Source organism: Pseudomonas sp. 1152_12 (assembly GCF_052850675.1).
Genome location: NZ_VXCW01000001.1, coordinates 173,015 through 230,685, shown reverse-complemented (window position 1 = coordinate 230,685; position 57,671 = coordinate 173,015). Strand labels below are relative to the sequence as shown.

Sequence of the window (57,671 nt, the reverse complement as noted above, 5' to 3'; positions counted from 1 at the left end):
GTTTAAACACAGCGCGCGGTAAGGTCACGGCGCCCTTTTCTGTGGTCGATGCGAAGATCGACAGGTAAGCTCTCGCGCTGAATATCCGGCTATAAATGGTAAGGACATCGGATGGCAAACGAGTTGATGACGACAGCAGTGTGTTGAGCCACGTTATCTTGGTCGTGACCTTGCTTAAGTTCACGACACCCAACAAGCCGGTGCCGATCAGGGCCAAATTCAAACGCACTGATCCAGCTGCCGTGCTTTTGACCGAAGGTCAGCACGTCACACTCTTTCTGCATGGCCCTGCGCCCACGCTTAATACCGCGCAGACCTACGTCGAGATGCAGCAAGCGACCGAGTACTTTGGCGCTGTAGTAAGGACTTGAGTGACACCGGCCAGCGCAGGCTTATTAGTTAAAAGTTCACGCGAAAGAGCCTGTGAGTGGTGGCTACATGACTGCACCCATTCAATTTTTCGCATGTAACAAGACTGTTGTACTTACCCTCTAATAATCCTCTCTCCACGTGCCAGATCAGGAGACAGGCCATGCAAGTAGCCCCGGTTGATAGCACTCCCAAAGCGGGCGATAACCCCAACTGGAACAAAGCAGTGTCCAGGGCGGTAGACAATCAGCCGGGCGACAACAGCCTCGGGCCTGATACAAAGCGGCCTCAGGGCGACTTTCGCACCGCGCAGCAGATCATCGACGACAATCCGCTGTTAAAAAACCTGGGCAACCAGAGTGGCGTGAAAGACAAACTACGTGAGCGTGTGGGGGATTTCGAGCACGATCCGGACGCAGCGTACCGCGCGAGCCGGGTGCTGGAGCACATCGAAAAGCTCGACGAAAACGGTAAGCCCGCGCTCGAGCGTCCAGAACTCAACGAGGTCGGCAACGGCAAGGTCGACGGTTTTACCAAGGGCGGTGACGCCCGCCACGGCACCGAAGCCGGGCGCTTGCAGGACTTTGGCAAGTATGGCTGGGACACCCTCAAGGGTGAGCTGCCCGTGACCAAACCCAAGACCCCACCCAAGGGCGATGCGCCGTCCAATCATCTGCCGTTGCCGGGTGAGGGCCGCCCGATGGGCGACACCCGCAGCGCCGAGCAAATCATCGAAGACAACCCGGTGCTGAAAAATCTCGGCAACCAAAGCGGCGTCAAAGACACGTTGCGCGAGCGTGTCGGCGACTTTGAGCACGACCCCGATGCAGCCTGGCGCGCAGCCCAAGTACTCAACTATGTCGAGAACTATGACGAAACCGGCAAGCACATAGAGGGCGCTAATGTTGGCAATGGCCGCATTGACGGCTTCACCAAGGACGGCGAGGCGCGCCACGGCACGGAAGCGGGGCGCCTGCAGGACTTTGGCAAGTACGGCTACGACAACCTCAAGGGCCTGGACGGCAACAGCGCCGATGACCAGATCAAGGATCTGCATGCCAAGGCCACCGCAGACGCCGTGAAGGCGGCCGGTGGCGACGCCGCCAAGGTCGGTGCCGACTATTTTGTCAGCGGCAACAGCAGCGCCAGCGGCGCGGACAAGAGCGCGGCGATCATTCAGCTGTCCATGGGCTTGGCCAACTACAAGGCCGGCGCGGATGCGTTCGCGCACCAAGGGCCGGATGCGGCCAATGAGTGGTCAGGCGACGGCCCATCACCAGGTCAACAACGCGAAGACTTTATCAAAGATGTGCAAGGGCGCATTGACAGGCTCAGCAAGGACCCTGACGTGCAGCAGTTCCTCAACACCCAAGGCACCGAGCAACTGCAGAAAATGGTCGCCGCCGACCCAGCCCTTAAAGCCGAGATGGAGCGACGCCTGGAGGCGTCATCGAGCACCGACGCCCTGGAAAGCGCGTTCGCCGCCAAGGGCGTCAGCACCACGGATGCAGTGTCGAGTTTTATCAAGTATCCGGACTTTTACGCCCAGGCGCTGGGCAAGCAGCCGGACTATAAAAAAGCCCTGGAAAATGCGCCGCAAGCCATCAAGGCCAAGGTCAAGGCCGAGTACGCGGACATCACCTGCGGCAAGCAGATGAACGAGCTGATCGCCAGCGGCGTACCGGCGGACAAGGCGGTGATTCAGTCAGGCGTGAACAAGGCGATTTTCGACGCGGTACTCGATGACAACAGCGTGCAGGCGGGCAGCTCAAGTTTCAACGACGCGGCCGCCAAACTGGGCCGTGAAGACCTGCTCAAGGGCCAGTCCATCGACGATTTCTACCGGGGTTTGGGCGTGACCGGTGCCAACGACCCGCGCCTTGAACACGTGATCAACGACAACCTCGCCGCCTTCACGCCGCCCGGCGAAGCACCGCCAAAGACCGCCGATATCATCAGCGGAATACGTGCGGTGGATGACGCCATGCGCGGCGGTGCCAAGTTCGACGATGCGATCAAGAAAGTCCAAAGCAACTGGGGCGGCAAACTCCCCGCCGGGGTCAGCGCGGCCTACAAGGCCGGGGTGATGCATGGCGTGTCCGGCGTGTTGCTCGCGGGCGCCATTGGTACGCGCATCGCCAGTGGCAAGGGCGGCAGCACCGCGCAGACAGTGGGCCAGTCGTTCCAAGCCGCCGGTTTGTTCCTGGAAGGTGGCGCCAAGTTTGTCCAGGACCAGTTCGATCGCACCCAGCAAGGTACTTATAAGTTTGATGCGCCCAAGTACGTAAAGGACGTCGAGAACATCGGCAAGAGCCTGGGCGGTGTGGCGGGTAACGTGCTCGGGTTGGTCACTGGGGCGATCTCAGCGAAGAACTCGGCCCAGAGCGGCGACAAGGTCGGCGCAGGCTTCCAGGGCACCTTTGCCGGGCTCAACGGCTTGTCGGCCGTGGCGGGTGTGGTAGAGGTCGCCACCTACGTGGTGCCGCGCATTACCACGGTGGCGGCAGGCGTTGCAGAAGCAGCGGGCGTGATTGGCGGTGCTGCCGGGGCCTTGGCGGGTGCCGTTGGCGGCATTGCGGCCGTGGGTGGGTTGATCTACGCGATCATTGCCGACATCAAGGCCGACAACGCGCGTAAGAAACAGCAGGAAGAGTGGTACACCGGGCTCAAGGATCAGCTCGATGACTTCGGCGTTAGCCCGCCGCCGTTGGAGGTGATCATTGCACCAAACAATGGTTATGTGGAAGTCGGCAATCCCGGCGCCAATTACTGACTGTGGTCAGCGGCCAGTCGCAAAACTGGCCGCTGATTGAGTCAGACCTACTCTTTCACATCCATGAATTCTTGCGCCCATGCCACATAACTCTCCGGCAGGGTGTAAGTATGCGTCAGCTCGGTCGCGCTGAGGTTCGAGGTGCTGCTGGTCAACTTGCGTTGCGCACGCAGGCTGTCGTAAGTCGCCTTGATCGACGCAAAGTAGGCGCCATGCCCGGCCACCACAATGCGCACACCCAACGCAGCCAGGCGCTCGCTGTCATTGAGCTGCGGGTTGCCGTAGGTCACCAGCATCAACGGCACTGTGAGGTTTTCTGCGATTTTTTCAAGGTGCTCGAAGTCTTTGACGCCGACCATGCAGATGCCGTCGGCGCCGGCTTTTTCATATGCTTTGGTACGGGCGATGACGTCTTCGGTCGGCAGCACGCCGGCGTTGGTGCGGGCGACGATCGACAGCTCAGGGTCGACCCGCGCTTCAAGGGCGGCCTTGACCTTGCCGATGCCTTCTTCGACCGAAATCAGGTCGGTGGATTTACGCCCGAACTGCGCGGGCAGCAGGGTATCTTCAATCGTCAGTGCCGCAACCCCGGCGCGTTCAAGCTCTTCGACGGTGCGCATCACGTTCAGGGCATTGCCGTAACCGTGGTCGGCGTCGGCAATCACTGGCAGTTGGGCTACGCGGCCAATGCGGGTGGCCTGTTCGACGAACTCACTCAGCGTGATCAACGCAAAATCGGGTGCCCCGAGTACCTGCAACGATGCGACCGAACCACCGAGAATACCGACTTCGAAACCCAGGTCGGCGGCGATACGCGCGGACATGGGGTCGAAGACCGAGGCGGTTTCAACGCAGATTTGTTTGGCAAGCAGTTCACGGAAGTTGCGGCGTAGCGCTGAGTGAGAAATCTTTGGCATGTTCTTTCCTGGCTCTGGTCATCGTCAAGTGACGATCAATGTCTATTCATGGTGGCGCCAGATTACCACGCAGAGGGGTGGGGGATTATGACGTTTGAGTCTGAGACAGGCGCTGGACACATGGATCATCGGTTCATGCTTAGGCGATGGACACGCCGGCTGCACCGTCAACGGGCGTAGCCGCCCCATCCTGCACAACTGCTGTGCCACCTGAGTGCTTAATCCTCGTGGGCGCATTGCCTATAGTGTTGGAAACCAGCCGAAGACTGAGGTGAAGCATGAGCAGTGAATTCAAGCCCGACCAGACCCATGATGTGCCGAGCGAACAGGCGGACGCCGAATACTTTGAATACAGCAAGGCGGCCAATCCCATCAGCGCTAACCTGATTACCCGGATTCCTTACCACAGCTTCCCGGCCTCGCTGTATGACAGCGGCCCGTCGCGAGTCGTGGCGCTTGACCTCAGCGAAGCGCTGGGCTGCGAGGGCCCGGCGACCGGGCCGGGGCTGTGCGCCAGCTTCATTCGACTGAATGCCGGTGAGTCCCTGGACCTGCACCCGAATGCGACTTCGCAAGTGTTTTATGTGATTGCCGGGGAGGGCAGCGTTGTGCAGGGCGAGCATGAAATTGCCTGGTCCACCGGCTGCTTTATCGCGCTGCCTGGCTTGCTGCCAGCGCGCTTCAGCGCCTCGCAGGATGCGCGCTTGTACTACGTGCACGATGAGCCGCTGTTGCGCTACCTGGGCGTGACGCGCAGCACCGATCGCTTCGTGCCAACGCTGTATCCCGCCGCACTCGCCAACCTGAAACTGCGTGAAGCGGCGGATGACCCGCGTGCCCAGGACCGCAGCCGTATCAGCATCCTGTTGGGGAATCGCAACTTTCCACAGACCCGAACCGTGACGCATGTGCTGTGGGCCATGTACGGCATTCTGCCGGCCGGCTCGATTCAGAAGCCACACCGGCACCAGTCCATTGCACTGGATTTCATCATCGACTGCCCCACGGGCTGCTACTCGCTGGTAGGCACCGAACTGGACGCCGACGGGCAGATTCGCAACCCGGTACGCGTCGACTGGTCGCCGGGCTTGGCGTTTGTGACGCCGCCGGGGTACTGGCACGCTCACTTTAATGAGTCCGACCAGGAAGCATTCCTGATTCCTATCCAGGATGCCGGGTTGCAAACTTACTTGCGCGCGTTGGATATTCGCTTTAGCTGATGGGGTGAGTGGGTAGCTTCTATCTGATGTACTGAGAACCAAATGTGGGAGCGGGCAAGCCGGCTGCCACAATTTGCCGAGTTCAACCACCTCGGTCTATCACGCAGACGGACAGTTCTAGAGCATCCAATCAGGTGTTTCGCCTGACGCTTTGATGCCGAGCCGCTAAAAGTTGTCGCCTTCAGCAGCTTCGACAAAGGCGGTTAGCGCGGTGAAATAACCCAAGTGTGACCTGCCGGGCTTAGGTTCATATTGTCCTCAAGTCTGAGCCTGGGAGTGTCTGTTGGGTTTCCTGATGATGCGTTTCCCCAATAAACATATACATCGCCGGCACCATGAACAACGTCAGCAGCGTACCAATCGACAACCCGGCGAAGATCACCAGCCCCATGTCATGCCGCCCCGCAGCCCCAGCGCCGGAGGCCCACACCAATGGCACCACGCCCAGCACCATCGCGGCCGTGGTCATCAGGATCGGACGCAGCCGCACGGCCGCCGCCTCTTCAATCGCTTCACGCTTGCTGTGGCCGGCGCGCTGCAATTGGTTGGCGAACTGCACGATCAGAATCCCATGTTTGGTGATCAGGCCCAGCAGTGTCACCAGGCCAACCTGGGTGTAGACGTTGATCGACGCGTAACCCATGGTGATGAAGGCGAGGGCGCCGAACAGTGCGGGCGGCACCGAGAACAGGATCACCACCGGGTCGCGGAAGCTTTCGAATTGGAAGGCCAGGGCCAGGTAGACGATCAGAATCGAGAACATCAGTAACCCGAAAAAACCACCCGACTCCTGGATGAACTGGCGCGACTCGCCAGCAAAGTCTGAGGTGTAGCCCGAGGGCGCCACGTGGGTAAGGATCGTGTTGAGTTTGGCGAGCAGTTCGCCTTGGGCCACGCCACTGACGCCTGAGAGTGTTGCCGAGTTGAGTTGCTGGAAGTGGTTGATCGATTCCGGCTGCGTGGAGGTCTCGATATGCGCGACCGTGCGTGCCTGGATCATGGCTCCTGCCGGTGTGCGGATGTAGTAGTCGAGAATTTGCTCCGGGTTCAGGCGGTTGACCTGTAGTACTTGGGGAATGACTTTGTAAGAGCGCCCGGCAGTTGAGAAGTAGTTCACGTAGTTGCCGCCCAACGCGGCAGACAGCGCGGCACCGACGTCGGCCTGGGTCATGCCCAATACGGCGATTTTTTCCCGATCAACCACTAACTTGGCTTGCGGCTTGTCCAGTTTCAAGTCCATATCGGCAAACCAAAACAGCTGTTGCTTCTGCGCCTCGGCCATCACCGCTTGCGCGACTTCATTGAGGTTTTCCACCGAATCGGTGGTGGTGATCACAAACTGCACCGGCAAACCCTGGGCGCCTGGCAACGAGGGTAAGGGGAACGCCGCAATCGTCGCGCCCGGCACCTGGTTCCACTTTTGCTGCAGCTCCAATATCAGTTGGGCCTGGGAGCGCGTGCGATCCCCCCAGGTTTTCAGCAACACGCCGCCCAAGCCTTGGTTGAGGATGGGCAGGCCGGTGAGTTGGAACATCTGCGCGTACTCAGGCTCTTTGTTGGCGATCTGGAAGGCCTGGTCGGCAATGCGCTCCATCTGCTGCGGCGAGGCCGTCGGTGGGCCTTTTATCTGCATGAACACCAGCCCTTGGTCTTCGGTGGGCGACAGTTCACTTTTGGCGGTCATGCCACTGGCGGCGACCAGCAGGAACAGCACAAAGCCAAAGGTCACCAGCACCGGCCAGATATCCAGCCCGCCAGACAGCACACGGTGATAACGCCCGCGCAGCCAGTCAAAGTACTGATCGAGCTTGCGCGCGAAACGACCTTCTTCCTGCCCGGATTTGAACAGCTTGGAGGTCATCATCGGCGACAGCGTCAACGCCACCACGGCCGACACGGTCACGGCACCCGCCAGCGAGAAACAGAACTCCTTGAACAGCGCCCCGGTGAGCCCGCTGCGCAAGCCGATGGGCACATACGCGGCAATCAACACCACGGTCATTGCGAGGATCGGGCCGCCCAGTTCCCGCGCCGCAATCAGCGCGGCTTGCAGTACACCTTTGCCTTCTTCCTTGATATGCCGGTCGACGTTTTCCACCACAATAATCGCGTCGTCCACCACCAGGCCGATCGCCAATACCAGCGCGAGCAGGGTCAGCAGGTTAATCGAGTACCCCAGCAGGTACATGATGAAGAAGGTCCCGACCAGCGACAGTGGGATTGCCACCAGCGGCACAATTACCGCGCGAAAGGAACCGAGGAACAGGTAGATGACCACCGAGACAATGATCATCGCCTCGACCAAGGTCTTCACCACCTCGTAAATCGAGGTATTGATGAACGCCGTGGAGTCATACACGATCTCGCCGCGCACCCCGGCGGGCAGTTGCGATTGCAGCTCGGGGAACGCCTCTCGCACGCTTTCGGCGACGGTCAGAATATTCGCGGTGGGCGCGGCCTTGATGCCGATGAACACCGAACGCTTGCCGGAAAACGCCACGCTGCTGTTGTAGCTTTCGGCGCCAAGAGTGACGGTGGCCACGTCCTCCAAGTACACCAGCGCATCGCCTGTGTGCTTGATCACCAGACGTTTGAATTCATCCACCGTGTGCAGATCGGTCCCGGCCGTGAGGTCGACCGTTACCGTTTGCCCACGGGTCGAGCCGACGGCAGACAGGTAGTTGTTGTTGGCCAAGGCGGTGGACACGTCCTGCGCCGTGACATTGTGCGCAGCCAGTTTGTCCGGGTCCATCCAGGCGCGCAGGGCGAACTGGCGCCCGCCGAGGATTTCTGCGGTTTGCACGCCCTGGATCGAATCCAGCTTGGGCTTGACCACCCGCAGCAGGTAATCGGTGATGTTGTTGGTGGCCAGCGTGTCGCTGTAGAAGCCCAGGTACATGGCGTCGGTGGTCTGCCCCACGGCAATTGTCAGCACCGGTTCCTGGGACTGGGCCGGCAGTTGGTTCTTGACCGAGTTGACCTGGGTGTTGATCTCGGTGAGCGCCTTGCTGGCGTCGTAGTTCAGCCTCAGCGTGGCGGTAATCGTCGAGACACCGGTGATGCTGGTCGAGGATAAATAGTCGATGCCCTGCGCTTGGGCAATGGCCGACTCCAGTGGTTGGGTGATAAAGCCCGCGACCGTGGACGCGTCGGCGCCGTAGTAGGCGGTGGTGATGGTGACCACGGCGTTTTCGGTGCGCGGCCATTGGTTCACCGGCAGTTCGAAGATCGAGCGCAGCCCAAGGATCAGAATGAACAGCGAGACCACCACGGCCCACACCGGCCGCTGAATAAAGGTATCGGTCAGCTTCATGGGCCACCTTTAGTGTTCTTGGGGAGTCGGCGCGGGGTCGTTCAGCGGCGCGGCGCTGTTGTCGATTTTCACCGCCGAACCATTCTTGAGCTTCATCTGGCCGCTGGTGATCAACAAATCGCCTTCCTTCACGCCCGACAGGATCGCGACCTGATCGCCACGGGTCGGCCCGGTCTTGATGAAGGTTTGCTGCGCGGTGAGCACTTCTTCGCCCTTGTCGTTCTTGCTCGACGTGGCGATGAACACGGTGGTGCCGTAAGGGTTGTAGGTGACCGCCGTTTGCGCAACGGTGAGGTAGCGCTGGGTGGTGCCCGAGTTGACCACCACGCGGGCGAACATGCCAGGCACCAGGCTTTGCTTGGGGTTCTCAATGGTGGCTTCGACGGTGACGTTGCGCGTGGTCGTGTCGAACTGGGTGTCGATGGTGCTGACACGGCCGCTGAAGGTCTGGTTGGGCAGGCCGTCGGCCGTCACCGCGACGCTTTGGCCGATCGCAATGGCCTCCAGCTTGGTCTGTGGCACGCTGAAGTCGATGTAGATCGGGTCGAACGTCTGCAGCGTGGCGATCTTGTCACCGGGGTTGAGGTACTGCCCTGGGTTGACGCTGGTAATGCCGATGCGCCCGGCAAACGGCGCACGAATGGTTTTCTTCGCCACCAGCGCGCGCTGTTGTTCGGCAGCGGCGAGTTTGGCTTTCAGGTCGGCGGTGTCGGTGTCAACCTGGGCCTGGGAGATCGCGTTGACCGCCAGTTGTGCCTTGTCGCGCTTGAGCACGATGACGGCCAGGTCGGCAGTCGCCTCCAGGGCGTGCAGTTGCGCGATGTCCGAGTCGGCATTCAACTGCACCAGCAGCGCCTGCGCCGCCACCTCTTGCCCAGGTTTGAAGCCAATCGTGCGCACAATGCCGCCGACTTCAGTGGTCACATCCACGCCGCGCACCGCCTTCATCGAGCCCACGGCGGACACGCTCGGTTGCCAATCGCTGAACGGCACCTGCATGGCCGTCACCACGGCGGCGGGCCGTGGCGCTTTGGATTGCGCGATCAGCGCCGAAATCTGTACGAATTTCACCGCGGCTATGATTGCGACGATGACCAGCACCACCACAACCATGATCAGCATCGGCCGCCACAGGCGACGCTTGCGCGGTTCGCCGGGTTCGGGGGGCAGGGCAGAGGCAGTCTGTACGTCAGCCATGAAGGTTCTCACTGTTTCAATGATTCGATTCAGGTGCCGCCTTATTGCTGGCTGGCATGATCTCTTGCCACGACGGCAGGCCGAAGCGGTCCGGCTTGCCCTTAGTGGCGGGGTCTACGTCGGTGCGGTTCCACCAGCCACCGCCCAGTGCCTGGAACAGCGCGGTGGTGTCGCTGTAGCGGGCGGCCTGGGCTTTGACGCGCGCGAGCACAGTGTTTTGGTAGGTTTGCTGGGCCGTGAGCAGGTTGATATACGCCACTGCGCCGAGGCGGAACTGGGCTTGCACCAGGTCCAGGTTGGCTTGCGCGGAGCGCTCCGCCACGACCTGTTGATTGAGCGCATCGGCATCCGCCTCCAGCGCCCGCAGCGCATTGGCCACGTCTTGGAACGCAGTAATCACCGTGCCGCGATAGCGCGCCGCGGACTCGTCATAAGCGGCCACAGCCGCGCGTTTGCGATGTTCGAGTGCGCCGGCATCAAAGATCGGCTGGGTAATCGAGCCGGCGAGGCTCCAGACGCCGCTGCCGGATGAAAACAGCGTGGTCCCGCTCGCCACCGTAGAGCCCAACGCCCCGGTGATGCTGAACTGCGGCAACTGATTGGCGACGGCCACACCAATATTGGCGCTGGCCTGGTGTAACTGTGCCTGCGCCGAACGCACATCCGGGCGCTGGCCAACGATGGCTGAGGGCAGGCTGACCGGCAGCGCTTTGGGTAAATGCAGGGAGGCCAGATTGAAGCGCTCGCCTTGATCCTGGTTTGGAAATCGCCCCAGGTACGCCATCAATTGGTTGCGGGTCTGCGCCAATTGCTTTTGCAGCGGCGGCAAGGTCGCGCGGGTTTGCGCCAGAGCGGTTTGCTGTGTGAGCACGTCGCCGTCGCCGATTGCCCCCAGTCGGCGCTGAGCTTGCAACAGGTCGAGTTGGCCGCCTTGCAGTTTGATGATTTCTTCGGTGGCGGCCACCTGATCGCGTAACGACGCCAAGCTGACGGCGGTGTTGACCACATTGGAGGTCAAGGTGAGGTAAGTCGCCTCAAGCTGAAAGCGCTCGTACTCGGCTTGCGCCGTGGTCGATTCGATTTGCCGGCGCGTGCCACCGAACACATCCGGGGCGTAGGACACGCTCAGCGATGCCGAACTCACGGTGAGAATGGGTGATTCGGAGATGCCTGAGGTGACGCCCGAGACTTTCTCCCGGGCTTTCTGCACATTGCCACTCACCGAGGGAAACAGAGACGCCTGGTCGGCATACACCTGCTCGTTGGCCTGGCGTAATGCTGCTTGGGCCGCGCTCACATCCGGGTTGGCGCGCAGGGCTTCTTCGACCAAGGCGTTGAGTGTTGGCGAGCGCAATAGCGTCCACCATTGCCCGGGAATATCCATCCCGGCGATCAGCCGCTGCGCGGCGCCACCGGTGTCGATATCCGCCTGGGCCGTGCGGGTGAGTTTCTCTCTTGAATAGTCGGCATACGCTGGCACATCGGGGCGCGCGAAATCAGGCCCCACAGTGCAGCCAGCGAGGGTGAGGCACAGCAGGCTCAGCGGGACCAAAAAGTGCGAGTGTTGAGCGGGGGTGCGGATTGTTGCCCCCGCGGATGCACGCTGGCGAAGCTGCTCTTTCATATTTACTCTGATTAATCAGTTGGTTAACTGCTTTTATTGTTGAGCAAAGACGTGCTGCTAGATTCGGCGGAGCCACTGAAAAAACAGCGCGGGGTTCCGGGATTTAAACCAGTGTAGGCGCCGTCAGGCACTGTGCAATGTGCAGGTGCATTGCCTACGCGCTAAAAATGCGTAAGCCGCATTAGTTTGGGGTTGGGAATACCGCGGTTTGCGCACGTAGGATAGAGGCAGCTGCCTAGGAAGGCAGAATGGTGGGGTGAAATCGATTCGAGTGATCGGTGACTGCGCGCCCGCCATAAGCGTGCACGGGAGGTGGCAAAGGGCTTCGGCGCAGACCTTTGTTCACGAGGGCAAAAAAGGATTGAATATTCACATCAATTGTTATTTAAATAACACAACAATAGCGCCACGCCCCTCCCTGGACGTGCTCGCAATAAGATGGGATGACCCTGTGAATGACAATTGAAGAACGGTTGATGGAACAGGCCAAGCGTGCCGCACAGAGCACGTACTCGCCTTACTCGCACTTTCCGGTCGGCGCGGCGTTGCTGACCGCTGACGGTGAGATGGTGCAGGGCTGCAACGTGGAGAACATCTCCTACGGGCTGACCAACTGTGCCGAGCGTAGCGCCTTGTTCAGCGCCGTCAGTCAGGGCCATGCGCCGGGCAGTTTCAGGGCCTTGGCGATTTATGCACCTAACGTTTCACTGATAAGCCCTTGCGGTGCCTGCCGCCAGGTGATGCTGGAGTTGATGGCCAAGGATGCGGTGGTGATTTGTCAGGGCAGTGACCCGGCTGCCACGCGTACCTGGTCCCTGGAGCAATTGCTGCCGGGCGCCTTCGACGCTTTCTAATCCTGGGCAGGCCTTCGGGTCTGCGTCCGCTTGGTCCCTTGTTGAGACGCCTGCATGATCAGTCTTGTCGGAATAGCGACCCTTATTCTCATTGCCATTGCTTTATCTCATCAGCGACGTTCGATCAACTGGCGCACCGTTTCGGTCGCGTTTGTGATCCAGGTGCTGATCGGCGCTTTCGCGCTGTACGTGCCGTGGGGCCAGACTGTGCTGGCCTCGCTGTCTGGGGCGGTGGCCTCGCTGCAACTTTATGCTGACAAAGGCATCGAGTTTCTGTTCGGCGGCCTGAGTTCGCCGCAGATGTTTGAAGTGTTCGGCAGTGGCGGGTTTGTGTTCGCTATCCGGGTGTTGCCGATGATCGTGTTCTTCGGCAGCTTTATCTCGGTGCTGTATTACATCGGTGTGATGGGCTGGATCATCCGGCTGGTGGGTGGCGCCTTGCGCCTGTTGCTGGGCACCAGTCGCATCGAGTCGATGGTGGTGACGTCGGCGATTTTCATCGGCCAGTCGGAAGTGCCGCTGGTGGTACGGCCATTCATTGCCAAGCTGACGCGCTCCGAGTTATTCGCGGTGATGGTCGGCGGTTTTGCGGCGGTGGCCGGCTCCGTGCTGCTGGGTTATGCCGGGCTGGGCGTCGAACTCAAGTACCTGATCGCGGCGTGTTTCATGTCGGCGCCAGGTGCCCTGTTGATGGCCAAACTCATGGAGCCGGAAACCGAAGCGGCCCGCACCGAAGAGGTGGTTGAGACGCTGGGCCAGGCTGAGAATCGCCCCACCAATATTATCGACGCCGCCGCCGAGGGCGCCCAGGTTGGCTTGCGCCTGGCCCTGTCGGTCGGCGCCATGTTGCTGGCGTTTATCGCCTTGATTGCACTGTTCAACGGGCTACTGGGCTGGGCAGGCAACTGGTTTGGTTATCCACAGTTGACCTTGCAACTCGTCCTCGGGCACGTGCTGGCACCCATTGCTTTTCTGCTCGGAGTGCCGTGGCATGAGGCCGTCTTGGCCGGCGGTTTCATCGGTGAAAAACTGGTGCTCAACGAGTTCGTCGCGTATGCCGACCTGGGTAACTACCTGACCCCGGCCAAGGCCGCCGAAGCCGGCGTGCCGCTGCTGTCGGTGCACACGCAGGTGATCGTCACCTTCGCCTTGTGCGGCTTTGCCAATTTGTCTTCGATTGCCATTCAACTGGGCGGCCTCACGGGTATCGCCCCGCAACGCCGTGAGGAACTGGCGCGGTTGGGCTTGCGGGCGATGATCGGCGGCACACTTTCTAACCTGATGAGTGCGGCGATTGTCGGCTTTTTCATTTCGCTGTAAGGAGCACGGTATGTGGTTGCCACAAGAAGTGATTCGGCGTAAACGCGACGGGCATGCGCTGGCCGCGATGGACATTCAACGGTTTGTCACCGGCATTGCCGACGGCAGCCTCAGCGATGGCCAGGTGGCTGCGTTCGCCATGGCGGTGTTCATCAAGGGCATGGACGTGAGCGAGCGCATCGCCTTGACCGAGGCGGTGCGCGATTCCGGCCAAGTATTGAAGTGGGAGCTGCCAGGCCCCATAGTCGACAAGCATTCCACCGGTGGCGTCGGCGACATGATCAGCCTGCTGCTGGCGCCGTTGCTGGCGGCCTGCGGCTGTTACGTGCCGATGATTTCCGGGCGCGGCCTGGGACACACCGGTGGCACCCTGGACAAGCTTGAAAGCATTCCCGGCTACGACTGCCACCCCAGCCCTGAACGCCTGCGCGCGATAGTGGCCGAGGTCGGTTGCGCCATCATCGGCCAGACGGCCAACCTGGCTCCAGCAGACAAGCGCTTGTATGTGATCCGCGATGTGACCGGGTCGGTGGAGTCGATTGACCTGATCACCGCGTCGATCCTCGGTAAGAAACTCGCTGCCGGCCTCGACGTCTTGATCATGGATGTGAAGACCGGCAACGGCGCCTTCATGGCCGAGCCTGGACAGGCACAAGCGTTGGCCGCCAGCATCGTCGAGGTGGCCAACGGCGCCGGGGTTAACACCCGCGCGCTGATCACCGACATGAACCAGCCGCTGGCCCGCAGTGCCGGCAACGCCCTGGAGGTTGCCGAGGCGGTCGCCTTGCTCAAGGGCGAGGTGCGCAGTGAACGCCTGTGGGCGGTGACCTTGGCGCTGGCGACCCAGGTGCTGACGATGGCCGGTTTGGCCATAGATGACGCCCAGGCCCGTGATCAATTGCTTCAGGCCTGGCAGAGCGGGGCGGCCTTGCAGCGATTCGAGCAGATGGTCAGTGCGCTGGGCGGCCCGCAGGGTTTTACCGGCAACCCCGAAGCGCATTTACCTAAAGCTGCCGTGTCGGTGCCGGTGTGGCCTGAGGAGGAGGGCCGCGTCACCGAGATCGACACCCGGGCGGTGGGCTTGGCGGTGGTGGCATTGGGCGGCGGGCGCAGCCATCCAGACGACGTACTGGACCTGTCCGTCGGCTTCAGCGAGTTGGCCTTTGTTGGTGAACAGTTGAGCGCGCAACGGCCCTTGGGCTGGGTTCACGCGCGCACTAAAGAGCAGGCCGAGCTGGGCGCATCGGCCTTGCGCGCAGCCTATCGGTTAGGCGGCGAACGCTTGGCCGCATGCGATTTGATCCTGGCAAAACGATGAGTAAGGCCATCGTGTTAGTGCTGGACTCGTTGGGCATCGGTGCCAGTGCCGACGCGGCCCTGTTTGGCGATGCAGGCGCCGACACCTTGCGCCATATCGCCGAGGCGTGTGCCCGTGGCGAAGCCAATAGCACGTGGCGAAAGGGGCCGTTGTGCCTGCCGAACCTGGGGCGGCTGGGATTGGGGGCCGCAGCGGCGGCCAGTGGTGACGGACCATTGCCGGGCCACTGGGGAGACGCTGCACCGTTCGGCGCCTACGGCCATGCGCGGGAGCAATCGTCAGGCAAGGACACGCCGTCCGGGCATTGGGAAATGATGGGCGTGCCGGTGTTGTTCGACTGGGGGTATTTCGAACGGCCGGTCGAGTCATTTGCGCCACAGTTGCTGGCCGACCTGATTGAGCGGGCAGGGTTGCCGGGTATCCTGGGCAACTGCCATGCCTCAGGCACCACAGTGCTGGACGCGTTGGGTGAGGCGCACATCCGCACCAAGCAGCCCATTTGCTACACCTCGGCCGACAGCGTGATGCAGATCGCTGCCCATGAAAGCCATTTCGGGCTTGATGAGCTATATCGGGTGTGTGCAATCGCGCGCCATTTGTGTGATGAATACACCGTCGGCCGGGTCATTGCCCGACCGTTCACCGGCGAGCACGCGGGCGAGTTCCGTCGCACCAGCAATCGCCGCGACTACACCGTGCCACCGCCGTCGCCAACACTGCTTGATCGCGTATGCGAAGCCGGCGGCACTGTGCATGCGGTGGGCAAAATCGGTGATATCTTCGCGCATCGCGGCATCAGCCGGTTGTACAAGGCCGACGGTAACGATGCGCTGTTCGATGCGACCCTCAAGGCATACCAGGACGCGCCAGACCGCAGCCTGGTGTTTGCCAACTTCGTCGACTTCGACATGCTCTACGGCCACCGCCGTGACCTGGCCGGCTACGCTGGCGCGTTGGAAGCCTTTGACCGCCGGCTGCCGGAATTATTGGCGTTACTGGACCCGCAAACGCTGCTGATCATCAGCGCCGACCACGGTTGCGACCCCTCTCGCCCAGGCAGCGATCATACCCGCGAGCATGTCCCCGTGTTGGCATATGGTGCCGGCGTGACGGCAGGTTGGCTGGGTGAGCGCGGTAGCTTTGCCGACATCGGCCAGACGCTGGCGGCGCATTTGGGGTTGGCGCCGTTGGCGTGGGGGGCCTCGTTTCTGCTAAGGGATCATCCTTGAGCCCGCCTGCTTTGGAGCCGGGCAGGGTCGCTTGATAGCGGGTTTTCCAATTGATGATCGACGCCTTCAGGAATGTCTGTTCATATGGGCGCAGCACTCGGTTCGTGTCATCACGCCAAGCAGCCCCACGAACGAACAGGGTATCTAAACCCGCTATCAATCATGATGTGAAGTATGAGTCGTCCACTATTTGTTTCTCTCGATGGGCCCAAGGGAACGGGTAAAACCACGCTGTTGGAGGCCGTTACCAAAGTACTGAGGGCAGACAACCAAAAGGTGGTCCGACTTAGCGAGCAAAAAAGCGATCCCTATAGGGCTGAAACAATGGCCCTCGTTAACGCACTTGTCAGAAACCCTAATCGGGATTTGGAATTGAGGGTGTGTGAGCGCTTTGCTGATAGCCGTGCCTGGATTTCCCAGCACGTACTGACTAAACAGCCAGCCGATAGCATCATCTTGATTGATCGCTGGTACCCCTCTGATGCAGCGTTTCGCCGAATCGTGCGGTTTGAACACATTCTTCAGTTAAACCTTGAGCGAAATGTGCAAGTGCCCGATCTGCATGTCGGCGTTATCACCGCCCCTGATATTTCATGGGCGAGGGCAGCAGAACGACGGCGCGGGCTGAGCAGTACTGTGATCCACAGGCTGGAAGAACAGGTCGCATGTACGCAGGCGTTCGAGCGCGCGATTACCGATCACGGTTGGTTTTTATGCCGTAATGAAACAACGATCGAGGACGCCACGGCGCAGGTGGTTTCTGAGATCTATAGCGCCATCAATATTGCCGTATGATTCACGCGTCCAAAGGTATTTAGAGAGGTTCCAATGCCCTACGATTTAGAAAACCGATTAGTGATCGGCGTAGCGTCCAGCGCTGTATTTGATCTGGTGGCATCGGACGCGGTTTTTCAGCGCCAGGGAGAGGAGGAATACCGTAAGTTTCAGCGGGAAAACCTGGATGTCGCCTTACCAAAAGGTATTGCCTTCCCCTTCATTAAGCGTCTCTTATCGGTGAATGACCTCAGCGTTGACCCTGCGGATCCGCTGGTGGAGGTCATCCTTCTATCGCGCAATGATCCCGATACCGGGCTGCGCGTATTGAAGACAATTGAACACTACGGGCTTGGGATGACAAGGGCGATTTTCATGCAAGGAAAGTCTCCATGTGAGTACATACCAGCGCTGAATATTGCCCTGTTTTTGTCGGGCGACAAAAAGGACGTGGAAGCAGCTATTAAAGCTGGGTATCCAGCGGGCCAAGTGCTCGATTCAAAATTCGAAGACGACGAAGCTGATAAAACCCTGCGCATCGCATTCGACTTTGACGGCGTATTAGCCGGCGATGAATCTGAAACCATCATGCAAGCTTCTGGCTTGTCCGAGTTTCATGCCCATGAAGTGAAAAACGTTATGCAGCCGCATAACCCTGGGCCGCTAAAGGAGTTTATGGTGCGGATTTCCAAGATCCAGTCGGTCGAGGAGATGCATAAAAAACACAACCCGAATTACGAAAACCGCATTCGTGTCTCGATCGTGACGGCGCGCAATGCTCCGTCTCATGAGCGCGCGATGAATACACTTAAGAGTTGGGGCGTCATGGCCAACGATGCGTTCTTCCTGGGCGGTATCGAGAAAGGTAAGATTTTGGCCGTTTTGAAACCGCACATCTTCTTCGATGACCAATCGGGGCACCTGAAATCGACCAGCGCGGTTGCGCCATCGGTGCACATTCCTTTCGGAATCACCAACACTGCCACGATGGAGGCCGTGCTTGAGCCAGAGCCTGATCAGGCACAGTCAGTCGAGTAGGACACTGCCCTCTTTAATGCTTCTGAAATGAATGCGGCTGTTCCCCGATTGAAGTTTATAGCCTTCGTTTCTCCCGCCCCTCTTAGCTCAATGCCTGGGATTATCTAAACACTGTGCGCTCGGACCGGGCCTGGGAAATTTCCTACATGACGCGGAGATAAATCCTTCGCTTCCGGTGATGTCGAGTCGCCAGAATTTTGACTTAACGTCATTAGCGAGTAGTGGGCGAGATGTGCACACCCAGTGTTCTAGTTTTAGATGATCAATCGTTTCAGCGCGAAATGTTGGTGAAGGCGCTCCAGCATTTGGGCATCAACGACATTCTGCAGGCTGGCGACTGCGAATGGGCGATGGCGCAGGTAAGCCGGGAAGGGGGCGTTGATATCGTGATTTGTAACCTTAGCAACACCGACGTCAACTGGATGGACTGTTTGACCCAGATCGGCGAAAGCGGAATGGCACGTGCGGTTGCACTGTGTAGCGAACTGAAGCCGGAACTGCGTCGTGCAGTCGAACAGATGACGTGTCTTTCTGGGTTGCCAATGCTCGGTGTCGTGGGCAGACGCACGCAGTTGCATACGTTGCATGAAATCCTTGGTCGCTACTCCCGTCAGCAGTTGGCACCGTACGTCGAGTCGGCGCCCCATGCCAAGCTGCCGAGTGAGGAGGACGTACGGCGAGGCCTGGCCGAGGGAGAGTTCAGGGCGTGGTTCCAACCCAAATTCGATTTAAATACGTGTGCGGTGGCCGGGGCCGAGGCGCTGGTGCGTTGGCGCCATCCGATCAGGGGCCTGTTGTTGCCCAGGCACTTTCTGGCCGCCGTGTTGGCCTATGACTTGATCGACGAAATGCTTAAGCAACTGCTCGAGCAGGGGATGAGCTTGCTCGACACCTTGCGTCGATCCGGCCAAAGCTTGGAGTTGGCGTTCAATCTTCATGCTTCGCAACTGGCCCACAATGACTTGATTAAGCACATCGAGCAGTTGTTGAAACGTCACGACTTTCCGGGAGGGACATTGTTGTTCGAGGTGGCTGAAAACGGCTTGCTGGATGTGCCCCGCACCACTCGGGAAAACCTGCGGCGCCTGCGCATGATGGGGTGCGGTCTGTCGATCGATGATTTCGGCATGGGCTTTTCGTCACTGACTTTGCTCTGCCAACTGCCGTTCAACCAGCTCAAGCTCGACGGCCAGCTTGTTCGCGCCATCGAGGATCCGCGCACCCATGCGATGGTCACCAGTACCGTGGCGCTGGCCCGGGCGCTCAACATGAGCCTGGTGATCGAAGGCGTCGGCAGCCAGCTAATCCGCGACGGATTGGTAGCGATGGGGTGTTCATTTGGCCAGGGCTTCCACCTCGCGCGTCCGATGGAGGCCGAGAGGTTCCTGCGGTGGTTGCAGGCGCCTGACTCGCCCACGTGAGCGCGTTGCTCTCCAGTCCTGAAATAGACCGATATAACTGCCTGATTACCGAGTGTAATCGGGCAGCATTAGCCAGTGACATGTTCCATACTCTTTGAGGCATGGACCGCTCATCACTGGTAGTTCCTGTGCGTATTGCTGTGAGGTTCCAAATGCATAAAGCGCTGGTTGTAGACGATCATCCGTTCATTCGGGCGACGGTGAGGGTATTGCTTGAACATGAGCATTTCGAAGTCGTTGCTGAGGCTGACAATGGCGCCGATGCCGTGCAGATGGCTCGCAAGTACGAGCCGGAACTGATTCTGCTGGACATCGCCATGCCCAGCCTCGACGGTCTGGAAGTCATCAACCGGATCAGTGCGCTGAAACTATCGAGCAAGATCCTCGTGTTGACCTCTCAGTCTGCGGCGTTTTATGCCATGCGCTGCATAAAGGCCGGCGCTGCCGGTTATATCTCGAAAACCGATGAGTTGAGCGAGCTAAGCAAGGCAATCAAGGCGCTGATGGCTGGCTATACTTTTTTTCCGAACCTTGCAGGTAACTCTGTACGCCGCAGCGATATCGACTCCTCCGAGCTGGAGATGATCCGAGGCCTCTCCGATCGAGAGCTGATCATCTTGCAGCAACTGGCCAGAGGCATGAGCAACAAAGAAATCGGTGATGCCATGTTGTTGAGTAACAAGACCATCAGCACTTATAAAACCCGACTCATAGAAAAGCTCCATGTAAAGTCGGTGGTGTATCTGGCCGACTTTGCCAAGCGCAATAACCTGATCTAGATGAAAACTCTCCTGCGTTGCTTTGGACTGGCCGCTTGTCTGCTCTGCCAATTGGGGGGTGTTTCGGCGGTACAGGCTGAGGTGCAATCCCTTAACCTCTTCGGTCGCTCGAATAGCGAACGCCCTTCGGTGGTTTTGGGTGAAGAGGACTGGCGCTGGCTGCGCGACAAGAGCTCACTGCGTCTGGGGGTATCGCTGCCGGAAAACCCGCCCTTTGGCATGATCACCGGTGGCCGGGATTACGAGGGCATCACCGCCGATTATGCGGCGCTGGTGGCTGGCATGTTGCACATAAAGATCGAAGTGCTTCGTTATGATTCCCGCGCCGAGGCGATGAAGGCGCTCAGGCAGGGAGAACTGGACCTGCTGGGCACCGTCAGCAGCTTCGATGAGACAGAACAAGATCTGGTGCTCACCAGTACCTATGTACAGGCCCCGTCGGTGCTGGTGACGCGCAGTGGCAGCAGCAAGGTGTTGGCGCCCGACCTGGCTGGCAACCGCCTTGCTATCGTAGATCACGTGTTGCCGACGGATGCGATCACCGCGAAATACCCAAAGGCTGCGCTGCAGCTCCACTCGTCAGCCCAAAGCGCTATCGGCGCGGTGGCATTCAACCAAGCGGATGTTTATCTGGGCGATGCTGTCAGTACTCACTACCTGGTTGGCAAATACTTCCTCAATGACGTCTACCTGACGACGGTGCCGGGTGTGTCCACGCATTTCTCATTCGCCCTGAATCAGCGCAACAGTCGCCTTCAGCACATCATTAATGCTGCGCTGGAGGTGATCCCAGCCAGCAAGCGCATGACGATTTTGCGTCGCTGGGGGGCGGGGGACCTGAACGTTGCCGGCCTTGACCCGCTACTGTTCACAGAATCCGAACAACGCTGGTTGCAAAAACATCCGCGTCTAACCGTAGCCGTCAACGACGGTCTTGCGCCAGTCTCCTTTTTTGATGGGCAGGGTGAGTTCCGAGGTATCGGCGCCGAAGTGCTGGCCAAGGTCAGCCAGCGTACCGGTCTGAAGTTTGATGTTGTGCGCAGCAGCTCCATGCAAGAGCTGATCGATCAGATCCGCTCCGGCGATGTGGATCTGATCGCGGCCTTCACCCCCAGCACCGCCCGTGAAGAGCAACTGCGGTTCACCCGGCCTTATCTGACGAGCCCGTTTGTGCTGATCACGCAGGATGGCCCGGACGAACCGCAATCGCTGGAAGGCATGGTGGGCAAACGAATGGCGATGCGGCGCGGCAATGCGCTGCAGGATTACATTCGTGAGACATTCCCGGGTATCCACTTGATTGAGACAACCACATCGGCCGAGGCGTTGGCGTTGGTTGACAAAGGCGATGCGGACGGCGCCCTTAATTCGCTGATCAATGGGCGTTACATGATTTTGCGTCAGTACCGCGATCATTTGCGGGTGGCCAGTATTATCGGTCCTCTGTCGGCACCGACCGGGTTCGCTACCGATCGTGGAGCGCTGGAACTGTACTCTATTTTGGACAAAGTCCTGCAAAGCATACCTCCTGAAGAACTGGATGAGCTGACCAGACGTTGGCGCCACGATGTGGTGATCGATAACGACAGTTGGGCGCATTACCGCTTGGCGGTCATCCAGGGCTTTGTCATCTTCACGCTGTTTTTGATGCTGGCGCTGGCGTGGATCGTTCGTCTACGCAAACGCGTGTCCACCCGAGAAAAAGCCGAACTGGCGCTCAACGACCAGATGGAATTCATGCGTGCCTTGATCGATGGCACGCCCCACCCGATTTACGTGCGCGACCGTGAAGGGCGACTGATCAGTTGCAACTTGGCTTACCTCGACGCGCTGGGCCTGCCGCGCGAAGACGTGATCGGTCAGCGACTGATCGACAGCCCGATAGTTGGCCGCGCTGATGCTGAGACATTCCAGGCCGAGTACATTCAAGTCATGGAGAGCGGCACGCGATGGATTAAAGATCGCACCTACACCCACAGCGATGGAGTGGTGTACACGGTGTATCACTGGATGCTGCCGTATAACTCCAGTGAGGGTGTGGTGATGGGTATTATTGCTGGCTGGATCGACATCAGCGACCGTCAACGTCTGATGGATCAACTGCAGAGCGCCAAGCAAAGTGCAGACGACGCCAATCGGGCGAAAACCACCTTTCTGGCGACCATGAGCCATGAAATCCGCACGCCGATGAACGCCGTGATCGGCATGCTCGAATTGGCGATGAAGAAGGCCGATCAAGGCGTCATGGACCGCTTCGCCATCGAAGTGGCCTCAGGCGCAGCGCAGGGCTTGCTGGGCCTGATCGGCGATATTCTCGACATTGCGCGTATTGAGTCCGGCCGGCTGTCCCTGACCCCTGAGCGGGCCAGCTTGCGTGAGCTGGTCGAGTCGGTGGTGCGTATGTTCGAAGGCGTGGCGCGACAGAAGGGTGTGCGACTGTTGCTGGATTTCGACCTCAAGGCCTGTCGTGATGTGTTAATCGATCCGCTGCGTTTCAAACAGATACTGTCAAACTTGTTGAGTAACGCGATCAAGTTCACTGACGAAGGCGAGGTCCGCTTGAGCGTTCAGGCTGTGCTGAGCGCTTGCGGTGAGCGCCTGGCCATTCATGTTCAAGTGAAGGATACCGGCATCGGCATTTGCGCCGAGGATCAAGCGCTGTTGTTCGAACCATTCGGCCAGGCGCGCAATAATCATCAATCGGCGCGGGGTGGTTCAGGGTTGGGGCTGGTCATCAGCCGTACCTTGTGTGAAATGATGGACGGGCATTTGCACCTGACCAGTTTGCCGGGTAAGGGCACGCAGATTGATATCTGTCTGGATCTTATGATCCTGCAACCTTTGCCGGCTACCGAGCACACGGCCGCTAAACTCCCGGACCAGATGAGCATGTTGAACATCCTGGTGATCGACGACTACCCGGCCAACCGATTGCTGCTTTCTCAGCAATTGTCCTACCTCGGACACAGCGTCAGCGACGCCGAGGACGGCGCTCATGGCCTGCGTGCCTGGCGCAATGGCCATTTCGATGTGGTGATCACGGACTGCAACATGCCGGTTATGGACGGTTATGAATTGACGCAGGCGATCCGTGACGAAGAACGCTCTTCGGGGGCGCAACCTTGTCTGATCTTCGGCCTAACCGCCAATGCTCAACCAGAGGAAAAAGACCGCTGCTTGGCGGAAGGGATGGATGACTGCCTGTTTAAACCGATCAGCCTGAGTGATCTAAGTGTCCGACTCGCCTCCGTGGAGTCTGGGCCGGAGGCACCGGTGAAGGATGCCGTGAGCGCTGTTGACGAGGGCGACATCAATCTGAGCAGCCTGCAACAACTGAACCGTGGCGATCAAACCGCGATCAGGAAGTTGCTGAGGAGCCTGGCCAGGAGCAATGAAGAGGACATGTTGCGGCTCATCAAACTATTCGGCGAGCACGACTTGTCAGGCCTTTCCGCGCTCGCCCACCGGGTCAAGGGTGGAGCTCGGATTATCAAGGCGGGCGTTCTGATTCAGTGTTGCGAGCAGTTGGAAGCGGTCAGTGGAGGGGCCGACAATGCTGCGGTCACAGAGGCTGTGGATGCGTTGCAACAAGCGATGGAGCGGTTGGGGCATACGCTGGAGCAGCACATAGCTGATCCGGAAACGGTCGAGAACGGAGGGAGCGTCGACGTCGATTAAAAGCCATCCTTGCCACTAGGAAAATTCCTACACCTACAGGGACGTTTCCTAACGATACCTGCTGGCTCGGACCGGACAATAGGCTCTTTCCTATCAAAGTGAGCGGCTTCCATGCCCATGCTCCCTCTTCGCATTCTAGTTCTTGTCGACACGGCGTCCGGCGGTTCAAGGTTGGCTAACCGCCTGCGCCAGGCCGGGTGCCAGGAAGTCTTTGTGGCCACCCAGAGCGAGCACGCCCTTGCGTTTCTCAAACAGAACGGTCCAGTGGATATCACGCTGTGCGATTTGCCTGTGGAGAGTGCAGACGCACAGGATCTTCTACAGACCATCGGCCGATCCGGGCTGACAGGGCCGATCATCATCAGCCGGACACTGTCGGCCGATACGCCCAGTATGCAGGGGCAACTGATTTCGCTGCTCGGCATGGCGCTGTTGGACGATATCAGCAAGCCTTTGCAACCCGGGGCGTTACAGCTTTTACAGGCCAAACACTTGAACGAGCCGATTAACGAATCGGGTGTGCTGCCTGTCGTGCCGGCCACCGAGGAAGAGGTACGTCGAGCGCTCGCTGACCATCAACTGCACACCTACTTTCAGCCCAAGTTCAATCTACAGACGGGTGAGGTGTGCAGTATTGAAGCGCTGGCGCGTTGGCACCATCCGTCCAAAGGGGTCTTGCCACCGTCGGTGTTCATGCCGGTTATCGAACAGTGCGGATTGCTCGATGAGTTGCTGTTCCAGCAGTTGGAACACTGTTTGAGGCTGCAGCGCCAAGCAATCAATACGGGCTTTGCCCTGAATGTCGCGCTCAATCTGCACGCGGGGCAACTGGTCAAACCGGCACTCACGGGCCAGATTCAGAGCGCCTTGGTGGCTCATGATCTACCGGGTTCGGGGCTGACCTTTGAGCTGACCGAAACGGGATTGCTCGAAGAGCCGGCGATCAGCCTGGAAAGCCTGATACGGCTGCGAATGATGGGCTGCAGCCTGTCTATCGATGATTTCGGTGCGGGGTTTTCTTCGTTACAGCGGCTGTGCCAGTTGCCGTTCAACGAAATCAAACTCGACGGCGAGTTCGTGCGCGGGCTGGAACACGAACCGCGTCGCCGGGCGGTGATCAGTAGCACGCTGGCCCTGGGCGAGGCGCTGGGCATGTCGGTGGTGGTCGAAGGGATCGAAACCGAAGAACAACGCAAAGTGTTGCTGGAGCTGGGCTGTAAACAAGGGCAGGGCTACTTGTGTGCACGGCCGATGTCGGCGGCCAGTTTATTGAATTGGCTCGAACTTCAGCGGGGGATAACGGCAAATTATTGAGCGCGTCACTCAATGCGCACTGCTTGAACTTATTCAGAAAACGCATAACGCCCAAGAACATTTATTACCTGTTCTTTGGCGTTTTTTTTGCGTTTGAAGTGGAGTTATTAATGCTCGCTGGGAAATTTCCTACAAGCAGCCGGAAATTTCCTGACTTAATCCGCGGAGGCAGTCGAGAAAATACGCTTACTTAATTCCATTGTGTTGCCTGCTCGCTATGTCAGCGAAGTTCGATTCTCGTCGTTTGTGGAGGGGATTCGATGTCTGTCGACGAGGCTCTGTATCCGCAATCGAATTGAAGGCGGAAGTCATCACGCAATGGATGACGCGGATATCAAGGTTGGCTCTCGCCAAATTAATAAAATGAACAAAATATACTCTGTTGTTTGGAATGCTTCGATGGGTTGCTGGACGGTGGTTTCTGAGTTGGTTTCGGCCAAAGGAAAGAGATCGGGTTCCAGTTGCGCCCTTGGCGGGGGCATTTCGTCGGGGGACTCAGCATGTTGGGCTTCCCTCGGGGACGGTTTTTTGCTGAAAGGTTTAGTGGCGGCGTTAGTCTTGCTGCTGCCGTTAACGGGACATGCCTCATACAACCCTCCATCTGGCGGAACAGGCTGCAACGGCGGTACCGCTAGCTATAAGGGTGTAGACGGTATCACCCAAACTCGAACTTTTGGGGATGGGACTGGAAATACGTCGATGCTTTACGGTTGTGACAGCAATGCAGCTACCTTTCTCGGCGCAACCTTGTCCGGCACAGGCTTGGTCGCGACTGGAAACTATGCCACCGCGATTGGCTATCTGAGTCAGGCAGGAATACAGGCTACCGCTGTGGGCGCGCAAGCCACCGCATCCAACTACAGTATCGCCATTGGCACTTTGAGTAAGACTTCCGCAGCTGGAGCTATTGCAATCGGCGGGTACCCTGCTGCGGGCGTTGCGAACGCTGTGGGCGCGCAAGCGGCTGCGACGAATGCAATTGCAGTCGGCAGCGGGTCATCTGTCGTCACGACTGCTACATCAGGCATAGCCGTTGGCAATGGCGCCACAGTCAATGGCACTTTCGGTATTGCACAGGGCGACGGGATCACCAGTGGCGCAACCGGGCAGAACGTTGCGATCGGTTCGTCCGGCACCACTGCTAATTCCAGCACGGCTGCCGGCGGTGCAGTGGCCATCGGACGCGGACAGAAAGCCACGGGCAACGGCGCGGTTGCGATCGGCGATCCGAACATAGCGAACGGTACTGGCGCGGTGACGATGGGGGCTGACAATACAGCGGCAGGCAACCTGGCCGGCACGATCGCGGCCAATGGCGCTGTAGCCATCGGCAACGGTAATACTGCGATCGGTCAAGGTTCGGTAGCACTGGGAAATACCAGCAATGCGGCTGCAGCAGGCGCCGTGGCGCTGGGCGATACCGCAGTGGCTAACAATACCAACGATGTGGCGTTAGGTTCGAAGTCAACGACAGCTGCTGCGCATACCGGCACTACTGCGCAATTTGGTGCTACTGCAGCGGGCGTGCAAGCAGCAGCTTCGACCAATGGTGTGGTGTCGGTGGGTGCGGCAGGTACTGAGCGCCAGATCCAGAACGTTGCGGCAGGCGTGATTTCTGCCACCAGCACCGACGCAATTAACGGCTCTCAGCTGAATTCGGTCGTCACCGGCGTCAACAACCTGGGCACCACAACAGCCAGCACGCTGGGCGGCGGCGCGACCTACAGTTCGGCAACGGGCAATATCACTGGCTTTAGCCAGCCGATCAATAGTATCAGCGCTACCGGTGCCGTGGCTGGGCCTACAGCGCAGACGACCGTTGCCGCTGCCTTGACAGCGCTCAACACCAACGTTGATAACACGGCCAATATCGCCGTCAAGTACGATGCCGCCGGCGGCACCAAGATCACTTTGGGTGCGACGGGTGGCGCCGGGGCAGGTGCTCCGGTAACGATCACCAACGTGGCACCGGCGACGTTGAATGCCACCAGTACGGATGCGGTGAACGGGTCGCAGCTGTTTGCCACCAACACGACCGTCAATAACATCAACAACGGCGCGGGCATCAAGTACTTCCACAGCAACTCGACCTTGGCCGATAGCACCGCCACCGGTGTCGATAGTGTCGCTGTGGGCCCGACGGCCAGCGCCACCGCCACCAACGCCATGGCCCTGGGCAATGGCGCAACGGCGGGCACGGCTAACTCCGTCGCCCTGGGCAGCGGCGCGACGACTGCCGCCGCTACCGCCACGGCCAGTGGAGTGATCAATGGCACTACTTACACCTATGCAGGTACAGCGCCTATCGGCGTATTGAGCCTGGGCAGCCTGGGCAACGAACGTCAACTGAGCAACGTCGCTGCGGGCCAAGTCACCGCCACCAGCACCGATGCAGTGAACGGCAGCCAGTTGTTCTCCACCAATACCGCCGTGAACAGTTTGGGCACTACGGTGAATAACATCACTGCCGGTGCTGGCATCAAATACTTCCACAGCAACTCGACCCTGGCCGATAGCACCGCTACCGGTGTCGATAGTGTCGCTGTGGGCCCGACGGCCAGCGCCACCGCCACCAACGCCATGGCCCTGGGCAATGGCGCGACGGCAGGCACGGCTAACTCCGTCGCTTTGGGCAGCGGTGCAACGACTGCCGCCGCATCCGCCACAGCCAGCGGCGTAATCAATGGCACTACTTACACCTATGCAGGTACAGCGCCTATCGGCGTATTGAGCCTGGGCAGCCTGGGCAACGAACGTCAACTGAGCAACGTCGCCGCGGGCCAAGTCACCGCCACCAGCACCGATGCAGTGAACGGCAGCCAGTTGTTTTCCACCAATACCGCCGTGAACAGTTTGGGCACTACCGTGAATAACATCACTGCCGGTGCTGGCATCAAATACTTCCACACCAACTCGACCTTGGCTGACAGCACCGCTACCGGTACCGACAGCGTTGCAGTGGGCCCGACCGCCAGCGCAACCGCCACCAACGCACTAGCCCTGGGCAATGGCGCGACGGCAGGGTCGGCTAACTCCGTGGCCCTGGGCAGCGGCTCTTCCGCCGCAGGCACGACGCTGGGCACCGCTGCCTATGGCGTCGGCGGTACTGCCACGACTGGCGGGGAAGTCAACGTGGCTAATGGCGCCAACGGTCGGCGTATCACCGGCCTTGCCGCAGGTGCCTCAGCCACCGACGCAGTCAACGTCAGTCAGTTGAATAAAACCGGCCAGGATACGGCGGCAGCCTTGGGTGGCGGCGCGACGCTTGATGCGACTACGGGCGTATGGACCGCGCCGAGCTATTCCACCAACAGCATCAGCGCGACCGGCAGCAACACCGGACCGTTGCTCAGCAACAATGTTGGCGCAGCACTTAGCGACCTCAATACCAGCCTGACCAACACAGCCGCCGTGGCCGTGAAATACGACGATGCGACGACCAAAACCCAGGTGACCTTCAACCCTGCAGGGACTGCGGTGAAGTTGACCAACGTTGCGGCCGGTGCCTTAAACGCCACCAGCACCGACGCGGTGAATGGCTCGCAGCTGTTTGCGACCAACCAGACCGTCGACAACCTCGTCAACAACGGCACCGGTATCAAGTATTTCCACAGCAACTCTACCCTGGCCGATAGCAGCGCCACAGGTCAGGACAGCGTGGCCATCGGCCCGCTCGCCAGCGCGACCCTTGCCAATGGTGTGGCCCTGGGCGCCAACTCGTCCGCCACAGGTGCGACGTTGGCCAATGCAGCTTATGGCGTCGGCGGTGCAGCAACGGCGGGTGGCGAAGTGAACATTGCCAACGGCGCTGATGGCCGTCGCATTACCGGTCTGGCGGCAGGCAGCTCGGCGACAGATGCTGTCAACGTTAGCCAACTGAATAAAACCGGCCAGGATACGGCGGCAGCCTTGGGTGGCGGCGCGACGCTTGATGCGACTACGGGCGTATGGACCGCGCCGAGCTATTCCACCAACAGCATCAGCGCGACCGGCAGCAACACCGGACCGTTGCTCAGCAACAATGTTGGCGCAGCACTTACCGACCTCAACACCAGCCTGACCAACACAGCCGCCGTGGCCGTGAAATACGACGATGCGACGACCAAAACCCAGGTGACCTTCAACCCTGCAGGCACTGCGGTGAAGTTGACCAACGTTGCGGCCGGTGCCTTGAACGCCACCAGCACCGACGCGGTGAATGGCTCGCAGCTGTTTGCGACCAACCAGACTGTCGACAACCTCGTCAACAACGGCACCGGCATCAAGTATTTCCACAGCAACTCGACCCTGGCCGACTCCCAAGCCAACGGTCTGGACAGCATCGCGATCGGGCCACAATCCATTGCCGCAGGTGCCAATTCATTCGCGGCCGGTTCGGGGGCGAATGCGGCGGCTGATGGCGCCCTCGCGCTGGGACGTCTGAGCCAGGCTCAGGTGGCAGGCGGCATCGCACTGGGCGAAGGTTCGGTCGCCGACCGTGCCCTGGCACCCACCACCGGTTCGATCGCTGCCGGAAGCGGGACGATCATCTACGACACTTCGGATGCCACCTTGCTGGGCTCGGTGTCGGTGGGCAAGGCCGGCAGCTACCGCCAGATCACCAACGTGGCCGACGCCACCGACGCTCACGACGCCGTGACCCTGCGTCAATTGACCGGGGCGATGGGCTCGTTGAGTTCTAGCGGCACGCTGTATTTCCACGCCAACTCGACCAATCCGACGGACTCGCTCGCCAGCGGTAGCGAGTCGATCGCAGTCGGCCCGGGCACCGTGGTCAACGGTGACAACGGCATTGGTCTGGGCAATCAGGCCTCTGTCAGTCAGGCAGCCGCCGGTGGTATCGCCATTGGTCGCAATGCCCAAGTGTTGTTGGCGTCCGGCATAGCCCTGGGCAGCGCCGCTCAGGCAGCCGCGGAACAATCGGTTGCACTGGGCGCCGGCGCCAATGCCAGCCAAGCCATGAGCGTGGCACTCGGTTCAAGCTCGCTGACCACCGTCGGTGCCGAGACAGACTACAGCGCTTATCGATTAGCCGCACCGCAGACGTCAGTTGGCGAAATCGGCATCGGTACGGCCCTGGGCAGTCGCAAGCTGACCGGGCTAGCGGCCGGCACGCAGGACACCGACGCGGTCAACGTGGCGCAATTGAAAGTGCTCGGCACACAGGTGGATCAGAACACCTCGAACATTACTAACCTCGACGGTCGGGTAGGGGGGCTTGAAACACTGATCGGCTCGGGCGGTGGCATCAAGTATCTGCACGTCAACTCGACCAGGGCTGACTCCGCGGCCACCGGTACCGACGCCATGGCGCTGGGGGCTCAGGCGCAGGCTTCGGGCAATGGCTCGGTGGCGGTGGGCAGCGGTGCCACGGCGTCTGCCAGTGGCAGCGTGGCGATCGGCAGCGATTCCAACGACGGCGGTCGAGGTGCCGAAACCTACAGCGGCAAGTATTCGGGCGAGAACAACGTGACTTCAGGCACGGTTTCGGTGGGCAATGCAACCACTGGCGCCACCCGAACGATCAGTAATGTTGCCGACGGCAAGAACGCCAATGATGCGGTCAACGTGCGCCAGCTCGACGGTGCAGTGGCCGAAGCCAAGCAATACACCGACGATTCGATTGCCAACCTGAGTACCGAAGCGGGTCAGCAGGATGGCCGTATCACCGCCGTCGAAGGCAATGTGGCCAACCTCAAGAACGGTACCGACGGCATGTTCCAGGTGAACAACAGCAGTGGGGCGGCGCAGCCGAAAGCCACGGGCTCCGATGCGATTGCGGGTGGGGCAGGGGCGGTGGCGTCCGCCAACAACAGCACGGCGGTCGGCACGCGGTCCCAGGCCACCGGGGAAAACTCAGTTGCTCTGGGTAACGGGGCCAAGGCTTCGGCCAAGAATGCTACGGCACTGGGTACCAATTCGGTGGCGGACCGCGACAACAGTGTCTCGGTCGGCAGTGCTGGCAACGAGCGGCAGCTCACCAACCTCGCGGCGGGCACTCACGGTACGGATGCGGTGAACCTCGACCAGTTGAACCGAAGCGTGGAGGGCCTCACCACCAATGCCAATGCCTACACCGACCAGCGCTACACGGAGTTGAAAAAAGACCTCAAGTACCAGGACGAGATTCTCAGTGCAGGTATCGCCGGCGCGATGGCCATGTCCAGTCTGCCGCAGTCGTACTCGCCGGGTTCCAGCATGACGACGGCCGCAGCGGCAACCTATCGCGGCCAATCGTCGCTGGCCTTCGGTGTATCGCACATGTCAGCCAACGGCCGCTGGGTGACCAAGTTACAGGGCAGTACCGACACCCAGCGAAATATTGGGATGGCGGTGGGTGTCGGTTATCAGTGGTGACCCGCTGGCAAGTTTTGCGCAGCCCTTAATCCAACTTCTTGAGGTGAAAATACATGAACATAAAAACCATTTCCGTCGCTATCCTGATCCTATTGGCGGCCTGGGCCGGTTACGAGAAATTCCTGACAGAACCGCTGTCGGGTACCCCGCATAACTGGCTGCGTGTCCCTGCATTACCGGTAATCCAGGACGCGATTGTGCAAATGTCGCCCAGGTTCAACGAGGCGAGCAAAGCCCCGATGATGGAACAGCTCTGTGCGTTGGCACGCGGCGAAGTGAAACAGGAACAGGTCAACGCCTTTCTCAAACAGCAGGGGATTGACGCGCAGACTTTGCCTCCACAGGGCAGCCCGCTTTCGTTGCTGGTCAATGGTGATCAGCCTGGCCAGGCCACTGCCTGTGCGGCGTATTTGGCGACGAGCGTGCTGTCGACAGTCAACGCGGCCGAATTCATGCGCCCTGTCGTTGTACCGGCCGCCAACGGTCAGCCAGAGAAATCGTCGTTGCAGATTGATAACGCGCTACTGACGCAGGCGCTGTCGATCAAGCTGGCCGTAGCGCGGGCCAACGCCGATGTCTTCGCCTTGATCGCCGTGGAGCTGCAGCACAGACCGGGTCTAACGGTTGCGCAATACCGTGAACAGACGGGACAGTTGTTTGCCCGCCTGGCCCCGACTTATCTGAACCGCATCAAGGAACAACTGCCGCCTGTGAACACACAGTATGAGCTGCTGCAAATGGATAACAGCCGCTTCGTGTTCAAGAGTTCTGTCGGCAGCGTGTTCGAGTTTGGCCGCAATGGCCTGGTTCTCCGTCAGGGCGGTATCGTCTGGTACGGCAAGGGGCGGTTGATGGGGCAGGAATACCCGCTGCAGATAGAGTACTTTCCAGCTGCCGTTGAACGGTTGCTGACATCTGCTGCGTCGCCACTGCCCACCTCAGCCGGAGATACGCATTAACCACCGCAGCCCGGAAAACTGGCGCAGGATCGTGGTCTCGTAAAGTGCTTCTTCCATCGCCGGATCGCTATAGCCGAACCAGTTCTGCATCAGATGAACCCGCAACATCGCCTTCAGCGGATACGCCGTCTGCTTACGTTTGTCGGCGTACTCGGCATCGGCGAAGGACATCTGTTTCATCGGGACTCAACCGTCCGAAAGCAGCGGGAAGTATCGACAATGCCATTGTGGAACTGACCGCGATTGAAACACTTGTATCTGTCCCCGCCTGGATGGCATCCATCTCCTCTTGGGCTAGGCGCATCTCCTTGATCAGCAGAGAAGCGCGGGGTCGAAAAGCCCGTCCGCATTCGGTCAATACCACACCACTGCTTTGACGCTCGAACAACACCGCCCCCAGATGCCGCTCCAGGTCTCGAATGGTCTTGGAAACTGCCGGATTGGCGGCTTAAGCCTGCGCTGGCAGGCTGCCGCCTACAATCGAAATTTCTGTTAGTTCGTCACCGTCGCGCAGCACGAACAATGCGTCCATCCCGCGTTCTTGCGCCAGGCGTGGGCCTTCAACTTCACCCAGCACCATCAGCGCTGTGGCCCAGGCATCGGCGAGCATGCACGAGCCCGCCACGACGGTGACTGCTGCGAGCGCGTTGCGCAGCGGCGCGCCGGTGACGGGGTTCATGGTGTGGGCGCAAGATTGCCCACTCATCTCCACCCAGTGGCGGTAGTCCCCAGACGTGGCGATGGCGGCGTCGACGAGTTCCATTACGCCCATGACTTCCCGCACGCCCCGGCAGGGTTTTTCAATGGCCACGACCCAGGGTTGGGCATCTGGCTTCATGCCCCGGGCGCGCATTTCGCCGTCAATGCCGACCAGGTAGCGGGTGATGTTTGACGCTTCCAGGCAACGGGCCAGTTCATCGACGCCAAAGCCTTTTGCGATGCCGTTCAAATCCAGGTTCAGCGGCTCCCGTTTGCGCACCCGATTGCGTTGCGAGTCCACCACCAGCGCCGCGCTGGCGGAGAGTCGCGCGCGGGGCAGTGGCATCGTGAGTGCTTGCGCGGTGATCGTCTGTTCGCCGGGGCCGAAGCCCCAGGCTTGCACCAGATCGCCGACAGCAATGTCGAAGGCTCCGCCGGATTGCTGGCTGACCCGTAACGCAGCGGCCAGCACCGTGCTCAGTTCCTTGGGCACTGGCAGCCATTCCTGCTCGACGGCGGCGTTGAGGCGGTTGAGGTCAGAGTCGGCTTTCCAGGTAGACATTTGCCGGTCCACCCGGCTCACAGCCTGGGCCAGGCGCTGGCCGATTTCGTCGGTGTCGATGCCAGCCGCCGCATAGAACACGGCGGTGTAGCGCGTGCCCATGGTCTCGCCGTTCAGACTGTAGCGCTGCATATCAGTAGACATCTTCACGGTAGCGTCCTTGTGCTTTGAGGGTCCGCACGCTCAGGTTAAGTGGTGCCAATACTTCATCGAGGGCCTGCATCACGCCTTTGGCCATTTCACGACTGCCGCACACCAGCACCTGAGCGCCTTTTTCCACCAGCCGGCGCAAGGCCAGCGAATCACTGATCAATCGGTCCTGGACGTAGCTGCCGTTGTGTACCTGGGAAAAAGCTGCACGCAAGGCGGTAAGTCGCTGGTCTGCCAGGTAGCGGTTAAGTTCAGGTTCGTACAGAAAGTCCGAGGCCGGGTTGCGCCCGCCCCAATACAAATGCATCGGGTGGCGGGCAGTGTTGTTGCGAATGAAGCCGGCCAGCGGGCCAATGCCGGTGCCGGCACCGATCAGGATCACCGGATGCGCCCCCGACGCTGGGCGAAATTGTGGGTTTGGCTGGATAAACGCTTCGATGGACCCGCCGATCTCCAGGCCATGCAGCCATTGCGAACACATGCCGCCTTCGTGTTTGCGTACGCAGATCTCCAGCACGCCGTCTTCAGAGCGGCTGGCCAGTGAGTAAAAGCGTGGTATTGGGCTATTCGGCGGGACAATCCCCACCAGGTCGCCCGCCTGGAAACCCGGAAGTTCGCCGCGCGCCTTGAAGCGTAGGACATGGGTTGGCGCATTTACTTCTTCGCCATAAACGATTCGCTCGGTCAACGCCAGTGGGTGGGTGCGCGGTTGTTCCGGTGTGTGGGCCAGGGTTAGGTCATGCGCCAGTGCGTTGGCCAGGGCGTGGCCCCAGCGCGTAAATTCCTGCGAAGACTGGCGGTTGACGGTTTCCAGCCCCAGCAACGGTGCGGCACCGGCCAGTTCCAGCGCTGCCTGCACCTGATGGGCGTACTGACAGAATTGTGGAAACTGGCGGTGCCCAAACCCCAGTACTGCAAAGGGCAAGCCGGGTTTGACGCCCTCGTGGTTCAGCCGTGCCAGAAACTGCGCGGCCGACGCCGGTGCATCGCCATCACCGTGGGTCGCGGTGAGGATCAACAGTCTCTGGGCGTTGCGGTACTTGCCTTTCCATTCATTCATCGGCGCGCTGTGCACTTGGTGCCCAGCCTGATGCAAGGCCGCATGTAACGTGTTGGCAAACCCCCATGTGGTGTTGTTTTCAGTGCCTACCAGAATCACGCTGTCGGCCGAGTGAGCGGGGCTGTTGTGGCGAATGTTCGGACCGGCTTTGCGACGGCGCCACCAGAGCAGGATGCCGGTCACGCTCATCAATGGCACACAGAGGGCACAGAGCCCGAGTGGCAAGCCCAACCACCAGAGGCCTTCTGCGGTGTGCAGCTGATAGATCCATTGGTAGACGGTGTGCATTGAGTCGTGAGGTTGATAGGACAGCAGGGCGCCGCTGACCGGGTCTACGTAGCCAACACCGTGGGCCGTGCGCAACGAGAACACATCGTTTGGGTTGCCCGGGCTCGGGTAGACCAGTTCGCGCAGGTCATTCAGGTCGATGGCCTGCAAGGCCCGCAGGTTTGCCACCGGTAACGCCGGGCCGGCGCTGATGTGGGTGGGGAAGGCCGGTTCACTCTGGCTGCCATCGGCGATCAAGCCGAAGGTCGTGGCGGCCATGTACAGCCCGCTTACGGCCGACAGCAGCAGCCCGAGCAAAGCCAGGCGCCCGACTTCCGCATGCCAGCGTTGGCTGAACGTGCCGCGCAGTGGCCGCAGCAGGTTGCGCCAGCCACCCAGGCGCCGGGCCAGCAGCAACGCGCCGGACACTGACAGGATCAACATGAACAACGCACCGACGCCCGACACGCCATGGCCTGGTGTGCCCATGAACAGCGAGCGGTGCAAGTCTTTCACCCAGCGGGTGAAGGTGGACGGCGCGTAGGGCGCGAGGCCCTGGCCGGTCAGTGGGTCAACTGTTTCCGCACCGGACTGGCCATCGCGGTTGTAGTAGACGATGACCGTGCCTGAGGCGGTGCGCTGGATTTGCTCCACGCCTGGAAAGTGATGTGCGACACCTTCCGCCAACTGGCCGACATTAAGCTGGCCGGCAGCGGTGGACGTGTTGTGCAGGCGTTCCAGCGCCGGATCAACCGACAATACCGCGCCACTGATGGCCAATATCATGACCAACAGGGCGGCGATCAGACCGGGCAGCGAATGAAACTGGCGAAGCATGTTCAGCCTCCAGAAGTGGTGGGTGCTACAGGTCGTAAGTAAACGCGTTGACGTAAGTGCTGCCGGTTGCCGGCTTGCCTGATCCTTGGGTGGTCAGGGGTACGCTGATGTCGGCTCTGCCTTCATGCTGGTTCTCCACGGCGCTGTCGATTCGGATCTGATACCCGGCATCAATCAAGGTGTCTGCCAATTCAACACTGACTTTGAGGGTGCGTCCGCTGCCCACACTGGCACCGCTGACCCCGTCAAACTCCCTGGGGTTCTGGCCGCTGCCGCGGGCCCAGTCAGTCAGATGCCGGTAGTACTTGGTCTTCTTGCCCGCGACCCACAGGGTTTTCTGGTACTGGCCGTTGGCATCGGTGACGTAAATCGCCAGGTACGCATCGTTACCGTTGTAGTCCTTGAGCTGGGTCGTCAGGGTCACTTCACGGGCCTGGGCCAGCCCCGGCAAGGCAATGGCGCCAGCGAGGCAGGTTGCAGCGATGATTTTTTTCATGAGGATGTCCTGGTTGAGCGTTGTAGCGAGAGCCTGGACTTGCTGGCTGACAACAACCTGAAAGCCCTGGGAGAAATCGAAATGCTCATTCAGCACCCGGGCTGACGAGGTAGTCCCGGGCATCGCCGTCGTCGCCGAAATTGACGTGCAACGTGCGCAGACGCAGGGAGGCGGGTGCATAACGCGCCTCGATGGTGTTGCCCCTGCGGTCAGTGCCCCTGAGCGTGTAGCAACCGTCGTCGACCTTGATGCGCTGCACGCTCCAGCCGTATCGCTGCTCTACGCGCTGACGCAAGGTCTCCCGCGGTTGCCAATCGCTGACAGGCTCGCTGCAGTCGTCATCGGCCAGGGCGTAACCGCTGAGCAACAGGCTCAATAGCGCGGTACGTGCAATAAACGCGGTTTTCATGATCTGTCTCCTGCCGGATGGGCATCTGTGGCATACCCTAAGGTGCATTCCTGACAACCAGCTGAATCTTCAGATTCACCTCAGGTCTGGCGGTTAAGGTGCAGCACGACACTCATCAGGAGAGGTAGCAGATGCGGGTTTTATTGGTCGAGGATGCCCCCGGGCTGGGGGAGGCAGTGCGCGAACAGATCGCCGACGACGGCCATGCGGTTGATTGGGTGCAGCGCCTGAACCACGCGAGCAATAGTGTGCGCACTACGCCTTATGACTTGATCCTGCTGGACCTGATGTTGCCGGACGGTCGCGGGTTGGACTTTTTGCGCGAGCAGCGCTCAGCAGGCAACGTGACCCCGGTGATTATCCTCACCGCCCAGGACCAAATATCCGATCGCATTGCCGGCCTCAATGCAGGAGCCGACGATTACTTGGTTAAACCGTTCGACCTGTTTGAACTCTCGGCCCGGGTGGCAGCCGTGGCCCGACGTTACAGCGGCAACCCCAACCCGCAGATCAAGCTGGGTGAACTGCAGATCGACATGAACGCCCGCACGGTTCAGCGCGCCGGTACCAGCGTGGACTTGACCGCACGGGAGTGGGCGCTGTTCGAGGCGTTTGTGCAGCGCCCCAACGCATTGCTTTCGAAGTCCCAACTCGAAGAGCGCCTGTACGCCTTTGGCGCGGAGATCGAGAGCAACACCATTGAGGTTTATATCAGTCGCCTGCGTAAAAAACTGGGACGCGACCTGATTGAGACCGTTCGTGGCATGGGTTATCGGTTGACGCCAGTATGAAGTCGCCGATAAGCCTGCAAAAACGCCTCGGCCTGGGATTGACCCTGGGCATGACCTTGCTCTGGCTGGGAGCGACCGTCGGTGCCTGGCTGGTGGTGCAACATGAACTGAACGAGGCATTCGACAGCGCCCTGGAAGAGACCGCGCAACGCATCCTGCCCTTGGCCGTGCTGGAGATCAGTAACCGCGAAGCACCCCGCGAAGCACAGCACGTGGCCACCTTGAAAGTTCACAAGGAATACCTGACGTACCTGGTACGCGATGAGCTGGGCCGGATTTTGATGCAATCCCATGACGCCAACCCGAAGATCTTCAACAAACAACCGGGTGAAGGGTTTACCACCACGGACAAATACCGCCTGTATGGCGCGAGCGCGTTGCGCAAAACGCTGTTTATCGAGATCGCCGAACCGCTGGCGCATCGCCGTGAAGCAGCGCGGGAAGCCTTGTTTGCGTTGTTGCTGCCGTTGTTGGCGCTGATCCCTATCAGCCTGTTGGGCACCTGGTTATTTGTGCGCATCAGCTTGCGCAGCGTGTTGGCTTATCGCCGCGCCTTGGAAACCCGGGGGGCAGGGGATTTGTCAGCGATCAACGTGGCACGGCTGCCGGCAGAAATCGACCCGCTGGCCGACGCGGTCAACCACTTGCTTGAGCGCTTGCGCAAAACGCTGGAGGCCGAGCGCAGCTTTACCGCAAACAGCGCCCATGAACTGCGCACGCCGCTGGCCGCGACGTTGGCGCAAATTCAGCGCTTGAGGCAAGAAGCACCAGAAGGCCCTTTACGCGTGCGCGCGGCGAAGATCGAAAACTCATTGCGCGATCTGGCGCGGCTCTCGGAAAAGCTCATGCAACTGGCCAAAGCCGAGGGTGGCGGGCTGTTATCCGAGGCGCCCCAGGACCTGATCCCGTTATTGGCCCACGGGGTGGACGAGTGGAATCGCAGAAGTGGGCAGCGAATTGAGTTGCGGCTACCCACCCAGCGCAGCGTCTACTCAGCGATAGACCCTGATGCGTTTGGCATCCTGTTGCGCAACCTGATCGAAAATGCGTTGAAATACGGTGCCGTGGACCAGCCGGTCGAAGTCTGCCTCACAGACCAGGCGCTGCTGCAGGTGATCAACGGCGGCCAGGCCGTGCCGGAGGAGGTGTTGCAGCGCCTGACCGAACGCTTTGTGCGGGGTAACAGCGAAGCCAGTGGTTCAGGCTTGGGCTTGGCGATTGCCAAAACGATTGTGCTGGGTGTCAACGCGACGATGGCCCTGGCTTCGCCGGCGACGGGGCGAGAAGAGGGGTTTGAAGTCCGCGTCCAGTTTTTGTGCCTGCCAGGGTAAATGCGGATTGAGCCCTTAGCGTTTGAAAAGCGTTACGCGTTGAGCTTGCAAGGTGTCTAGAGAATCCGGGGCGGCTTTCTTAGGTTGCCGTTAATAGGGCAATTGTTTCTGCGTTGTCGTCATAACAGTTAAATCGTAGTCGAGCGAATCAACTCAACTAGCGTTACCCAGCGATTGATACTTAAGTACTTAGAGCTCCACACGATACCAATGTCCATGGTCGGTATTTTATCCGTTAGCATACGCCTCGAAATACGTTGTCCTTCAAGAGACCACGGGCGATACACAAAGTCGGACAAAATACTGACCCCTTGGCCTGCTGCGACCAAGCTACGCACTGCTTCAATAGAGCGGCTTTGCAGACGTACTTTTGGTTTGATCTCAAAAGGTGACCAGTAGCGGTCAAGTGTGGAAATGTGTTCGTCCATATCAAGCAGGATGTAGTTGTGCCCTGCGACATCCTGCAATGAAATCTGCTCCGTGGCGATCAGTGGGTGCTCAGGGTGGGCCCAAAGTTGGCGAGTTGAACGAACCAATACTTCGTATTCCAAATCGTCGGAGATGGAGAGGTTGGACGTGAGCATGATCGCGAAATCCAACTCGCCTTTTCGCAGCCTTGATTCCAGCTCCTTTCGATCATGCTCCTCGCAAACCACTTCCAGCATTGGAAATTTACGCTCAATGGAAGGAAGCAGTACCCCAATGAGGTAGGCGCTTATCGTTTCAGTCAGTCCGATTCTGACGGTGCCCTCAAGTTGTGTGGGTTGAACATGCAAGTCTTCAACCGCCTCGTCCAAGGCGTTCATGATGTTTTGGGCATTGCGCAGGAATCGCAAGCCAGCCGGGGTCAAACGCGTGCCTGACGCTTGCCGGTAAAATAGCTGCGTCTCTAGCGTTTTCTCCAGGCTCTGGAGGGAGGCGGTCATGGAGGACTGCGAAATATGGCAACGCAGAGCCGATTTGGAGACCTGACCCGTGTCCGCAAGTGCAATGAAATGCTGCAGTTGGCGGATGGTTGGCTTCATCGATTTTACCGATATTGGTCTTTCTAAAATTTGAATTAGCAATAATGCGCCGGCTTGGAGAGCATAGCAACATGGCAATTTGAAGAATAAAAAGGAGCACATCGTGTCGGCCAAACTTATACGCGGTTACTGCACCCTATGTAGATCCCGGTGCGGCACCTTGAACGAAGTTCAAGGCGATAACCTGATCGCAGTTCGTCCCGACTCCGAGCATCCAACGGGTAAGGCCATGTGCCTGAAAGGCAAAGCTGCTCCTGAATTGGTCGATAACGCGGACAGGCTCCGCCATCCCATGCGCCGCACGCAGCCCAAGGGTGCCGCAGACCCAGGCTGGGTTCAAATTTCCTGGGGCGAAGCGCTGGATGAAATTGCTGGCCGCATGGCCGATATCAAATCGCGTAGCGGCGCAGAGGCCTTTGCCTTTGGTGTAACGACGCCCAGCGGAACTCCCTTGAGCGACAGTATCGATTGGATTGAACGTCTGATTCGTCGGTACGGCAGCCCCAATACCTGCTACGCCACCGAAATTTGTAACTGGCACAAAGATTTTGCCCACATGTTCACCTTCGGCAGTGGTATGCCGGCAGCGGACTACGCACATGCGGGGCTTATCATGCTGTGGGGCCATAACCCGACGAATACCTGGTTGGCCCAAGCCCATGCAATCGGAGAGGGAAGGCGTGCCGGGGCGAAGCTCCTTGTTGTTGATCCGCGGGAAACAGCCCTCGCCAAGCAAGCAGATGTCTGGCTTCGCGTGCGGCCTGGCAGCGATGCAGCGCTCGCCATGGGGATCGCGAACCTCCTGTTGAACAAAGGCGGATTCGATCATTGCTTTGTTCAGACGTGGTCGAACGCGCCCGCTTTGGTGCGTTGTGACAACGGGCGTTTTCTGCGTGCTGATGACTTGGGTCTCAAGCCAGGGCATGAACTGATGTATTGGGACAGCCTGCGTGAAGAAGCTGCTGTGCTGCCGCGAGCGGAAGCTGGCGAGGTTGCAATGGACTATCAAAACGCAACCTTGAGGGGGCGATTCCAAGTCAGGACGAAGTCGGGGCTAATCGAATGCCAACCGGTGTTTGAACTTTATGCTCAGGCCTGTGCTGCTTACACGCCCAAGCGTACGGCTGAATTGACTTGGGTGAGTGAAGAAGACTTGCACCAAGCAGCAACGCTCATCTCAGAGGCTTCGAGCGTCGCGTATCACTCTTGGTCGGGGGTAGGTCAGCAAAGCAATGCCACACAGAACGAACGAGCGATCGCGTGCCTCTATGCGTTGACTGGCAGTTACGACGCGGCGGGTGGAAATCAGATCTTACGCAAACCCCCTTATCGGCCTGTGAGTGGTCTGGATCTTGTCCGAGAAGAACAGCGGGTCAAAGCTTTAGGGTATGACAAACGACCCTTAGGGCCTCCGGCACAAGGTTGGATTACGTCGCGCGATCTCTACGAATCCATTACCACGGGCGCTCCCTACCGCGTCGAGGGCATGCTCGCTTTTGGCACAAACCTACTGTCCTCACACAGCGACACCGCCTTGGGCATCGAAGCGCTGAAATCTCTCGACTTCTATGCTCATTGCGATCTGTTTTTAAATCCAAGTTCTCATTACGCTGACCTTGTTCTGCCGGTCAATACACCATGGGAACGCGAAGGACTACGTATTGGATTTGAAGTATCTGCAGAAGCTGAGCAGCATATTCAGTTGCGCCAGCAGATGGTTTCTTCCCGGGGAGAAGCCCGGTCGGATAATGATATCGTTTTTGCGTTGGTTAACCGTTTAGGTTTCGCTGATGATTTCTTTGGCGGAACACTTGAGCAAGGCTGGAACGCCATGCTTGAACCGTCCGGGTTGACCGTCGACCAACTGCGCAAACATCCGGAAGGTATTTCGGTCAGCGTCGTACAACAAAGCCATAAATATGGGAACACGGGGTTTGCCACGCCCACGGGGAAAGTTGAGTTCTACAGTGAGCGGTTGCTAGAGCACGGTTACCCACCTCTCCCAAATTTTGTCGCTGAGCAAGACCTCATGGCGACGGATAGTCACTTTCCCTATGTGTTGACCAGTGCGAAAAGTGGTTATTTTTGCCATAGCCAACAGCGCAGTGTGGCGAGTTTGAGGCGCAAGTCGCCATCGCCTTTATTGGACATTTCCCCTGAGTTGGCCTGGGAAAAAGGCATCGCTGATCAGGACTGGGTTCGCGTCACGACCCGCATGGGAAGTGCGAGATTTCGCGCTAGACTTATTGATTCACTCCATCCGCGTGTGCTGGTCGGTGAGTTCGGCTGGTGGCAGAGCTGCGTCCCGCTCGGGCAGCCGGCAATGCCTGTCTTGGGTGAGGACAACAGCAATTACAACAGCCTGATCGATACTCAGCGTGTAGACCCCGTGAGCGGATCAGTACCTCTGCGCGCATTCACCTGCGATGTGTCCAGAGAAGCAAGCGAACAACTCCAGCCCTCACGATGGAAAGGCTATCGTCCGTTCGTCATCACTGCGTTGGACGCTCAAGGTGAAGATGTCACGCAAGTCTCCATGGAGCCGATTGATGGAGGACTGCTTACCAATTATGAGTCCGGCCAACATGTGACCATCCGGCTGGATGTGACTGATCCTGACCAGGGATTGATCACGCCGAGAACGATTGCTGTGCGTTCTTATTCCTTAACCGGGCCTGCTGTTGAGCCAGGTAAAAGCCAATACCAGATCGCTGTGCGTCATGCGAAAGCTCGCGGGCCAATGGGTGAGGATTGGGATGGTCTGGTCTCAAAGCACATCAACCAGCGATTGAAAATTGGCGACAGAGTAGAGCTTCAGGCACCCAGCGGAACATTCGTTATCCCTGTGCATTCATCACGTCCCTTGGTTTTTTATGCGGGCGGAATCGGCATCACTCCATTTTTGTGCGCGCTGGAAACCGCTGTCGCAGCGAAATCCAAGGCCGAGATGCTGTTGCTCTACGGTAATCGCAATCATCGAGGCCATGCATTTGAAAAGCGCTTAAAAGAACTTCAATCACACCTGCCTGGATTGAAAATAATCAATGTTTACAGCGAGCCTGAAGTGGGTGCTGCTTTAAATGCTGATGTTATTCATGGGTATTTAAATCTTAATTTAGTTGAGGACAATTGGATGGCCCGTCGTGCTCTGCACTATATGTGTGGGCCTCCCGTCATGATGAAGGCGCTGACAGAAGGCTTATTAAGCGCTGGTGTTCCTCGATTCGATGTTTTCAAAGAAATATTCCGTTCCCCCGTTGCTCCGAAAATCGAAGCCAACGGGACATTTGAAATTACTTTCTCTCGTAGTGGGAAAACCCATACATGGACAAGCGAGGCTGGGCCACTTCTCACATTTTCGGAAAACCTGGGTATTGAACTTCCTAGTGGTTGCAGGGTGGGCCAATGCGAAAGTTGTGCGGTAAGGGTTCTGAAAGGGGAAGTCAGCCATCTTCATGGTAGTGAACCGGAGGATCCGGAGATTTGCTTGGCGTGCCAAGCCATACCAACAACAAATCTGACGCTGGATGCTTGATTCAACCAGGCGTCAGAAACATGTACGAACCTAGAAGGAAAATAAAAATGCGCAGTACAAAGGTTCTTCCAACGTTGAATCAAGCAGAGCCGTCCTGCTGCTGTCTTGAGCCATGTCGTAGCAGCGGTTTTTTGCGTGACATTTCAAAAAGCCAACTCCAGTTGAGCATGCAAGGAGTACTAGCATGAACACTGAACGATTGAGTAATGTTGGGTATAAGAGCACTTCGGGCCGCTTAGAGCGTATTGCCATTTCGGTCAGTAATTGGTCGGAAAAATGGTTCCCCGAAGCCTATATTTTTGCAGCGCTTGCCGTAATCGTCGTGACATTGGCTGCGATGTCCATGGGCGTTCCCTTGGTACAGGTCGCTCGTGGATTTGGCGATGGCTACTGGACGCTGATTCCGTTCACGATGCAAATGGCTCTGGTAGCTATTTCGGGTTACATCGTCGCGGTCTCACCGCTCGCTTCACGGTTGATCGACTCCTTGGCGCGCATGCCTCGCACTGCACGAGGTGCCGTGGTACTCGTGGCATGTGTGAGCTTGGGTACGTCGTTGTTCAATTGGGCGATCAGCTTGATCCTGAGTGGCTTATTGGCCAAGGCCATGGCCCGACGCAACGACTTGCATCTAGATTACCGTGCAGCCGGGGCCGCCGCTTACTTGGGTATGGGCGCCACGTGGGCCTTGGGTCTGAGTTCGTCCGCTGCTCAACTGATGGCAAACCCAGCGAGCTTGCCGACAGGCCTCATTGAAATCAGTGGAGTCATTCCGTTTTCGGAAACGATTTTTTCTTGGCAATCGATGTTGATGACAGCGATTCTGATTGTGGTCTCCGTCGCAATCGCCTATTTCTCTACACCTACTGGAAATCGAGTTAAAACCGCCGCTGATTTGGGTGTCGATCTGACTGAAATCAATTTGGTGGTCAGTAAACCCCAGCGTCCTGGTGAATGGCTCGAATACTCGCCGGTGATGACGGTTCTGGTGGTCTTGCTTAGCTCGCTCTGGCTTTACAGTGAATTCACCACTAAAGCTCCAGTGCTCGCGATATCAAACCTCAATACGTATAACTTTCTGTTTCTGACGCTGGGTATGCTTCTGTGCTGGCGGCCAATCCGTTTTATCCGTGCCTTTGCCAAAGCCGTACCTTCGGTAGCAGGAGTACTGATTCAATTCCCACTCTATGGGGGCATTGCCTACATCATGACGAAAGCGGCCAACGTAGATGGCCAAACGCTTTCTCATGTGTTGGCGTCAGGATTTGTTTCGGTCGCTTCATACGATACTTTTTCAGCGGTCATGGGTCTCTACTCAGCCATTTTAGGGTTTTTCATTCCATCGGGTGGCGGCAAGTGGCTGATCGAAGCACCTTATGTGTTGCAGGCGGCAAATGAGCTGAAGGTCAATCTTGGTTGGTCGGTGCAGATTTACAATGCCGCCGAAGCTCTTCCCAATTTGATTAACCCATTTTGGATGTTGCCCCTACTAGGTGTTCTCGGATTACGTGCCCGAGATATTGTTGGCTTTACATTCACGCAATTACTAGTGCATTTACCGCTCGTATTGTTTTTGTTGTGGTTCTTCGCTAGTACCTTTCAATACATTGCGCCGGTAATTCCGGGGAAATAAACATTTGTCCAGGTAAAGGGTTTTGATGCTGTTTTGATAACAGCATCTGAACTGCTTTCGTCTGCATTACGAGCCGCTACTGTTGGGTGCGTATCGGCAAATTTATGAACGGAGAACGACATGACCGATAAAAATTACATCATTTGTGACAAGGCAGAAACCGCTGCGCTGCTGGATTTCGCTCAACTGACAGATGCAATTGAACAAGCGTCGCAGGAATATACCCAGGGCCAGATTACCAGCCCGGAGCGTATGGTTGTGCCTATGGCTTTAGGGGGAGTCATGCTGAGCATGCCCGCAGTCTCTGAAGATCTGGCGATTCATAAATTGGTGAACGTACAACCGAAGAATCGGGATATCAATATTCCAACGATTCACGGTCATGTTTCGGTGTATGACGCAGAAACGGGGAGCCCGCTGTTCATTCTGGATGGGCCCGAAGTCACGGGGCGTCGCACGGCGGCAGTGACCATGTTGGTCATCCGCACATTCAAGTCAGCGCTGCCAAAAGAAATTCTCATCATCGGCACAGGGACGCAGGCTACCTATCACTTGCAGGCGATACAGGCGCTGTACCCAGAAAGTAAAGTTTGGATGCGAGGAATCAACGCAGCTGACGCTCAACAATTCTGCACAAACAACCGAGGGGTACACCCTAATTTACATCCGTGTGTTGATGAAGAGGTGCCAGAGACAGTCGACGTGATCATCACGTTGACCACTAGCACAGTGCCTGTCTACAACCAATCTGGACAAGTAGGAAGGCTTGTAGTGGGCGTTGGAGCGTTCAAACCAGAAATGGCTGAAATCGGAAAAAATACGTTGTTCAGCAGTGATATTTATATCGATGATCCAGCAGGGGCGAAGCATGAGGCCGGCGACCTGATTCAAGCCGGCGTTGATTGGACTCAAACTCGATCCTTGGCTTCGGCCTTCACCGATAAACCCGACCTGACTCGTCCAATAGTCTTCAAAAGCGTGGGTACAGGCGCATGGGATTTAGCTGCCTGCCGCGTAGCACGCGTTAAATTGGGCGTCTAGTAATTAGCTGATTGGGTTGTGGTCAAGTCCCTCCAGTTAATTCATTCGAGCCCCTATATCGACGAATATATTAACTGGAGTCGTAAGCTCTGTTTTCTGAAACCGTCAGTGATCGAGTTTAAAGAGTTACTTTTATCTCTTAGTTAAGTGGTTTTAATGGCCCTCGGCATCTGCGCATTACTACTGGGTAATCAACCAGATGGTATCGCCAATTGCCTGAGCGTCGGAGATTCTAATCGCGGCTGTGTTTAGTTAGCCGTAGGGCTGTTTGACCTCAGACCACACTCGCTTGCGATACATAATTTTTTAAAGTTCCTAGCAATATTGCGGAGGGCACGACGTTGAACTATTTGAACGAGATGGTCGGTAAAGAGACTGGCGAACCAGGAAACATCATGCCCAATGACCTGCATGAGCCATTTGCTGAGTTTGCTGCAAGCATTCTTCCGCAGTCCGTTATGCGGGCAGCCATCACGGCGGCTTATCGTCGTCCAGAAACGGAAGTCGTGCCTATGCTGTTGGAGCAAGCCCGCCTTCCGGAAAAAATGGCAACCTCAACCTGCGCGCTGGCGGCGTCCATCGCAGAAAAGCTTCGGAACCAAAAAAATGCAGGGGGGCGTGCGGGTCTCGTTCAGGGACTTCTGCAGGAGTTCTCTTTGTCCTCCCAAGAGGGCGTAGCACTGATGTGCCTGGCCGAAGCGCTGTTGCGGATTCCTGATAAGGGTACCCGCGATGCACTTATTCGCGACAAGATCAGCTCTGGCGACTGGGGGCCTCACTTGGGTAACAGTCCGTCGATGTTTGTTAATGCCGCTACCTGGGGCTTATTGCTCACGGGAAAATTGGTATCGACTAATAGCGAAGCAGGGCTCACCTCGCTGCTTCGTCGGATCATCAGTAAAGGGGGAGAACCCCTGATCCGCAAGAGCGTGGATATGGCCATGCGCATGATGGGGGAGCAGTTCGTCACAGGGGAGTCGATTGCGCAGGCATTGAGTAATGCCAATCGTCTAGAGGAGGAAGGTTTTCGTTACTCTTACGACATGCTGGGCGAAGCGGCACTGAGCGAACACGACGCGCAGAGATACCTGGTGTCCTACGAGCAAGCAATCCATGCAATCGGTAAGGCCTCAAGCAACCGTGGTATTTATCAAGGCCCCGGAATTTCGATCAAGCTTTCTGCACTGCATCCACGTTACAGCCGTGCGCAGTATGGTCGGGTCATCGATGAACTTTATCCCCGTCTGCTGTCGCTGACGTTGCTCGCCAAGCAATACGATATTGGCCTCAACATCGATGCTGAAGAATCCGATCGGCTCGAACTGTCGTTGGATCTGTTGGAGCGCTTGTGCTTTGAGCCGCAACTGGCAGGTTGGAACGGTATTGGGTTTGTGATCCAGGCTTACCAAAAACGCTGCCCTTACGTGATTGACTACGTGATTGACTTGGCTGAGCGCAGCCACCACCGCCTCATGATTCGTTTAGTAAAGGGAGCGTATTGGGACAGTGAAATCAAGCGTGCCCAAGTCGAAGGATTGGAGGACTATCCGGTTTATACCCGTAAGGTGTACACCGATGTTTCCTACATAGCCTGTGCGCGCAAACTGTTATCTGCCCCTGAGGCGATCTACCCTCAGTTTGCCACGCATAACGCGCATACGTTGTCGGCCATCTACTATATTGCGGGCGACAATTATTACCCTGGCCAATACGAGTTTCAATGTCTTCACGGAATGGGGGAGTCACTTTACCAGCAGGTCGTGGGCAAGGTGAGCGATGGGGAACTGAATCGCCCTTGCCGAATTTACGCTCCCGTGGGCACTCACCAGACATTGCTTGCCTACCTGGTTCGCAGGCTGTTGGAGAACGGGGCGAATACATCTTTCGTCAATTTGATTGCTGACAAGTCAGTGTCAATCAAGGAGCTGGTCGCCGACCCGGTCAGAAAGATCGAAAGCCTTGCGCTGAAAGAGGGTGCCTTGGGTTTACCTCATCCTCGCATCCCCTTGCCACGTGATCTGTATGGTGTCGAACGACCAAACTCGGCGGGCATCGATCTCGCGAACGAGCATCGCCTGGCGGCTCTGGCGGATGCGCTGGTTAGCACCACGCGTGCTGAATGGTTCGCTGCCCCCATGCTGGGCTGTTCAGCCAGTGACGGCAAAACGGAGGAGGTGCGTAACCCGTCCAACCTGCGTGATGTTGTAGGCCATGTTCAGCACGCAGATCTTGAAGATGTCAGCAACGCATTGGAGTGCGCGGTGCGCGCAGTTCCCGTTTGGCTGTCGACACCGCTCAGTGAGCGCGCGGCCATTCTGGAGCGAGCTGCAACGTTTATGGAGGCTCAGACCCAGCCACTGATAGGACTGTTGGTGCGCGAGGCTGGAAAGACCTTTGCAAATGCCATTTCAGAGGTGCGAGAAGCGGCGGACTTCCTCAGGTATTACGCCGTACAGGCACGCAATGATTTCAACAACGACACCTACCTACCCTTGGGCCCAGTCGTTTGTATCAGCCCCTGGAACTTCCCGCTGGCGATTTTTACAGGCCAGGTAGCGGCGGCGCTCGCGGCGGGTAATCCGGTGTTGGCCAAACCTGCTGCACAAACATCACTGATCGCGGCCCAAGCCGTACGATTGCTTCTGGAGGCAGGTGTACCTAAGTCGGCGTTGCAATTACTACCAGGAAGTGGACGCATTCTAGGTTCAGCAATGATCGCGGATGAGCGCGTGAAAGGTGTGATGTTCACGGGTTCCACCGAGGTAGCTCGCTCCTTGCAAGAGACCCTGGCCGGGCGTCTTGATGAGCGAGGTCGGCCAGTGCCCCTGATCGCGGAAACTGGCGGACAAAATGCGATGATTGTCGACTCGTCCGCGTTGACGGAGCAGGTGGTTTTCGATGTCATCACTTCTGCTTTCGACAGCGCGGGTCAACGTTGTTCAGCACTGCGAGTCCTGTGCTTGCAAGAGGACTCCGCTGACGACGTTATCGAAATGCTCAAGGGGGCAATGGCTGAGTACCGCCTTGGCAACCCAGATCGGTTGAGCGTTGATATCGGGCCCGTCATCGATAGCGGCGCCAAAGCGGGCATTGAAAAACACATTCAATCGATGCGCAGCAAAGGGCGAAATGTTTATCAGATCGCAATCGCAAACACCGAAGAAACTCGACGTGGGACTTATGTCATACCGACGCTGATTGAACTGCAAAGTATCGAGGAGCTGGAGCGAGAGATTTTCGGGCCAGTCTTACACGTTGTTCGGTACGCGCGTAAGGATCTGGATCGCTTAGTGGATCAAATCAACAATTGTGGCTATGGGTTAACATTAGGCGTTCATACGCGTATTGATGAGACTATCGCCAAGGTCTTAGACAACGCCCACGTGGGGAACATCTACGTGAACCGCAACGTTGTCGGCGCAGTTGTTGGTGTGCAGCCGTTTGGTGGAGAGGGGCTCTCAGGAACGGGGCCAAAAGCTGGTGGCCCGCTGTACCTGTACCGCCTTCTCTCGGCACGTCCAGTCAATGCAATTTCGAGTTCATTTCAACGCAACAGCTCGTTTTGCAAGACGAATGTATCCGAACGTTCATTTGATTCTGCGCCGATCGATGAATTGAAAAAATGGGCCGCAGACAATAAAAGGTTAAGCTTGGTCGGGCTGTGTGTTCACTTTACACAGCAATCTCAAAGTGGCGTTACCCGAGTGCTGATGGGCCCAACCGGTGAGCGCAATAGCTATATTTTGCTTCCGCGCGAACAAATTCTGTGCCTGGCTGAGATTGAGGACGATCTCCTGATCCAATTGGCTGCGGTATTGGCGGTTGGTAGTCGTGCCTTGATAGTCGCCAACGCTAAAAGTCGTGCGCTTATTAGTCGATTGCCTCCTTCGGTTCAGGCGAGAATTCTTACGGTCACAGACTGGAAGATTCACGATGTGAAATTCGATGCAGTATTGCACCATGGCGATTCAAATGAACTTCGTGAAATTTGCCGAACGGTTGCTCAACGAAGTGGGGCGATTATCAGTGTGCACGGACAATCCAAAGGAGAAACTGATATTGCGCTGGAACGATTACTGATTGAACGTTCTGTGAGTGTCAACACAGCTGCTGCGGGTGGTAATGCCAGTTTGATGACCATCGGTTGAGGCCGGATCGATAAGGGGGCTTCTATTGGAGATTCCTTAGCGATTTCTTAATCGGAGAACTTAAATTTGGATAGCGGCACAAAGCAAGTCCAGAATAAAAATAGAATTCCCTGTCCTAGGTTATGGTGATTGAAATGTCAGGTCGCACATTAGTGGACGCGTTCTCTCGGCGGATCGATTACTTAATGTTGGTGCCGATACGATTTTGACCCAGGTGGCTGATTTTGAATGATCTGTCTGCAGCCTCTGCGATATCAAGCAAGGCAATCGCTTAGAGTGCATTAGGGTGGGTCAATCGAGTCCGGTAACTTGGGTCAAAATTCCATCAGTGCTAACACTTAGCGATCATCATCGACAAACCTGGTAACTCGAAACTGCCGGTTTGGGTGCCGTAGCTGAGAGGAGCAGGGCGCTCAAGTGTGGTCAAGATGGGCTCAGGGCTGTTGGGATGCTGGGGGCCCATTTGGATGGGGCGGGCTGGGGGCCGGTGCGGGATGTGGTTCTATTTGCCCAACCTGCAACTCAGTGGAGCTGATTACCCAGGTACTGCATCCGTGGATACGCGACGTTGTCTCACGATTGATTGATAGACTCTGAGCAATAGGCTGAAACCCTCGCAAATAAAGGCTTACAGGCCAACTGCCGGCTACACGGTAGTCTCATAATTACGTTGCAACAGTTGGTGAGGCCTGCACTACATTTTTCGTAATGCCCAGTAAAATCAATCTGTTAAGCGCTTTTCGAAGCAACGTCTCTTTATATCGCGATTGCCTCAGGCAGCACTAAATGTCTCATTTACGAATTGGTCGAATCAGTGACTTACGTGGCTTATGAACATATCGGACATAGCATCTCGTTTAACATAATATACATTATGCGTAATATGATGTTACGTAATCGGCAGCAGTGCTCGTCAGATTTCAACAGGCAAACCTCTGATGGATTGCGCGTTCCGAACACGAAAAAAACCCAAGGCTTTCACGAACGCTGGGGTGTTCTTTTGCGTAACAATAACCAGCCACTGGACCTTGGGTTATCGGACTTTTACAGCTAGTCAGCACACCGCTCACCAACCCGATGGTGAGCGCGATAACGTTGGCCATCGTAACGCATCACTGGAAAACAAAAGCCCGGGCCGCTGACCTCGACGTCAGGCCAACCATCAGTGCCTTGGCTGGCGAGAAACTCAGCAAGCCCGCTTTCTTTGAGCATTAGCTTCCAGTCGCCGTCAGGTTGCTGACTGACCAGATAAAACCCAGTACCTGCCTGCCCATAACAGGAACTGCTGCCTTCGGTAATCAACGCATCCGGCCGACTGTCACCGTTGAAGTCCTCAACCCGCTCGATGGTGACCGGCGTGTAGTTACCTGTTTCCTCGATTTCGCACTCCGACGCCTCTTGGTTAAATCCAGCAGCGTGCAATGCCTTTATTTGCTCGCTACGCGGTAGTTCATCCGCCAGCGCCGCAGCACTGATCACGAGACACGCTCCCCAAAGACCTGGCGTAAACCTTCCTCGCATAGTGGCCGCCCCTTTATGATGCCCGCCGCGCATGTACCTAGATAAAGGGTCAAAGATAGGCTAGCCCTGCCCTTATCATATATCCGTATATTATAACTATACTAAATGTCTATTTAGTATAGTTATAATAAGCCGTATCAATAACCACTGGCGGCCGTCATCACCCCGGCCACAATCGCAATCCCCGAACTGCTGCCCAAACGTGTCGCTCCGGCTTCAATCATTTTCACTGCCGTCGGATAATCACGCACGCCACCAGACGCCTTGACCCCAACCGCAGTGCCTACGGTTTTGCGCATCAGTGCAACGTCTTCAGCTGTAGCGCCACGTTTGCTGAACCCCGTGGAGGTTTTGACGAATGCCACCCCCAGCTCACGGCAGATTTCACATGCTTGGACTTTCTGTTCATCGCTGAGCAGGCAGGTTTCCAGGATGACCTTCAACGGCACTGCGCCGCAGGCTTTATGGACGACGGAGATGTCTTCGCGCACGGCCTCCAGCAGGCCATCCTTCAGCCAACCGATGTTGAGCACCATGTCGATCTCCCCTGCCCCTGCGGCAATCGCCCGTTCGGCTTCAAAGGCCTTGGTGTCGCTCAGGCCGGCACCCAGTGGGAAGCCCACCACCGCACAAATAACCACGGTCTTGTCGCTCAGGCAGGAGGCGGCGTAAGGCACTTGCCCGGAGTTCAGGCACACCGAATAGAAGCCATGCGCCATGGCTTCCTCGCACAGAATGCGAATCTGCTCACGGGAGGCGTCGGGCGCCAGCAAGGTGTGATCGATGTACTTGGCCAATGCTGCGGGTTGAAGTGTATTCATTTAACGTGCCCTTGCCTGTATGTTGCCAATGATCGTGGTGCGCTTGTCACAGTGCCCACATTAACGCGTTACAATAACATCATTAAATGTTACTTATCTAACATAAACAATCAAGCCCTGGAATACGCGTGGACAGTAAAAAAGCCGAGCGACTCAAGCTTATTCAACAAGCTTTACAGGATCAGAGTGCTATTCACCTGAAGGAAATGGCTGCGCTGCTGGACGTTTCCGAGATGACCCTGCGCCGTGATCTCAATCACTTCAGCGACCATCTGCGTCTGCTAGGCGGCTACATCACACGGGTCGGCACTGAGGCCAGCGATTACCGGGTAGCCGACCAGGACACGCGCCACGTCGAGGAAAAACGCCGCATCGGCAAACTCGCCGCCCGGCTGGTACAACCCGGTGACACGGTGTTCTTCGACTGCGGCACCACCTCGCCCTTTGTGATTGATTTCATCCCTGATGAGCTGGAATTCACTGCTGTGTGCAGTTCGTTGAACGTGCTGCTCAAGCTGCAGAACAAACCCAATTGTCACATCGTATTGTGCGGCGGCACCTTTCACCGTAAGAACCAAGTGTTTGAAAGCAACGCCGAAAGCAGCATTCTCGACAGCGTGCGCCTGACGTGGGCTTTCGTGACCGCCGCGGGCGTCAGCCAGGAATTCGGCGTGACCTGCTTCAATTTCAATGAGGTCGAGGTCAAGCAAAAGGTCCTGCGCCAGACCCAGCAGCGAGTGTTGCTCGCCGACTTCAGCAAGTTCGACACGGTGCGCACCGCTCACTTCGCTACCCTGCAAGATTTTCACTACGTGGTCAGCGACAAGAAAATCCCCCGCGTCTACAAAGAGCTCATCCAGGCCAGCGGCGCGCAATTGCTGGTTTAACCCAGCAACGTGCGCCGCTCCTGCGCGCTCAAGTAACCGGTGGTCACGCAGAACGAAGCGCTGGCCCCGGCCGCCAACGAGCGCACGTGACCTTTGGCTTTCTCCGCGTTATAGCCTTCGGGTTCGCAGGTTGATGGCAGCACGAACGCCGCCACTTGCTGATCCGGTGTGTGCAGGATCCAGCGTGCGGCGTGCTCAAATTGCTCGGGCCGATAACGCGTGTAGAACGCTGCGCCATCGGGATGATCCAGCAGGAAATGCGCGTGGCCCGTGGCGTCTGTAGCGACGTTGTCGAAGAAGAACACGATTTCAGGGTCGTACAACGCGGGCCGCTCAAGGCACGCCAACTGTTCTGGATGCTCGACCAGTTGCGCCATGTAGGCACTCCAGTCGGGCGTCGGCTTGACGTGGTCCGGCACGCTGGTACGCAGGCGCAGCCGTTGCATGCCGAGCGGCTCGACAAACCGGGCACCGGCCACATAGGCGTAATTCATGTGGGCCCTGTACATCAGGTCCATGGGCTTGCCGGCCAGGTTTGTCACGTGCATGTCGACATCGAACAAGGCCGAATCGGCGCGCAGGGTCACGCTCGGGCACGCTCGGTAACGATCGCCAAAGCCCTTTGCATAGTGATACGACCCGCCCAGGCGCACAAAACCTTCGCCCAGTTCCAGCCAGGCCGTGTCCATCGGCGCGCAGGGCATTTCGCCGTGCAAGGCATGGGTGTCATCTGGCGCCGGGCAGCCGTTGCGCAGCAGGCCACTGTGAAACATGAAGCAGCCGTAGGTGTCGATGATCGTCGGGCACGGCCTGGGTTGTTCGAACAGGTTGCGCATGGTCAGGTCGCAGCCTTCAAACACTGCCGACCAGATCATCTGCCCTTGATAAGGCAACACGACCAAACGTCCACGGCTGTTCTCCAGGCTCACGGCGAGTACGCCGGATGGGTAGGTCCAGGCACTGACCTTGAAATCCTCAGACTGCAAAAGGGTCTTTTCCTGCTCGCCAAATACCGCAGGGTACAGTGGGACACGCGTGTTCATGAGGCCACCGCCGCTGTCGCACCGCAGGGCAACGTTTCTGATTGGCGTAGGCATTTGACCGCATACATCACGATCACGATAAAGCACAGCAACGGTACGCTGTAGGCCAACTGCATGTTGCCCCCGTTGGCGTCGGACAACAGGCCCTGGAAGATCGGAATCACCCCGCCACCGACAATGCTCATTACCAGCAATGAACCGCCGACGCCGGTGTCTTCACCCAGGCCATCGATGGTCAGGCCGTAAATGGTCGGCCAGCACGGGCCGAGGAAAATGCTCACACCCACCGCTGCATATACCGCCGAAATATTCGGCACCAGAATCGTATAGGCCAACAGCACGATGCACAGCGCCCCGTAGATCACCAAAACCTTAGCCGGGTGCACGCGTCGCATCAGCAAATTGGCAATCAACTTGCCGACAAAATAAGCGGCAAAGGTGGTCAGTAGAAACCATGAAGCACTGCGCTCATTCATGCCGCCCATTTGCATGGCCAGGCGAATGGTAAAACTCCACACGCCGACCTGCGCGCCCACATACAGGAACTGCGCGAGTACGCCAAAGGTAAAGCGCGGGTTTCGCCACAACCGCCCCAGGCTCTGACGAATACTGCTCGGCTTGCTGCCGGCAGGTTTGTTGCCCTTGCAGGCGGGAAACCGGGTAATGGCGATCAGGATAAACATCAACACCAGCACAGCGATCATCCACTTGTAGGGCAGCAGCGTGGACTGGATCATTTGCAACTGCTGCACAGCGGCCTCGGAAACGCTCATCTGCTTGAGTTGTTCAGTGGTGGCGTCGGTGTCCTTGAACATCACGAAGCTGCCCACGTACACCCCGGCCATCGCCCCGAAGGGGTGAAAAGTCTGCGAGATATTCAGGCGCCGCGTACCGGTTTCCCGTGGCCCCATCAGCGTCGAGTAGGTGTTGCACGCGGTTTCCAGGAACGACAGGCCAGCGGCAATCACAAACAGCGCCAGCAGAAACATGCCGTACTTGGCGGTGGACGCCGCCGGGAAAAACAGCAGGCAACCCAGCATGTACAGCGACAGGCCGATCAGGATCGTGCTCTTGTAGCTAAAGCGACGTACCACCATCGCGGCCGGGATCGCCACAAAAAAGTAGCCCAGGTAAAACGCTGACTGCACAAAGGCGGTCTGGAAATCGCTGAGCAAAAACGCTTTCTTGAAATGGGCGATCAGCACGTCATTCATGCTCGCCGCCGCGGCCCACAATGCGAAGATGCTGCACAGCAGGATAAAGGCGAACCAGGGCGTACGATTCAGGTAGAAACCATCGGGTGTCTGTTGCAGCGCAGGTTTGTTCATTATTGTTCTCCGGGCTGAATTGAAGGGCTTAGTGCTGTTGCTGGAAGCGGGCGAATGCTTCGCTGTCGGGGTAGGAGGTCTGCGTACCCCGCGCTGTCACTGAGCACGCGGAATACGCCACGGCCTGCTCCATGGCCTGGCGAATGTTGCCGTCGCGGTTCCACTGCTGAATGAAGCAACCGATAAAGGCGTCACCGGCGCCGGTGGTGTCGCGGGCGTCAACCCGCTGGCCCGGCACTTGAAACTCGCCCTCCTCTCCTACGTACAACGCGCCGTGCTCGCCGAGGGTGACGATCACATGGCGGATGCCGCTGGCCGCCAGGGTGCGGGCGGCGCTGCGGGCCGAGTCCGGCGAGTCAACGGCAAGGCCTGTGATCAACGCCAGTTCGGACTCGTTAGGGATCAGAAAATCCAATTTCGCCAAATGCTCGGCACTCAGCCCGGCCAGAGCTGGAGCCGGGTTGAGCAGCACTGCAATACCATGCCGGTGCGCAAATTCGATGGCGCAGTAGACCGTCTCCAGGTTGATCTCCAGTTGCAGCACGATCAGCGCGCACTCAAGCAGGTCAGCCGCCGCCGCGTCGATATCTGCCGGCAATAAGTGCGCATTGGCGCCTTTAACGATCAAGATGCTGTTGTGGGAGTCACCCCGCACAAAAATCGGCGCTACGCCGCTGGAGACGCCGGGTACGCGCTGCACATAACGGGTGTCGATACCAAAGCGTTGGAAGTTGGCCAGGGTGTTGTCGGCAAACATGTCGTCGCCGATTTTGCTCAACATCAATACATCGGCCCCAAGCTTGGCTGCCGCCACCGCCTGGTTGGCGCCTTTGCCGCCGCAACCCAAGGCAAAGTCCGGCGCTTCCAGGGTTTCGCCCTGGCCCGGCATGCGGTCGATGTAGGTAATCAGATCCACCATATTGCTGCCGATGACTGCGATCTTGCTCATTGCTATTCCACCTTGTTGCGGCACGACCAGGCAGGCAGTGGCGCTCTTTTTTTGTTATTTAAATAACACTAGGTGTGAATATTCAATCTTTTTCTTGCGCTGAGAGATCAATGGTTGATGGCAGTGAGCCGTCGCGACAAGGTACGGGTGCAAAAACGTAGTGCCTATGTAAACGCCACCTTGTGTCCCCCTACGTCGAGCGATGTATTCGGTCGTAAGTCGCCGATCTATGCTCGCTTGGTCATTCCCCGTGGGGTGCGAAGCGCCTCTAAAAGCGGGCGAGTGCTGCGTACTCGAGCCGCAGCAAGCTCCCTCGCCACAGCAAGCCCCTCTCACATTTTCCTCTGCGCCCTGGCTAAAGTTACAAATCAAACCGCTCCACCGCCCGCCGCCGCTCATTGTCGTCGCGCACGTCATAGCTGGCGGTGGTCTGAATATTGGTGTGGTGCGCCAGTTTTTGCGCAATCGACAGGTCATGTTCTTCGATCACCCGGGTGATGAACGAACGCCGAAAGTCATGCGGCATGATCTTCACACCCACCTGTTCGCCGCGCTGGCGAGCAATGTAGTAAATCGCGTGTTTGGTGATGCGTTCACGGGTGATATGGCTGCCCCGGCGTATGCGATTGAACAGGAACGCATCGTCTTGTTCGCCTTCCTTGAGTTGTTCCCGGCGAAACTCCA

The 57,671-nt window shown here is 58.0% G+C and carries 35 protein-coding genes and 4 pseudogenes (1 of these 39 cut by a window edge); 22 read left to right on the top strand and 17 right to left on the bottom strand.

From position 1 onward, the window contains the following. The first annotated feature begins 532 nt into the window (after nt 1–532). Nucleotides 533–3,142 carry a hypothetical protein gene (locus FW764_RS00970; protein WP_446432322.1) on the top strand — a complete coding sequence of 870 codons (2,610 nt, stop codon included), beginning with the start codon at nt 533–535 and terminating at the stop codon, nt 3,140–3,142. A gap of 47 nt (nt 3,143–3,189) precedes the next feature. Here FW764_RS00970 and FW764_RS00965 read toward each other — a convergent pair whose 3' ends face one another. Beyond that, nucleotides 3,190–4,059 carry an isocitrate lyase/PEP mutase family protein gene (locus FW764_RS00965; RefSeq protein WP_446432321.1) on the bottom strand — a complete coding sequence of 290 codons (870 nt, stop codon included), beginning with the start codon at nt 4,057–4,059 and terminating at the stop codon, nt 3,190–3,192. A 278-nt stretch (nt 4,060–4,337) separates the two neighbouring features. Here FW764_RS00965 and FW764_RS00960 point away from each other — a divergent pair, with 278 nt between their 5' ends. After that, nucleotides 4,338–5,279 carry a cupin gene (locus tag FW764_RS00960; RefSeq protein ID WP_446432320.1) on the top strand — a complete coding sequence of 314 codons (942 nt, stop codon included), beginning with the start codon at nt 4,338–4,340 and terminating at the stop codon, nt 5,277–5,279. Between the two features lie 247 nt (nt 5,280–5,526). Here the strand turns inward: FW764_RS00960 and FW764_RS00955 are convergent, their stop codons facing one another. Genes FW764_RS00955 through FW764_RS00945 form a run of 3 tightly spaced genes read right to left on the bottom strand, consistent with a single transcriptional unit; the run spans nt 5,527 to nt 11,413 of the window. Then, nucleotides 5,527–8,592 carry an efflux RND transporter permease subunit gene (locus tag FW764_RS00955; RefSeq protein WP_446432319.1) on the bottom strand — a complete coding sequence of 1,022 codons (3,066 nt, stop codon included), beginning with the start codon at nt 8,590–8,592 and terminating at the stop codon, nt 5,527–5,529. Nucleotides 8,593–8,601: 9 nt separating this feature from the next. Next, nucleotides 8,602–9,789, bottom strand: coding sequence for an efflux RND transporter periplasmic adaptor subunit (locus FW764_RS00950; RefSeq protein ID WP_446432318.1), 1,188 nt, complete (start codon nt 9,787–9,789; stop codon nt 8,602–8,604). A gap of 16 nt (nt 9,790–9,805) precedes the next feature. After that, a complete protein-coding gene (locus FW764_RS00945; RefSeq protein WP_446432317.1) occupies nt 9,806–11,413 on the bottom strand; it encodes an efflux transporter outer membrane subunit in 1,608 nt (535 codons plus the stop codon). A gap of 455 nt (nt 11,414–11,868) precedes the next feature. Between FW764_RS00945 and FW764_RS00940 the strand changes: the two genes are divergently transcribed. From FW764_RS00940 to FW764_RS00880, 13 genes and pseudogenes are all read left to right on the top strand, one after another. After that, a complete protein-coding gene (locus FW764_RS00940) occupies nt 11,869–12,267 on the top strand; it encodes a cytidine deaminase (protein WP_446432316.1) in 399 nt (132 codons plus the stop codon). Between the two features lie 54 nt (nt 12,268–12,321). Continuing rightward, entirely contained in the window at nt 12,322–13,587 is a 1,266-nt protein-coding gene (locus FW764_RS00935; RefSeq protein WP_446432315.1) for a NupC/NupG family nucleoside CNT transporter, read from the top strand. 10 nt (nt 13,588–13,597) lie between these two features. Further along, nucleotides 13,598–14,905: a thymidine phosphorylase gene (gene deoA, locus FW764_RS00930; protein ID WP_446432314.1), complete on the top strand. Its 1,308-nt coding sequence runs from the start codon at nt 13,598–13,600 to the stop codon at nt 14,903–14,905. Further along, nucleotides 14,902–16,134, top strand: a complete 1,233-nt coding sequence (locus FW764_RS00925; protein ID WP_446432313.1) for a phosphopentomutase — start codon at nt 14,902–14,904, stop codon at nt 16,132–16,134. The genes deoA and FW764_RS00925 overlap by 4 nt, the downstream gene beginning before the upstream one ends. A 174-nt stretch (nt 16,135–16,308) precedes the next feature. Next, complete coding sequence (locus FW764_RS00920) at nt 16,309–16,929, top strand: dTMP kinase (protein ID WP_446432312.1); 621 nt, start codon at nt 16,309–16,311, stop codon at nt 16,927–16,929. A gap of 33 nt (nt 16,930–16,962) precedes the next feature. Then, a complete protein-coding gene (locus tag FW764_RS00915; protein ID WP_446432311.1) occupies nt 16,963–17,946 on the top strand; it encodes a 5'-nucleotidase in 984 nt (327 codons plus the stop codon). 305 nt (nt 17,947–18,251) lie between these two features. Then, the gene (locus FW764_RS00910; RefSeq protein WP_446432310.1) at nt 18,252–19,367 is read left to right on the top strand and encodes an EAL domain-containing response regulator; all 1,116 of its coding nucleotides are present in this window, start codon (nt 18,252–18,254) and stop codon (nt 19,365–19,367) included. A 152-nt stretch (nt 19,368–19,519) separates the two neighbouring features. After that, nucleotides 19,520–20,146: a response regulator gene (locus tag FW764_RS00905; protein WP_446432625.1), complete on the top strand. Its 627-nt coding sequence runs from the start codon at nt 19,520–19,522 to the stop codon at nt 20,144–20,146. Further along, the gene (locus tag FW764_RS00900; RefSeq protein ID WP_446432309.1) at nt 20,147–23,824 is read left to right on the top strand and encodes a transporter substrate-binding domain-containing protein; all 3,678 of its coding nucleotides are present in this window, start codon (nt 20,147–20,149) and stop codon (nt 23,822–23,824) included. A gap of 111 nt (nt 23,825–23,935) precedes the next feature. Further along, on the top strand, nt 23,936–25,138 hold the full coding sequence (locus FW764_RS00895) for an EAL domain-containing protein (protein WP_446432308.1): 1,203 nt from the start codon (nt 23,936–23,938) through the stop codon (nt 25,136–25,138). 318 nt (nt 25,139–25,456) lie between these two features. Beyond that, nucleotides 25,457–25,609: pseudogene (locus tag FW764_RS00890) on the top strand (ESPR domain-containing protein); the annotation flags it as partial. A gap of 228 nt (nt 25,610–25,837) precedes the next feature. Continuing rightward, nucleotides 25,838–31,495: a YadA-like family protein gene (locus tag FW764_RS00885; protein WP_446432624.1), complete on the top strand. Its 5,658-nt coding sequence runs from the start codon at nt 25,838–25,840 to the stop codon at nt 31,493–31,495. 53 nt (nt 31,496–31,548) lie between these two features. Continuing rightward, entirely contained in the window at nt 31,549–32,454 is a 906-nt protein-coding gene (locus FW764_RS00880; protein ID WP_446432307.1) for a hypothetical protein, read from the top strand. A gap of 6 nt (nt 32,455–32,460) precedes the next feature. Here the strand turns inward: FW764_RS00880 and FW764_RS00875 are convergent. The 6 genes and pseudogenes from FW764_RS00875 to FW764_RS00850 all read right to left on the bottom strand — a co-directional run. Beyond that, nucleotides 32,461–32,634 (bottom strand): annotated as a pseudogene (locus FW764_RS00875) (transposase); the annotation flags it as partial. Then, nucleotides 32,588–32,884: pseudogene (locus tag FW764_RS00870) on the bottom strand (LysR family transcriptional regulator); the annotation flags it as partial. The pseudogenes FW764_RS00870 and FW764_RS00875, both read right to left, overlap by 47 nt. Nucleotides 32,885–32,902: 18 nt before the next feature. Continuing rightward, the gene (locus tag FW764_RS00865) at nt 32,903–33,859 is read right to left on the bottom strand and encodes an FAD:protein FMN transferase (protein WP_446432623.1); all 957 of its coding nucleotides are present in this window, start codon (nt 33,857–33,859) and stop codon (nt 32,903–32,905) included. Continuing rightward, a complete protein-coding gene (locus tag FW764_RS00860) occupies nt 33,849–36,029 on the bottom strand; it encodes a PepSY domain-containing protein (RefSeq protein WP_446432306.1) in 2,181 nt (726 codons plus the stop codon). The genes FW764_RS00865 and FW764_RS00860 overlap by 11 nt, the downstream gene beginning before the upstream one ends. Before the next feature lie 25 nt (nt 36,030–36,054). Continuing rightward, nucleotides 36,055–36,525, bottom strand: a complete 471-nt coding sequence (locus FW764_RS00855; protein ID WP_446432305.1) for a DUF2271 domain-containing protein — start codon at nt 36,523–36,525, stop codon at nt 36,055–36,057. A gap of 85 nt (nt 36,526–36,610) precedes the next feature. Next, the gene (locus FW764_RS00850; protein ID WP_446432304.1) at nt 36,611–36,934 is read right to left on the bottom strand and encodes a PepSY domain-containing protein; all 324 of its coding nucleotides are present in this window, start codon (nt 36,932–36,934) and stop codon (nt 36,611–36,613) included. 131 nt (nt 36,935–37,065) lie between these two features. Between FW764_RS00850 and FW764_RS00845 the strand changes: the two genes are divergently transcribed. Both FW764_RS00845 and FW764_RS00840 read left to right on the top strand, forming a co-directional pair. Beyond that, nucleotides 37,066–37,725, top strand: coding sequence for a response regulator transcription factor (locus tag FW764_RS00845; RefSeq protein WP_446432303.1), 660 nt, complete (start codon nt 37,066–37,068; stop codon nt 37,723–37,725). After that, nucleotides 37,722–39,056, top strand: coding sequence for a sensor histidine kinase (locus tag FW764_RS00840; protein WP_446432302.1), 1,335 nt, complete (start codon nt 37,722–37,724; stop codon nt 39,054–39,056). The genes FW764_RS00845 and FW764_RS00840 overlap by 4 nt, the downstream gene beginning before the upstream one ends. Nucleotides 39,057–39,184: 128 nt before the next feature. Here the strand turns inward: FW764_RS00840 and FW764_RS00835 are convergent, their stop codons facing one another. After that, the gene (locus FW764_RS00835; protein WP_218277056.1) at nt 39,185–40,081 is read right to left on the bottom strand and encodes a LysR family transcriptional regulator; all 897 of its coding nucleotides are present in this window, start codon (nt 40,079–40,081) and stop codon (nt 39,185–39,187) included. A gap of 103 nt (nt 40,082–40,184) precedes the next feature. On the opposite strand from FW764_RS00835, the gene FW764_RS00830 reads away from it, so the two are divergent. From FW764_RS00830 to putA, 4 genes and pseudogenes are all read left to right on the top strand, one after another. After that, nucleotides 40,185–43,616, top strand: a complete 3,432-nt coding sequence (locus tag FW764_RS00830; RefSeq protein WP_446432301.1) for a molybdopterin-dependent oxidoreductase — start codon at nt 40,185–40,187, stop codon at nt 43,614–43,616. 184 nt (nt 43,617–43,800) lie between these two features. Next, on the top strand, nt 43,801–45,249 hold the full coding sequence (locus FW764_RS00825) for a short-chain fatty acid transporter (RefSeq protein ID WP_446432300.1): 1,449 nt from the start codon (nt 43,801–43,803) through the stop codon (nt 45,247–45,249). A 120-nt stretch (nt 45,250–45,369) separates the two neighbouring features. Beyond that, entirely contained in the window at nt 45,370–46,290 is a 921-nt protein-coding gene (gene lhpI, locus FW764_RS00820; protein WP_446432299.1) for a bifunctional Delta(1)-pyrroline-2-carboxylate/Delta(1)-piperideine-2-carboxylate reductase, read from the top strand. A 332-nt stretch (nt 46,291–46,622) separates the two neighbouring features. Then, a pseudogene (gene putA / locus FW764_RS00815) lies at nt 46,623–50,438 on the top strand (trifunctional transcriptional regulator/proline dehydrogenase/L-glutamate gamma-semialdehyde dehydrogenase); the annotation flags it as partial. 1,050 nt (nt 50,439–51,488) lie between these two features. Here putA and FW764_RS00810 read toward each other — a convergent pair. Both FW764_RS00810 and deoC read right to left on the bottom strand, forming a co-directional pair. After that, nucleotides 51,489–51,917 (bottom strand): hypothetical protein, encoded by a 429-nt coding sequence (locus tag FW764_RS00810; RefSeq protein WP_446432298.1) that lies wholly within the window; start codon nt 51,915–51,917, stop codon nt 51,489–51,491. A 179-nt stretch (nt 51,918–52,096) separates the two neighbouring features. Next, the gene (gene deoC / locus FW764_RS00805; RefSeq protein WP_446432297.1) at nt 52,097–52,780 is read right to left on the bottom strand and encodes a deoxyribose-phosphate aldolase; all 684 of its coding nucleotides are present in this window, start codon (nt 52,778–52,780) and stop codon (nt 52,097–52,099) included. Nucleotides 52,781–52,908: 128 nt separating this feature from the next. Between deoC and deoR the strand changes: the two genes are divergently transcribed. After that, nucleotides 52,909–53,667: a DNA-binding transcriptional repressor DeoR gene (deoR, locus tag FW764_RS00800; protein ID WP_446432296.1), complete on the top strand. Its 759-nt coding sequence runs from the start codon at nt 52,909–52,911 to the stop codon at nt 53,665–53,667. On the opposite strand, the gene FW764_RS00795 is transcribed toward deoR, so the two are convergent. The 4 genes from FW764_RS00795 to FW764_RS00780 all read right to left on the bottom strand — a co-directional run. Beyond that, nucleotides 53,664–54,710 (bottom strand): aldose 1-epimerase family protein, encoded by a 1,047-nt coding sequence (locus FW764_RS00795; protein ID WP_446432295.1) that lies wholly within the window; start codon nt 54,708–54,710, stop codon nt 53,664–53,666. The genes deoR and FW764_RS00795 overlap by 4 nt on opposite strands. Further along, nucleotides 54,707–56,038: an L-fucose:H+ symporter permease gene (gene fucP / locus FW764_RS00790; protein ID WP_446432294.1), complete on the bottom strand. Its 1,332-nt coding sequence runs from the start codon at nt 56,036–56,038 to the stop codon at nt 54,707–54,709. Before fucP ends, FW764_RS00795 begins: the two co-directional genes overlap by 4 nt. A 28-nt stretch (nt 56,039–56,066) precedes the next feature. Beyond that, complete coding sequence (gene rbsK, locus FW764_RS00785) at nt 56,067–56,987, bottom strand: ribokinase (protein WP_446432293.1); 921 nt, start codon at nt 56,985–56,987, stop codon at nt 56,067–56,069. A 361-nt stretch (nt 56,988–57,348) separates the two neighbouring features. Next, nucleotides 57,349–57,671, bottom strand: the end of a protein-coding gene (locus tag FW764_RS00780) for a site-specific integrase (protein ID WP_446432292.1). Its footprint extends 592 nt past the window's final position; the window shows 323 of its 915 coding nt (coding positions 593–915); its start codon lies off the right edge, out of view; it ends in the stop codon at nt 57,349–57,351.

Excerpts from the sequence above, each read along its gene's own strand:
- FW764_RS00970 (WP_446432322.1), top strand. The coding sequence starts at position 533 with ATGCAAGTAGCCCCGGTTGATAGCACTCCCAAAGCGGGCGATAACCCC.
- FW764_RS00965 (WP_446432321.1), bottom strand. The coding sequence starts at position 4,059 with ATGCCAAAGATTTCTCACTCAGCGCTACGCCGCAACTTCCGTGAACTG.
- FW764_RS00960 (WP_446432320.1), top strand. The coding sequence starts at position 4,338 with ATGAGCAGTGAATTCAAGCCCGACCAGACCCATGATGTGCCGAGCGAA.
- FW764_RS00955 (WP_446432319.1), bottom strand. The coding sequence starts at position 8,592 with ATGAAGCTGACCGATACCTTTATTCAGCGGCCGGTGTGGGCCGTGGTG.
- FW764_RS00950 (WP_446432318.1), bottom strand. The coding sequence starts at position 9,789 with ATGGCTGACGTACAGACTGCCTCTGCCCTGCCCCCCGAACCCGGCGAA.
- FW764_RS00945 (WP_446432317.1), bottom strand. The coding sequence starts at position 11,413 with ATGAAAGAGCAGCTTCGCCAGCGTGCATCCGCGGGGGCAACAATCCGC.
- FW764_RS00940 (WP_446432316.1), top strand. The coding sequence starts at position 11,869 with ATGACAATTGAAGAACGGTTGATGGAACAGGCCAAGCGTGCCGCACAG.
- FW764_RS00935 (WP_446432315.1), top strand. The coding sequence starts at position 12,322 with ATGATCAGTCTTGTCGGAATAGCGACCCTTATTCTCATTGCCATTGCT.
- deoA (WP_446432314.1), top strand. The coding sequence starts at position 13,598 with ATGTGGTTGCCACAAGAAGTGATTCGGCGTAAACGCGACGGGCATGCG.
- FW764_RS00925 (WP_446432313.1), top strand. The coding sequence starts at position 14,902 with ATGAGTAAGGCCATCGTGTTAGTGCTGGACTCGTTGGGCATCGGTGCC.
- FW764_RS00920 (WP_446432312.1), top strand. The coding sequence starts at position 16,309 with ATGAGTCGTCCACTATTTGTTTCTCTCGATGGGCCCAAGGGAACGGGT.
- FW764_RS00915 (WP_446432311.1), top strand. The coding sequence starts at position 16,963 with ATGCCCTACGATTTAGAAAACCGATTAGTGATCGGCGTAGCGTCCAGC.
- FW764_RS00905 (WP_446432625.1), top strand. The coding sequence starts at position 19,520 with ATGCATAAAGCGCTGGTTGTAGACGATCATCCGTTCATTCGGGCGACG.
- FW764_RS00900 (WP_446432309.1), top strand. The coding sequence starts at position 20,147 with ATGAAAACTCTCCTGCGTTGCTTTGGACTGGCCGCTTGTCTGCTCTGC.
- FW764_RS00895 (WP_446432308.1), top strand. The coding sequence starts at position 23,936 with ATGCCCATGCTCCCTCTTCGCATTCTAGTTCTTGTCGACACGGCGTCC.
- FW764_RS00885 (WP_446432624.1), top strand. The coding sequence starts at position 25,838 with ATGCTTTACGGTTGTGACAGCAATGCAGCTACCTTTCTCGGCGCAACC.
- FW764_RS00880 (WP_446432307.1), top strand. The coding sequence starts at position 31,549 with ATGAACATAAAAACCATTTCCGTCGCTATCCTGATCCTATTGGCGGCC.
- FW764_RS00865 (WP_446432623.1), bottom strand. The coding sequence starts at position 33,859 with ATGTCTACTGATATGCAGCGCTACAGTCTGAACGGCGAGACCATGGGC.
- FW764_RS00860 (WP_446432306.1), bottom strand. The coding sequence starts at position 36,029 with ATGCTTCGCCAGTTTCATTCGCTGCCCGGTCTGATCGCCGCCCTGTTG.
- FW764_RS00855 (WP_446432305.1), bottom strand. The coding sequence starts at position 36,525 with ATGAAAAAAATCATCGCTGCAACCTGCCTCGCTGGCGCCATTGCCTTG.
- FW764_RS00850 (WP_446432304.1), bottom strand. The coding sequence starts at position 36,934 with ATGAAAACCGCGTTTATTGCACGTACCGCGCTATTGAGCCTGTTGCTC.
- FW764_RS00845 (WP_446432303.1), top strand. The coding sequence starts at position 37,066 with ATGCGGGTTTTATTGGTCGAGGATGCCCCCGGGCTGGGGGAGGCAGTG.
- FW764_RS00840 (WP_446432302.1), top strand. The coding sequence starts at position 37,722 with ATGAAGTCGCCGATAAGCCTGCAAAAACGCCTCGGCCTGGGATTGACC.
- FW764_RS00835 (WP_218277056.1), bottom strand. The coding sequence starts at position 40,081 with ATGAAGCCAACCATCCGCCAACTGCAGCATTTCATTGCACTTGCGGAC.
- FW764_RS00825 (WP_446432300.1), top strand. The coding sequence starts at position 43,801 with ATGAACACTGAACGATTGAGTAATGTTGGGTATAAGAGCACTTCGGGC.
- lhpI (WP_446432299.1), top strand. The coding sequence starts at position 45,370 with ATGACCGATAAAAATTACATCATTTGTGACAAGGCAGAAACCGCTGCG.
- deoC (WP_446432297.1), bottom strand. The coding sequence starts at position 52,780 with ATGAATACACTTCAACCCGCAGCATTGGCCAAGTACATCGATCACACC.
- FW764_RS00795 (WP_446432295.1), bottom strand. The coding sequence starts at position 54,710 with ATGAACACGCGTGTCCCACTGTACCCTGCGGTATTTGGCGAGCAGGAA.
- fucP (WP_446432294.1), bottom strand. The coding sequence starts at position 56,038 with ATGAACAAACCTGCGCTGCAACAGACACCCGATGGTTTCTACCTGAAT.
- rbsK (WP_446432293.1), bottom strand. The coding sequence starts at position 56,987 with ATGAGCAAGATCGCAGTCATCGGCAGCAATATGGTGGATCTGATTACC.